Source organism: Streptomyces actuosus (genome assembly GCF_016921115.1).
Lineage (GTDB): Bacteria > Actinomycetota > Actinomycetes > Streptomycetales > Streptomycetaceae > Streptomyces > Streptomyces actuosus_A.
The window spans coordinates 1-57671 of the sequence record NZ_JAFFZS010000028.1 but is presented as its reverse complement, the minus strand read 5'-3'; the positions used below and the strand labels follow the sequence as shown (position 1 = coordinate 57671).

Here is a 57671-nt window from a genome sequence, read left to right as displayed (position 1 = left end):
GGAGTCGATCAGTTCGTTGGCCTTCACGGCCGTCTGCCCGAGGTACTCGCCGACCAGGTCGGCGCGCTGCGCCTCCACGAGGTGGTCGCCGCCGAGGAGTCCGAGGGCGTAGAAGACCCGGCCGAGGATGCGGGCGACCGTGGTCTTGCCGGTGCCGGAGGGGCCGGAGAAGACGAAGTGGCGTTTGGGCGGCTGGACCGGAAGTCCTTGCCCGGCCCGCAGGCGGGCCATGTTCAACTGCGCCGACAGGGCCTTGACCTGACGTTTCACCGGCTCCAGGCCCACCATGCGCTCCAGCTCGGCGAGAGCTTCCTCGAGTAAGCCCGGGTCGGTGGGCCCCGCGGGCAACGACACCGGTGGCACGGCGGTCTTCTCGCGCACCGCCGGGTCGACCGCCGACGGCAGCGGGCCGCTCGGCGGTTCGGGAGCGGACACCTTCAGATCGCGGCCCTCGGTGCCGAAGAGCGGATCGAGCCCGTCGGTGCCGTCCAGCAGGTCCCCGCCCGTGCCGGTGAACGTGAGTCCCGTGAGGTCGGCCGGGTCGTCGTAGCCGTCGCCCTCGGCGATGGCCGCGAGCCGGGCCGCGGTGTCCATGAAGGCGGGATCGACGCGGTGCACCGCCCGGTACAGGGGCAGGGCGGCCGCGGAGCGACCCGTGCCCTCCAGCGCACGGGCGAGCCAGTACCGCAGCTCCTTGCGCTGCGGCTGCTCGCTGCGGCACCGCATCAGCGCGGCCGACAGCAGGGGTTCGGCCTGCCCGTACATCTCCAGACGCACCCGTGCCATCCCCCCGAACAGCCCGGCCTCGATACCGAGCAGCGGATCGTCGAGCAGCGGGTCGGTGTGCCGTACCAGTTGGTCCCAGTCCTTGACCAGGTAGGCGCGGCAGGCGTGCAGGAAGCGGACCTGCTGGTCGGTGTCGACCGGGGGGAGCCCGGCGAGGGCCCGGTCCAGCTCCGGGACGTGGCGGCCGTCGAGCCAGTGCGAGGCGTGGGCCAGCAGCAGGTCCCGGGGGCTCTCCAGCACGGGCTGCACCCACCAGCCCAGCCAGTACCAGGAGTTGAGGGCGCGGCGGTGCCGGGCGCGCTGCTCGCCGAAGCGGTCGCGGTGGCGGTACATCCGCAGCAGCGCGGTCGTGGTGTCGACGCGCAGCGCGTGCAGTCCGAGCCAGCCGTCGGCCATCCGGGGATCGATCCGGACCGCCGCCCGGAACTCCTCCTCGGCCTGCGGATAGGCGCCCATCGTGTAGGCGTCCACGCCTCGCAGCCAGGCGAGCTCGGCGGGGGCCTCGGGGCCCTGCGTGCCGAAGTCCATCACGTCCCCCACAAACCGTGCCCCCGTCGGTGTGCCGGCCCGCTGCCGCCGGGTCGGCTGCGTTCGTCGAACCGCTGTGCCGCGGACCGGAGTTGCAAGGTGCGCGCAGCCGTCCGTAGGCCGCACCCAGGGCATCGTACCTGCGCGGCTGCCGCCCGACTAAGGGTGCCGCACGGGCCGTTCCACGAGGTGGGAGCGAACGGGGCGCACACCGGTCGGTGACCGAGGGTGAGCGGGTGGAGCCGCGCGGCGCACGAGGAGGGGGCGGGAGGGTGTGCAGGCAGAACGAAGCCCCCGATCACGGGGGAACAACCGGGGGCTTCGCGTCGATGGGCGGCTTTCGTTGCCGCACATCGAGAACGTAAGTCGGGTACGGCTCCCCGGTCAAGCAGAGTCGGAAGGCTCTCGGAACTTCCCGCGCAAGCGGTTTCACCGTTTCACCACACAGCAGGCGGTCCGTCACCGTGTGTGAGATCCCGTCCCTCCGCGGCCGGACCCGGCAGTATGTCGTACCCCTGTGCCACCTGCCGCACCAGAAGATCCGCGTAGGGTCGCGAGGGATCCTCGGTGAAGTGTCGCCGCTCGGCGCGGACCCATGCGGCCCAGAACTCCCGCTGCTCCGCCCCGTCCCGCTCCCGCCCGCGTGCCCACGCCTGCGTGGGCGGCATCTCCATCCACAGCAGATGTGCGAGGTGCGGGCGCACTGCGCGGCGGCCGGCGCCGACGCCCTCGACCAGGATCACGGGGGCGGGGGGGAGCGGGAGGGGGGCGGTGAAGCGGCGCTCATGCCAGTCGTAGGGGGTGTAGTGGGCCGTCCTGGCGTGAGCGAGCGGCTCGATCACCTGCTCCCGCAGCCGCTCCGTCCACGCGAACAGCTCGTCGTGGCAGGCGATGTCGTCGAGACGGAGGACCGGTGCGCCGCCGAGCGCCCGGGCCAGTCGCGCGGCGAACGTCGACTTGCCGGACCCGGCGTGCCCGTCGACGCCCACCAGCCGGACCGGTCCCAGGGACGGGGGCAGGCTGTGCAACAGGGTGGCGAGGCGTTCGATGGTCGTTCCCCCGGGTGTGCTCGGGTGGGTGCGCCGGAGAGTCTACGGCGCGCCGCGCCCGACGGTCGAAGATCACCCGATTCGGGTCGATGTGCAGGTCACGCAAGTGGTTCAGACCAATATTGGTGCCTGTGGCATACGCCGAAGTGCTGGCAGGACGGGACGTGGCCCGCCATAGTTGGCGCACGCACCCGTACGTGACCGCCCACTGGACGCCCGACCCGGACACCTGGGGGTTTCCCGCCCATGAGCAGAGCCGAACAGCCGTCCCGCAGAACCGTCCTGACCGCGGCGGTCGCCGCCGCCGCGGTGGCCGGCGGAGCGGGCCCGGCGACGGCCGGCACCCTGACCGCCGCCGAGGGCTGCGCCCCGGACCCGGCCCGCCAGGTCGACCACCACACCTGGACCACGTACACCGACTGGCGTGCCGGCATCGCCGACGGCACCCGCGCCGTCGCCGGTGCACGGCCCGGCGTCGAGATCGGCACGGCCGCCGGCACCCTCGACCACACCGACCCGCACACCGGGCGGACGGCCACCTGGGAGTACGCCACCTGGACCTCGCCCGTCCACCGGTTGACCGTGCCGGCCACCGAGGCCATCGCCTCCTGGAACGCGCACACCCCGGCCGGCACCTGGATCCAGGTCGAGCTCCAGGGGTCCTACTCGGACGGCACCGCCACGCCCTGGTACGTGATGGCCCGCTGGGCGGCCGGGGACGGGGACATCCGGCGGACCTCCCTCGACGGCCAGGGCGACGGCAGGAGCACCGTCTGGACGGACACCCTCGCCGTCGACGACTCCGCCTCCGGGCTGCGCCTGGCCTCCTGCCGGCTGCGCCTGACCCTGTACCGCCGGCCGGGGCAGGACACCACCCCGACCGTGTGGCGGCTGTTCCTCATGGGCTCGGACGTCCCCGACCGGTTCACGGTCCCCGCCTCCACCCCCGGTCTCGCCCGCGAACTGGGCGTCCCGCGCTACTCCCAGGAGATCCACAAGGGCCAGTACCCCGAGTACGACAACGGCGGCGAAGCCTGGTGCAGCCCCACCTCCTCACAGATGATCATCGAGTACTGGGGTGGCCGGCTCACCGAGGAGCAGTTGTCCTGGGTCGACCCGGCCTTCGCCGACCCCGAGGTCTGCCACGCCGCCCGCCAGACCTACGACCACCAGTACGCCGGCTGCGGCAACTGGCCGTTCAACGCCGCCTACGCGGCCACCTTCGACGGGCTTCAGGGAGTGGTCACCCGGCTCGGCTCGCTCACGGACCTGGAGACACTGATCGCGGCCGGCATTCCGGCCATCACGTCCCAGTCGTTCCTCGAGGAGGAGCTGACCGGCGCCGGATACGGCACCTCCGGCCATCTGATGACGGTGATCGGCTTCACCGCGGACGGCGACGTGATCGCCAACGATCCCGCCTCGCCGAGCGACGAGGCGGTGCGGCGCGTCTACCGGCGCCGCGAGTTCGAGAACATCTGGCTGAGGACGAAGAGGTACGACGCGAAGGGGCGGGTCAGAAGCGGAACGGGCGGCGTCTGCTACCTGTACTTCCCGGCGCGCCCGACCCCGAGCCAACGCATGGCGCTCGCCGCGGTGGGCGTGTGCTGAAGCGGTCCGGGACGGCCCCCGGGGATCGTCCGGGGGCCGTGGGACCGCGACCGGCCTCTCCGACAGGACCGTCTCGCCGGTGGCAGGGGGACACGTCGGCGGGGCAGAGCCGGGCACGCCGGGCACGACCACCTCGGGCAGACGCGGTGAGCGCACACCGGGAGACACCCCTCCGCGTCCCACCGGCGGCCCCCACGACGACGGCCCGGCACTCCTCGAACACGCCGTGGGGCGGGTCCCGGCGGCCGTGACGGCCGTGCCCGTGACCCGGCTGCGGCTGCTGTGATCCCGGACGGCGGACTGCTGTGACCTGAGGCATATGCGACCTGCCATACTGCGGATGTCCCGCCGCCCGTAGGAACCCAGGGTCGAAATTGAATATCAGCCGTCAGCGCGATGTCGCTGCACTTCCCCGGCCGCTCCCAGCAGGGGGAACCCCCATCCGGGCACGCGGCACCGAGCGCTCGCTGGCACGCCGGGCCGAACTCCTCGCAATCGGGCGGAGGCTGTTCGCCGACACGTCGTACGACGCGCTCTCCATGGACGACATCGCCCGCCAGGCCCGTGTCGCCAAGGGACTGATCTACTACTACTTCCAGTCCAAGAGGGGTTACTACCTGGCCATCATCCAGGAATCCGTGGCCGACCTGGTGTCGTTCGCGGCGAGCGGCCTCGAACTGGCCCGGGTGGACCGGGCCCACCGCACCGTCGACAGCTATCTGCGCTACGCCGAGTCCAACCAGGCCGCCTACCGCACGATCGTCAGCGGCGGTGTCGGCTTCGACGCCGAGGTGCACGCGATCCGGGACTCGGTGCGCGAGGCGATCGTCGCTACCATCGCCGAGGCCGCCTACGGCCGCAGCGACGTCGCCCCGGCCGCCCGCATGGGTCTGCTCGCCTGGCTGTGCGGCGTCGAGGGAGCCACCCTGGACTGGATCGACCGCCCCGAACTCTCCCGCGACTCCATGCGCGAGCTGCTGGTGAGAATGCTCGGTGGCACTCTGCGCGCCATCGAGGAACTCGACCCCGCCTACCCCGCGCCGGAGCCGGCCCGCCGCGACCTGTAGGGAAGGCCGCCCGCCCCCGCCCCCTCGTCCGAGCCGCACCACGGGGCGTCCTCACACCGCGGCCGTCGACCGGCGGCCTTCCGCGACCGGGTCCGACGCCGAACGCGGCCATGGGCTCTGGCGCTCCCGGTTGTCGAGGGCACCCAGCTGATCACGCGGACGGTCCTCGCCCGTCGCCGTGTGGCCCCGCAGCCCGCTGAACTGCCCCGGCCGCACCTGCGGCGCCGCCAGCCGCACCCACTCGGGGTCGTGACGGCCCGGCAGGGTGCGGCCGCGGTCGGCCCAGGTCCGCATCATCTCGCGGTAGATGGGCGGGTCGGGAAGTCGCGGAGGCGTCGGCGGAACCGATTTTGCGGGCACCGGGACGAAGAGGAACCGCTGACGCCCGGTCGCCGAAGAGGTGGCGGTCATACCGGGCCAACGCGGAACCGGGCAGGCAGGTCACCGCCGCTGCGATTCGGCCGTGAGTTCGCGGGCTCCCCGTGGTGCGCCGGCGGCCACGGTGGAACTGATGCAGCGCCAATCAACGTTCTCGGGGGCGTGGTTCGCATCGGGCGCGGAGCGTGCGCCGGTGCCGGTCCCCTCCTGCGCCGGCGCAGGGCCCGCTCCGTGCGGTTCGCGTCCCCGTCCCGTACCGGGTGCCGCGGCTCCTGTCCGACCCCTCGCCGGGCCCGCACCACGGCGTGCCGCCGTGCCGCGGTGCGGGTCGTACGCGGGAGTGGGGAGAGGGCCGCTCAGGCGGCGTCGCGGCGCATCTCGGGTACGCGCATCGGGCGTGAGCCCGGGCCACCCACGTGGGAGAAGGGCTGCGTCCGCCAGTCGAGCCCCCGAGGCAGCGTCAGCAGCAGGGCGGTGTCCTGCTCCTGGGGCTCGAAGCTCTCGTCGGCGGGCCGGGCGTCCGACGCGCGGCGGCCGGTCCCGGCGCACACCGTGAGCCCGAACGGGTTCCACGGCGAGGCGCACAGCGCGTGCTCCGGCAGGACCTCCTCGTCCGCCAGCAGCGCGATGGGCTGGGCGCAGTCCGGGCAGATCACCCGGTACATCTCGAAGGTGTCGTAGGCGTCGGTGTCGTCGTCCCCGTCGTAGGCGTCGGGTTCGACGCCCTCCGGCTCGGGCTCGACGGCCGGCTGCTGCCGCTTGGACACGGAACGACCTGGGCGCTTAAGACTCTGCATGGGATTCTCCCCCTTGTGCTGGGCCGTGAAGGCGCTGCGGCCTCGACCACAGCAAGCACTTCCCGCCCCGTCTCCGCGGTAATCACGAGACCATTACGGAGCCGCCGCAGAGGATGTGGTGTTGGTCACATGCCGGGTGCAGGTGCCCGGCGACCCCCGGTTCGCCCCGGCCCGCCGGGTGCCGCCCTCCCGCACCACATCACGAACCGGGTGTGACCGGGGCTGCACAGGTATCCGAGGAGATCAGCGGCACTGTAGGTTCTTGCGCCATGGAGGAGCTGGACCGTCAGATCGTGCAGCTGCTCGTCAAGGACGGGCGGATGAGCTACACAGACCTGGGCAAGGCCACGGGCCTGTCCACGTCGGCCGTGCACCAGAGAGTGCGCCGGCTGGAGCAGCGCGGCGTCATCCGCGGGTACGCCGCCGTCGTCGACCCGGAAGCCGTCGGGCTGCCCCTGACCGCCTTCATCTCGGTCAAGCCCTTCGACCCGAGCGCCCCCGACGACATCGCCGACCGCCTGGGCGGTGTGCCCGAGATCGAGGCGTGCCACAGCGTCGCGGGCGACGAGAACTACATCCTGAAGGTTCGCGTGGCCACGCCGCACGAACTGGAGGAGCTGCTGGCGCGGGTCCGGTCGCTGGCCGGCGTGTCGACCCGGACCACGGTGGTGCTGTCGACCCCCTACGAGGCACGGCCGCCGCGCATCTGACCCCGCCTGCGGACGCCGGGCGCCCCGGCCCGGCAGGGGGCGGTGCGCGGCCGCCGCGGAGGTGGGAGGTCCGCGCAGCCGCCACCCGCTCCGCCCGGGCCGCTGTGCGCCCGCCGCAGAGGTCGGACGGCCGGTTGACGCCGAGCGACGGCCGCCGGCCGGTGCGCTCCCGGAGGTCGCCGGGGCGGTGCCGGTCCCGCCTGTCTCCGGCCTCGTGCGCCCGTGGCCGCCCCGTGCGCGCCGACCTGGGTGCGGAACGCATTCCGTCAGGCGCGAGACTGGTGCCCATGAGTGAGAGTGCCGCCCAGCCGAAGACCGTCCTCCTGCGCCGCGGAGAGGTCCACAGCCCCGCCGACCCGTTCGCGACGGCCATGGTCGTCGAGCGCGGCCAGGTGGCCTGGGTCGGCTCCGAGGGCGCGGCCGACGCCTTCGCCGACGGCGTCGACGAGGTGGTGGACCTGGACGGCGCCCTTGTCACCCCCGCCTTCACGGACGCTCACGTCCACACCACCGCCACCGGCCTCGCGCTGACCGGCCTGGATCTGTCCGCCGCCCCGACCCTGGAGGCCGCCCTCGCCGCCGTCCGGGACTTCGCCGCCGCCCGCCCGCGGGACCGGGTGCTGCTCGGTCACGGCTGGGACGCCTCCCGCTGGCCCGGGGGGCGCCCGCCGACCCGGGCCGAACTGGACGAGGCGACCGCGGGGCGCCCCCTGTACCTGTCCCGCATCGACGTGCACTCGGCGGTCGTCACCACCGCCCTGCTGGACCTGGCGCCGGGCCTCGACGCGGCGGATCGTCCGGCCGACGGCCCGGTCACCGCCGACGCCCACCACGCCGTCCGCGCCGCCGCCCTCGCCGCCGTGACGCCGCAGCAGCGCACCGAGGCCCAGCGCGCCGCCCTCGCGCATGCCGCCTCCCTCGGCATCGGCACGGTCCACGAGTGCGGCGGCCCCGAGATCTCCTCCGAGGACGACTTCACCGGACTGCTGGCCCTGGCCGTCGAGGACCCGGGCCCTCGGGTGGTCGGCTACTGGGCGGAGCAGAACGTCGGCAGGGCGCGGGAGCTCGGCGCGGTCGGAGCCGCCGGCGACCTCTTCGCCGACGGTGCCCTCGGATCCCACACCGCCTGCCTGCGCGAGCCGTACGCCGACGCCGCCCACACCGGCACCGCCCACCTGGGCGCCGGCGCCGTCGCCGCGCACGTCGTGGCCTGCACCGAGGCCGGACTCCAGGCCGGCTTCCACGCCATCGGCGACGCCGCCGTGGAAGCCGTCGTCGAGGGGATGCGGGCCGCCGCCGAGAAGACCGGCCTCGCCCGCGTCCGCGCCGCCCGGCACCGTGTGGAGCACGCCGAGATGCTCACCCCCGAGACCGTCGCCGCCTTCGCCGAGCTCGGTCTGACCGCCTCGGTCCAGCCCGCCTTCGACGCGCTGTGGGGCGGCGAGGAGGGCATGTACGCCCAGCGCCTGGGCGTACGGCGGGCCCGCACCCTCAACCCGTTCGCCGCGCTGCTGCGCGCCGGTGTCCCGCTCGCCTTCGGGTCCGACAGCCCCGTCACCCCGCTGGACCCGTGGGGCACGGTCCGGGCGGCCGCCTTCCACCGCACCCCCGAGCACCGCATCTCCGTCCGTGCCGCCTTCACGGCCCATACGCGCGGCGGCTGGCGGGCGGTCGGACGCGACGATGCGGGCGTCCTGGTGCCGGGCGCCCCCGCGGACTACGCCGTGTGGCGCACGGGAGAGCTGGTCGTGCAGGCCCCCGACGACCGGGTGGCCCGCTGGTCCACCGACCCCCGCTCCGGCACCCCCGGCCTGCCCGACCTGGCGCCGGGCCGGGACCTGCCCGTCTGTCTGCGCACGGTGGTCGGCGGACGGACGGTGCACGTACGTCCGGGCGAGTGATCCGGCGGGTCGGCAGAGTGCCCCACGGGTGGCGGGGCCGCGTCGCGCGACCTGCGCCTCCACCCGCCTGACCAGCGGCGCACGGGTCGAAGCGCAGGTGGAACGGCTGTTGACAGAGCACGGTCCGGGGCCGGTAGGTTCGGCCCGTCCACCACCGGACGCCCGACCGGAGAACGTCCGCCCACTCACCGAGCGCCGCTGGGTCAGGGAGCCAGGCTCAGCGCCCGCGCCGGTGAGGGAACGCTCCGACCGGTCGGGAAGGTGTGACCCGGGTGGGGCCCGGGCGCTCAGTAGACAACGGCCTTCGGGCGGTCCGCAGCCAGCGGGTCCCGGGCCGGCCCGAAGGGCGCCGGGCCCCCATCCGCAGCGCGGCCCGCCGACGGCCCGCCGCCGGTTCCGTCCGGCCCGGTACATACAAGCCCAAAAGCGCACACCTACCCCGCTCTTGTGGATTCGACACCACCATACGAGCGTCCTGTCACGTCATCGCAGGCCGAGGCCACTATGGTGGACCTCTGCGTACGGACATGAAGGGGCAGCAGTGAACGACGGCGACGGGACCCTCGCGGCGAAGGCCCAGGGGAGGCAGTTCGGTCCGCTCGGCACGGCATTGGTGATCATCCCGACCTACAACGAGGCGGAGAACATCAAGGCCGTCGTCGGCCGGGTGCGGAAGGCGGTCCCCGACGCGCACGTCCTCGTGGCCGACGACAACAGCCCGGACGGCACCGGCAAGCTCGCGGACGAACTGGCCGCCGACGACGACCAGGTGCACGTCCTGCACCGCAGAGGCAAGGAGGGCCTGGGTGCCGCCTACCTCGCGGGCTTCCGCTGGGGCATGGAGCACGACTACGGCGTCCTCGTCGAGATGGACGCCGACGGCTCCCACCAGCCCGAGGAACTGCCCCGCCTGCTGACCGCGCTCAAGGGCGCGGACCTGGTGCTCGGCTCCCGCTGGGTACCCGGCGGCCGGGTGGTGAACTGGCCCAAGTCCCGCGAGTTCATCTCCCGCGGCGGCAGCCTCTACTCCCGCCTCGCGCTCGACCTGCCGCTGCGCGACATCACCGGCGGCTTCCGCGCCTTCCGCGCCGAGACCCTCCGGGGGCTGGGGCTCGACGACGTCGCCTCCCAGGGCTACTGCTTCCAGGTCGACCTGGCGCGCCGTGCCGTCAAGGCCGGTTACCACGTCGTCGAGGTCCCCATCACCTTCGTCGAGCGCGAACTGGGCGACTCCAAGATGAGCCGCGACATCCTCGTGGAGGCGCTGTGGCGGGTCACGGCGTGGGGCGTGGGGGAGCGGGTCGAGAAGATCACCGGCAAGGCGAAGCCGGCGTCGCCGGAGCCGCACAGCAAGGGCTGATCACCCGCTTGTCGCCCATTGAGTCGGGTCCGGGCACACTGGATGCATGACGACTGGCGCTTCGACTCCTCCCGGCCCCGCGGCCCGGCCCCGCCGCTCCCGGCTGCGCACCTTCCTGCCGCTCGGCATCGCCGTGTGGGTGGTGCTGGAGATCTGGCTGCTGACCCTGGTCGCGGGCGCGACGAGCGGGCTGACGGTGTTCTTCCTGCTGCTCGCCGGCCTGGTCCTCGGCACCGTGGTGGTGAAGCGGGCCGGGCGGCGCGCCTTCCAGAGCCTCAACGCGGCGTTCCAGAGCGGTGGCTCGCCGGTGGGCAGCAGCGGCAACGGTTTCATGATGCTCGGCGGCCTGCTGCTGATGGTGCCGGGCCTCGTCTCGGACGCGGTCGGCCTGCTCCTGCTGGTTCCGCCGGTCCAGAAGGCGCTGGGACGGCGGGCCGAGCGCACTTTCGACCGCCGGCTGCGGGCCGCGGCCCCCGGCAGCTTCGGCGGCGCCTTCCAGCAGGCGCGCATCCACCGCCCGGACGGCAAGGTCGTCCAGGGTGAGGTCGTCCGGCACGACGAGGAGCCGGACGACGCCCCGCAGGAGCCCCGGCCGCCGCTGACGCGTTGACCTTCTTCCGGCATGCCGGTGCCGCCCCGCGCGCTGCTCCGCGCACACCGACCCCCCGCGGGGGACGGCGCGACGACGCGTGCACGCCACCGTCCGACGGACTTCCCGCTGGGTCCGGCGCGGTGCCCGCCCCCGCCTGCCGGTGACCCCTCGCCCCGGGGACCGGGGGGTGACCGCACGGGGCAGCCGACGCACCGGTGGGGGCGGGTGCGGTGATCCGCGCGCGGACCGCGGTGACCCGGCCCTCCACTGTCGTCGACCGCGGCCCCGCCCCCGGCGGCCGGAGCGGTGGATCAGGGCATGCCGAAGCACAGAGGACCGCGGGTGCCGTACGTGAAGCATGTACGGCACCCGCGGTCCTCTGCGTGGTGCTGTGACCCGTCCGAGCCGTGTCGGGACTAGGCGCTCTTGCGGCTGTCGCGGGGATGGACCGCGAGGTTCATCGCCCCCGAGCGGAGAACCGCAAGCCGCTCCTCGAGGACCTCTTCGAGTTCCTCGCGGGTGCGCCGCTCCATCAACATGTCCCAGTGCGTACGCGCGGGCTTGCCCTTCTTCTCCTCGGGCCCGTCGCCGTCCACGAGGAGTGCCTGGGCTCCACAGACCTTGCACTCCCACTCCGGCGGGATCTCCGCCTCGACCGAGAAGGGCATCTCGAACCGGTGCCCCTTCTCGCATGCGTACTCCACGGCCTGGCGCGGGGCCAGGTCGATGCCGCGGTCCGTCTCGTAGCTGGTCACCACGAGGCGCGTGCCGCGAAGAGCTCGCTCACTCATGAATCGTGCCTCCCGGGCTTGTCGCCCACAGGACAGGTGTCGCTGTCGTCGTCATCCGGTCAACGTCCGGTCGGCGGTAAAGATTCCCGTTCCGATGTCCCGTTCCGGGTCATGCGTCGCCGTCGTAGCCGCAGCCTTGTCAACCAGTCCGTACCCACCGGCGCCCGGTTTGTCACGTCTGCTAGTGGATGTCACCCAGCGCCTCGTCATCTTTGACGCGCAGTAACGGTACGCCTGGCAGGCCAAACGCGTACACTACCGCCCTTTCGTCCGGAGCGCTAAATCCTCTCGGGAACCGGATTCCCCGCGTCGCCGATCGCACGCCGTACCGGGACACGTGCGAGCAGCACGAACCCGATCACGAAGAACGCCACCAGGGAGATGATCGCGTCCCGGTAGCTCCCGGTCAGCTGGTAGGTGAGCCCGAACAGCAGCGGGCCCAGCCAGCTCATGCCGCGGTCGCTCATCTCGTACGCGGAGAAGTACTCGGCCTCCTTGCCCGGCGGCACGAGGTGGGAGAAGAGCGAGCGGGACAGAGCCTGGCTGCCGCCCAGCACGAGCCCGATACCGGCCGCGAGCACGAAGAACCAGACCGGCACCCCGGCCGGCAGGAAGTACCCGGCGCCGAGCGTGACCGTCCAGGCCACCAGCGAGCCGAGGATCGTCCGCTTCGCGCCGTACGTGCGCGCCAGCCGGCCCATCGCCAGCGCCCCCGCCACCGCCAGCACCTGCACCAGCAGCACCGCGGCGATGAGGGTCGACTGGCCGAGGCCCAGCTCCTCCGAGCCGTACACCGAGGCCTGCGAGATCACCGTCTGGATGCCGTCGTTGTAGATCAGGTAGGCCAGCAGGAAGGCCAGCGTGAGCGGGTGGCGGCGCATGTCACGCACGGTCGCGGCCAGCTGCCGCATCCCCGGCAGGGCGCCCTCCCGCGCCGGGACCCGCCGGTCGCGCAGCCGGCTCAGCGGCACCAGTGCGAAGGCGCCCCACCACAAACCCGCCGAGGCCAGGCAGATGCGGACGGCTGCGGTCTCCGAGACCCCGAAGCTGTCGTGGCCCAGGTACAGGGCCAGGTTCACCACGAGCATCAGCGAGCCCGCCGCGTACCCGAAGGCCCAGCCGCGGGAGGAGACCGCGTCGCGTTCCTCGGGCGGGGCGATCTGCGGCAGGTAGGAGTTGTACAGCATCATCGCCACCGACTGGGCGGCGTTCGCCACCACCAGCAGCACACCGCCCAGCAAGTAGCGGTCGCCGCCGAGGAAGAACATGCCCGTGGTCGCCGCGGCGCCGGTGTACGCGGCGGCGCCCAGCAGCGGCTTCTTGCGCCCGCTGCGGTCGGCGGCGGCGCCCACCAGGGGCATCACCAGAACGGCGACGATCACGGACAGGGACACCGAGTAGGCGAAGAACGACCCCGCGCGCACCGGGATGCCCAGCGGGTGGACGTACCCGTCCGCGTCCGCGGCCGACTTCGCGATCGAGGTCAGATAAGGACCCAGGAACACGGTGAGCACGCTCGTCGAGTAGACGGAGCACGCCCAGTCGTAGAAGTACCAGCCGCGCTGCTCGCGCCGCCGGTCCGCGGCCTCGCCGGCCGTCGTTGTCCGCACGGTCTCGGTGTCCACCCGTGCCCTCGCTTCCCCGCCGAAGATGTCCGTGGCAAGGGTGGCGGGGCGCCGCCCGGGCGGTCAGGCCCAGACGCCGCGCTCCTGCATGACCTCGCGCAACGTGTCGATGTGATCGGTCATGATGCCATCGACCCCCAGGTCCAGGAGCCGGTGCATCCGATCGGATTCGTTGACGGTCCACACGTGCACCTGCAGCCCGTGCGCGTGCGCCGCCCGGACGAACCGCGCGTCGACCACCGGGACGCCGGACTGCGTCTCGGGCACCTGCGCGGCCACCGCCGAGCGGCGCGGAGCCACGGGCAGTCCCCAGGAGCGCAGCCGCAGGCCGAGCACGCCCCGGGTGCCGTACGACGTGGCCAGGCGGGGACCGGCGAGCCGCTGGGCGCGCACCACGCGCGCTTCGGAGAACGAGCCGACGCAGATCCGGTCCCAGGCGTTCGCACGGGCGAGAAGGTCCAGGAAGGGACGCAGCGTCGACTCGGCCTTGAGGTCGACGTTCCAGCGCACCTCGGGGAAGGTCTCCAGCAGTTCCTCGAAGAGCGGCACCGGCTCCCGGCCCGCCACGCGCGCCTGCCGCACGTCCGCCCACGGCAGATCGGCGATCCGCCCGGCGCCGTCCGTCACCCGGTCCAGCGTCGCGTCGTGGAAGGCGACCAGCCTGCCGTCGCGGGTGACGTGCACGTCGGTCTCGATGTAGCGGTAGCCCGCCTCGACCGCCCGCCGGAACTGCGCCGCGGTGTTCTCCAGGCCGTCCGCCGTCCCGCCGCGGTGGGCGAAGGGGATGGGGCCGGGATGGTCGAGGTAGGGATGGCGTATCAGGGTGGTCACCGACGCAGTATCGCTCCCCGGGGTGTCCCGGTGGCAACGATCGTGCTGCCGCCCGATGCCGGCGGGACGGCGAACAGCCGCAGGAACACCTGGGCGAGCGGGCCGATCGCCACGGCGTACAGCAGGGTGCCCATGCCGATGGTGCCGCCCAGGGCGAAGCCGGTGACCACGACCGCCACCTCCACCGTCGTGCGCATCAGGCGGATCGAGCGGCCGGTGCACCGGTGCAGCCCCGTCATCAGCCCGTCGCGGGGGCCCGGACCGAACCGGGCGGCGATGTACAGGCCGGTGGCCACGCCGTTCAGCAGGATGCCGGCCAGCAGGAGGGGGATCCGCACGGCGAGGCCGTGGACCCCGGGGACGAGCGCGAGGGTGCCGTCCATGGCCAGGCCGACGGCGAAGACGTTGGCGACGGTGCCGAGGCCGGGGCGCTGGCGCAGCGGGATCCACAGCAGCAGCACCGCCGCGCCCACGATGATGGACACCACGCCGATGGTCAGGCCGCTGAGCTCCGCGAGGCCCTGGTGGAGGACGTTCCACGGCTCCAGCCCGAGGTTCGCGCGGACCAGGAGAGCGGAGCTGGCGCCGTACAGCGCCAGGCCGAGGAAGAGCTGGACCAGGCGCCGAGCGGCGCGGTCCGGACGTTCTGGCATGGACAAAGGTGCCCCCGGATGGTGGTGGTGGCCTGACGCATGTCACTCTGTGGCTTGGAAAGAGACGCCATCCATGGCCAATTCGGGGAAGGTGGACTGGTAATCATGGCGCAGTGGACCTCTGCAGTGGGTGCCTCGCAGCTCGCCCGGCTGCTCACGTCCCAGCAGGACCGGCCCGCGGGCCCCGGCACGCGCCGCCCGCCCGCCTACCGCGCCCTCGCCGACGGCATCCGGCTGCTCGTGCTCGAAGGGCGCGTCCCCGTGGCCGCCCGGCTGCCCGCCGAGCGCGAGCTCGCGCTGGCCCTGTCCGTCAGCCGCACCACGGTGGCCGCCGCATACGAGGCGCTGCGCGCGGAGGGCTTCCTGGAGTCCCGGCGCGGCGCCGGCAGCTGGACGGCCGTACCGGCGGGGAACCCCCTCCCGGCCCGCGGTCTGGAGCCGCTGCCCCCTGAGGCCCTGGGCTCGGTGATCGACCTGGGCTGCGCCGCCCTGCCCGCGCCCGAGCCCTGGCTCACCCGTGCCGTGCAGGGCGCCCTGGAGGAGCTCCCCCCGTACGCCCACACGCACGGCGACTACCCGGCCGGTCTGCCGGCGCTGCGGGAGATGATCGCCGAGCGCTACACCGCGCGCGGGATTCCCACCATGCCCGAGCAGATCATGGTCACCACGGGGGCGATGGGCGCCATCGACGCCATCTGCCACCTGTTCGGGGGGCGCGGGGAGCGGATCGCCGTGGAGTCCCCGTCGTACGCCAACATCCTCCAGCTCATGCGGGAGGCCGGGGCGCGGCTGGTGCCCGTCGCGATGGCCGAGGGCCTCACCGGATGGGACCTGGACCGGTGGCGCCAGGTGCTGCGGGACGCGGCGCCGCGGATCGCCTACGTGGTCGCCGACTTCCACAACCCCACCGGCGCCCTCGCCGACGAGGACCAGCGCCGGGGGCTGGTGGAGGCGGCCCGCTCGGCCGGGACCGTGCTGGTCGCGGACGAGACGATGAGCGAGCTGTGGCTCGACGAGGACGTCTCGGTGCCGCGGCCCGTCTGCGGCTTCGACCCCGCCGGTTCCACGGTGATCACCGTCGGCTCGGCCAGCAAGGCCTTCTGGGCGGGCATGCGCATCGGCTGGGTGCGTGCCGCCCCCGACGTGATCCGCAGTCTGGTGTCCGCCCGCGCCTACGCCGACCTGGGCACGCCGGTGCTGGAGCAGCTGGCGGTGAACTGGCTCTTCAGCAGCGGCGGCTGGGAGCAGGCCGTGGAACTGCGGCGCGCCCAGGCCCGGGAGAACCGGGACGCCCTCGTCGCCGCGGTCCGGCGCGAGCTGCCGACGTGGGAGTTCGACGTGCCCGGCGGCGGCCTCACGCTGTGGGTGCGCGCCGGGGGGCTGTCCGGCTCGCGCCTGGCGGAGGCCGGGGAGAGGGTGGGGGTCCGGGTCCCGTCCGGTCCTCGCTTCGGAGTGGACGGCGCCTTCGAGGGGTATGTGCGGCTGCCGTTCACCGTGGGCGGCGCGGTGGCGGAGGAGGCGGCGGTCCGCCTCGCGGCGGCGGCCCGGCTGGTGGAGAGCGGGGGCACGGCGGGCACGGGGGCACCGCGGACGTTCGTGGCGTGAGCCGGGGCCTCGCACGCGCGGGAGCCGCCGGGGGCGTGGGTCACGCCCGGCGGCTCCCGCGATCCGTGCCTACGACGTCTCCGCGACGGCTGCCTCGGTGGGGACCGGTACCGTCTCGCCGTCCGCCGGCGTCGTCCTCGGCGGCAGCAGCTCCAGCACGGCCTGCCGGTGTGCGTCGCTGGTGGCGTCGTCGTACGGGTCCGGGGTGGCCGGGACCTGGAGCCGATGCACGGGCCCGCCTCCCAGGCGCGCGTACCCGCGTCCCGGCGGCACCTGCGCGACCGGTGTGGTGTGCGGGCGCGCACCCAGCACCGCCTCCAGCTGTTCGCCCGTCGCCGGCCCGAGGACGACCCGCGCTCGGGTGTGCTGCCGGACCGCGTCGCTCAGCGCGTCGGCGCTGTCGAACTGCTCGGCCACGACCACGGTGACGCCGGCGGCCCGGCCGTGCCGCAGCGGCACCTGGAGCAGGGACTGCGGGTCCTTGCGGCTGTCGGTGGCGGCCAGATGGGAGAAGGTGCTCGGGCGGTCCACGAGGATCCACAGCGGTCGCCTGGTGTCCTCCGGCGCAAGCAGGCCCTCCTGGCGGGCCTGGTTGGCGGTGATCAGTCGGCGCTCCACCTCCGTGGCCGCCCACTCCAGACTGGCCAGCGCCCCCGACAGCCCGCACTCGACGGCCAGGACGCCGTCCCGGCCGGCCAGGCAGGCGTACTCGCCGGTGCCGCCGCCCTCGACGACGAGGACGTCGCCGTACTGCAGGGCCTGGAGCGCGACGGAGCGCAGCAGAGTCGAGGTGCCGCTGCCCGGCTGCCCCATGACCAGCAGGTGCGGCTCGGTGGAGCGGATCCCGGTGCGCCAGACCACTGGCGGGACGTCGCGCTGCTCCTCGCCGTAGCCGAGGGGGAGGGTGCGCTGCACCTGGAGCGGATCGGTGAAGCCGAGGACCGTCTCGCCCGGCGCGGTGACGAAGCGCTGGGCGGCGATGTCGGTGGGCAGTGGGGGCAGCACCGTGACGGTGAGCTCGTTGCCCTCCTCGTCCCAGGCGAAGTGGTACTCCCGGCCGCGGCCCGATTTCGCGGTGAGCAGCTGCTCGATGCGTGTGCGGGCCTCCGGTTCCCCGTCGGGGAAGTACGCGGGGTAGCGGATCAGGAGCTGGGTGACGCGCCCCGTCGCGTCGAACTCGTACGAGGGGAACGCCTTCTCCCACTCGCCGCCGTGGCCGTACAGGGGTGCGGGGTCCTCGGCCGAGGAGAAGGAGGGGACGAGTGCCTCGTACAGCGACTTCAGGCGCTGCGTCTGGGACTCGTCGGGTCCCTCGGGGGCGGGCGGGGTGCGGTCCCGGCCGTGCCAGGCTGCCGCCGCCATCAGGGTGATGACGGCGAGCAGCGGTCCGTACGGCGCCAGTGCCACGACCAGGACCACGGACGCCACCAGGAACAGGAGCGGTCCGCGCTTGTCCTTGGGCGTCTCGGTCCACCTGCGCCGCCCGGCCGAGGCCAGCCGGCGCAGTCCGCGGGTGATCGCGATCAGTGGATGGAGGACGTCGGTGGCGCTGTCGGTCGCCGTCCGGGCCAGCTCCCGGCTCCGGGCGATCTGCGTGCTGCCTGTGCTCAGGATGCGGGGGAGGGGGCGCCGGGCCACTGCAGTCTCCTCACGGTGCGTACGGGCGAAGGGGGCGGCGTCAGAACTTGATGCCGCCGAGAAGGCTGGCCAGGCTCTCGCCGCCGGCCTTGATGCTGGGCGCGATGGCCGTGCTGGCGAGGTAGAAGCCGAACAGGGCCGTGATCAGGGCGTGCGACGCCTTGAGCCCGTCCTTGCGGAAGAAGATGAACACGACGATGCCGAGCAGGACGACGCCTGAGATGGACAGGATCATTGGGGCTCTCCTGGTGTTCGGTGGGGACAGTCACCATGAGTACTTCCAGGATCACAGCATGTATCCATACGATAAAAGGTGCAAACGGGGGAAATTCTTACCCTTTCCCTCGTTCGGTGGAGGCTCTGCTGGGCCGCCTGAGCAGCGAAATTGCGTCGAACGGGTTTTGCGGTGATCTTTGCCGCGGACTGGTCCGGCCATGTGTCCGCGGAGCCAGTACCCTGGCGATTCACCTGAACGGCGCATATGAGAGGCGGTCCGGCCGATGAGCGAAGCCCCCGACCCGGAGGTCGTGGAGCTGGCGACCAAGATCTTCGATCTGGCCCGGCAGGGGCAGACCGAGGCGCTCGTGGCCTACGTCGACGCGGGCGTTCCGGCCGACCTCACCAATGACCGGGGCGACTCCCTGGTCATGCTCGCCGCCTACCACGGCCATGCGGACGCCGTCCGCGCGCTGCTGGCCCGTGGTGCCGCGGCCGACCGGGCCAACGACCGCGGCCAGACGCCCCTCGCGGGCGCCGTCTTCAAGGGGGGACAAGAGGTGATCGAGGCTCTGCTGGAGGCCGGCGCCGATCCCCGTGCGGGGACCCCCTCGGCCGTCGACACGGCGCGCATGTTCGCCAAGGCGGACCTGCTCGAACTGTTCGGCGCCGACTGAGGCGACCGCGCCGCGACGCCGCGGCGCACAGGATCCGACCAGGTAGGACAGCAGGACGGGGGAGGCGGAACGGGGCCGCCGGAAATTTCGGTCGCGGTAGGCGGAACCGCCGAGTCATCATGACGTCGTGATTCACGGACACGATGGCTGGGCAGGTGTTGCCGCACCGCGTGGACCGTGATCGGTCCGCATGGGCCACCGACGAGAGGCAGAGGAAGATGGTCTACAGCAAGCAAGAGACGGCGGGCGCTCCGACGTGTTGTCGCGCGACCAGGTAGTGCGTGTTCTCCGGTTGCGTCGACGCTTGATGTGAGGCTGTTTCCCATGTTCGATCCGGTCATAGCGCCCAGCGGTACCCTGCTCGGCCTCCTGCAGAGGGGGCGCGGTGACGGTACGCTCCACGCGCTCACCGCCCCGCGTTCCGAGGCCCTGGCGGCCCTCAACCACTGCGTGCTGCGCGATCCCCGCGACGACTGGCAGGTGGAGAACCGCTCCCTGTACTACGCCCGGCTCTTCCTCGACCTCAGCGGCGAACTGGACGAGATCGAGGCGTACCTCTTCGACGTCGACGACGTGTTCGACACCGACGAGTCACGCACCGGCCTCGCCCTGGCCGTGCTGGGTCACCTCGCCTCCTACGGCAGGCGGGACGCCCTCGACCTGCTGCGCAGGTACGCCGCCTCCGGCTCCAACTGGGCCTGGGCCCTGGACGAGCTCGCCCTGCGCGACGACGACGCGGGACTGCGCGCCCTGGCCGCTCCCGTCCTGGCCCGCTTCGCCACCGACGCCGAGGGCGAGGCCGAACTGGCCGTCGCCGTCCGCGACGCCTTCGAGCCGAGACCGTGGCGGCTGTGGGCCGAGGACCCGCGCGAGTACATCTCCGCCCGCGTGCGCGCCGCCCACGAGACCGGCTGCTTCGACCGCTGGCAGCGGCAGATGCGGCCCACCGGCCCGCGCCCGGGATGGAGCGTGAGCGCGGTCTTCGAGTGGGCCCAGCAGGGCCTCGAACGCGGCGCCGCGCTGCACGTGCCCGCCGCCCGCTGCCTGACGGCCGTCGCCGGCCCCGAGGACCGTCCCGAGATCCTCCGGGCGGCCAGGGACGGCATCGACGGCGCCCGCTGTACCGCGTTGCGCTTCCTCGCCGACAGCAACGACCCCGAGGCGCTGGACCTGATCGAGGGGGCCGCCGCCGACGGGTCGCCCGCCGTCGTGGACGCCGCCGTCGACGCCTTCGAACGCATGCGCAGCGTCGCCGCCGTGGACCGCGCGCGCGCCTGGGCCGGCCGGCCCGACCCGCTCGGCGCCGCCGCCAGCCGCGTCCTCGCCTGCCGCGGCGGAAGCCGCGACCGCGACCTCGTCCTCGCCGCCCTGCGCGAGGCGGTGCGCGGCGAGGGCTGCGACGCACCGACCCTGTGGACCCTCGTCGACGGCGCCGGACGCCTCGGCATCGTCTGCGCCGCACCCGTGCTGCGGCACGTCTACCGCGAGACCGCCTCCTCCCATCTGCGCGGACGCTGCGCCAGCGCCCTCGCCGCCACCGACCCTTCCTTCCCCGCCGGGTTCGCCGTCGAGTGCCTGTGGGACTGCGAGGAGTCCACCCGCGAACTCGCCGCCCGGCACGCGGAGACCGGCGACGCCCGCGTCGTGGAACGACTGCGCCGCCTCGCCGCCGACCCCGCGGAGGAGGCCGAGGTGCAGACGGCCGTACGCAGCCGGATCGGTCCGGACCCGGCCACCATGTGATCCGGACCCCGCGCCACGGACGTCCGCCGGGCCGTTCCGGCCCGCGGGTGAACCTGCGGTGGCCGGCCGGGCGTGCGCGCATGGCCGCGGTCCGACGCTCCCGGGTGCGCAGCGCAACGCTCATGGGACGTTCCCCGCCCGGAAAGATCCACTTTGACACGGCCACGTCCAGCGCGGCGACAACACCCGTATGCGTGTCGTCATCGTGACCGAATCCTTTCCCCCCGATGTGAACGGCGTGGCCCACTGCGCGCTCCAGACCGCCCGCCATCTGGCAGACCGCGGTCACCTCCCGCTCGTCGTCGCGCCGGCCCCCGCTCCCGGGCACAGGACCGACGCCGCCGGACCGTGCCCCGTCGTCCACGTGCCCTCCCTGCCGATGCCCGGCTACCCCCAGGTCCGCGTGGCCCTGCCCAGCCGGCGCCTGGCCGCGGCTCTGATCGGGCACCGCGCCGACGTCGTCCACCTGGCCAGCCCCTTCGTCCTCGGCGTCCGCGGCATGGCCGCGGCCGCCCGGCTCGCAGTCCCCGCCGTCGCCGTCTACCAGACCGACCTGGCCGGATACGCCCGCACCTACATGGGCGCCGGCGAGGCCGCCGCCTGGCGCCGCATACGCTCCGTCCACGCCGCCGCCGACCTCACCCTCGCCCCGTCCAGCGCCGCCCGCGACGACCTGGAGGCACACGGGGTGCCCCGGGTCAGGCTGTGGCCGCGCGGCGTGGACACCGTCCGCTTCCGCCCCGACCGCCGCGACGCGGCACTGCGCCGCGAACTGGCGCCCCGGGGCGAACTGATCGTCGGATACGTCGGGCGCCTCGCCCCCGAGAAGCACGTCGAACTGCTCGCCGGCACCTGCGCCCTGCCCGGGGTGCGGGTCGTGGTCGTCGGGGACGGGCCCAGCCGCCCCGGCCTTGAGCAGGCGCTGCCCGGCGCCGTCTTCCTCGGCCGGCGCACCGGCGACGAGCTCGCGCGGATCTTCGCCTCCCTCGACGTCTTCGCCCACACCGGCCCCTTCGAGACCTTCTGCCAGACCGTGCAGGAGGCCATGGCCAGCGCAGTGCCCGTGGTCGCGCCCGCCGCCGGCGGTCCGCTCGACCTGGTCGCGCACGGTCGCACCGGACTGCTGGTGCCCCCGCACGACGAAGCGGCCGTCCGCGACGCCGTCGCCCGGCTGGCCGCCGGCCGCGAGCTGCGGGCCGCCTACGGCACCGCCGCGCGCGCCATGGTCGAGGGGCGGACCTGGGCGGCCGTCGGCGACCGGCTCATCGACCACTACGCGGACGTCCTCGCCGCCCGGCAGCCGGCGGTGGCGGCCTGATGTCCCTCAGGATCGTGCGCCTCGCCAACTTCGTCGCCCCCGCCTCCGGTGGACTGCGCACCGCCCTGCGCGAGCTCGGCCGGGGCTACCGGGACGCGGGCCACGAGCCCGTCCTGATCGTGCCCGGCGAACGCCCGGACGACCGCGACACCGACCAGGGCCGCGTGATCACGCTGCCCGGACCGCTGCTGCCGGGCACCGGCGGCTACCGGGTCCTCGTCGACCGGCGGCGGGTGGCCCGTCTGCTGGAGGAGCTCGCCCCCGACCGCCTGGAGGTCTGCGACCGCACCACCCTGCGGTGGACCGGCAGATGGGCGCGGCGGGCCCGGGTGCCGGCCGCGATGGTCTCCCACGAGACCGCCGACGGTGTCCTGCGCACCTGGGGGCTGCCCGAGCGAACCGCCCGGCGAGCCGCCGACGCCCTGAACGTCCGCACGGCCCACACGTACGCGCGCGTGGTGTGCACCACCGAGTTCGCCGAGCGGGAGTTCGTGCGCATCGGCGCCCGCAACGTCGTACGGGCTCCCCTCGGCGTCGACCTGGACGAACGGCATCCGGCGCTGCGCGACCCGGCGCTGCGGGCCCGCCACGCGCGCGCGGACGAGGTCCTGCTGGCGATGTGCTCCCGGCTGTCCGTGGAGAAGCGGCCCGGCACGGCGCTCGACGCGCTGGCGGAGCTGCGGCGCCGCGGTGTGCCGGCCGTGCTGGTGGTGGCCGGCGACGGTCCGCTGCGCGCCCGGCTTGAGCAGCGGGCGCGGGAGCGTGCGCTGCCGGTCGTCTTCCTCGGCCACGTCGCCGACCGCGTCGTACTCGGTGCGCTCCAGGCGTCGGCCGACGTGTGCCTGGCGCCCGGCCCGGCCGAGACGTTCGGGCTGGCGGCGCTGGAGGCGATGGCGTGCGGCACACCCGTGGCGGTCAGCGCCTCCTCCGCGCTGCCGGAGGTCGTCGGCTCCGCCGGGGTGGCGGCCGCCGACGACGGAGTGTCGTTCGCGGACGCCGTGCTGACGCTGCTCGGGCGCCCCGAGCACGAGCGCCGGGAGGCGGCACGCGCGCGTGCCGAGTGCTTCGGCTGGGGCGCCGCCGTGGAGGCGTTCCTCGCCGCGCACGACGCCCCCGTGGTGCGGCACCGGGGCCGTGCCGGAGGGCTCGCGGAGGCCGCGGGGCCGGCCGGACCGGCCGCTCCCGCAGGTCCGGCCGGTGCCGCCGGTCCCGTCCCCGCAGCCGATCCGGTCGGTCCGGTGGGTTCGGTCGGTCCGGGAGGTGTCGGATGAGACCGGTCCGCTTCGTGGCGCTCGGTGACTCGCTGACCGAGGGGGTGGGCGATCCGGTCGGCGACGGATGGCGTGGCTGGGCCGCGCTGCTCGCCGCCGGACTCGCGGAGGAGCCGGCCGAGTTCACCAACCTCGCCGCCAGCGGCGCGCAGACGCGCGACGTCCTCGACCGGCAGCTGCCGGCCGCCCTCGCGTGCGGGCCGGACGTGGCGTCCGTGGTCGTCGGCGTCAACGACACCCTGCGCTGCACCTTCGACATCGGGGCCGTGGCCACCCGCCTGGACGAGGTGTACGCCGCCCTCACCGCACACGGCGCCGTCCTGCTGACCGCGTGCCTGCCCGACCCCGGCTCGATGCTGGGGCTGCCGGGCGCACTCGCCCGCCCCCTGGCGCGGCGCCAGCGCGCCGTCAACGCCGTCGTGCACGCGCTCTCCGACCGGCACGGCGCGCTGCACCTGCACGCCCACGAGGGCACGTGGGTCACCGATCGCTCCCTGTGGAGCGCGGACCGGCTGCACCCCGGCGAACGAGGGCACCGCCTGCTGGCCGTGCGTTTCCACGCGCTGCTCGCCGAGGCGGGCCGCGCGACCGGGCCCGCCCCCTCGTCCCAGCCCGAGTCCCCGGCGCCGACGCGCTCGGCCGGCCTGTGGTGGCTGGCGACCGCCGGGACCCGCTGGGTGGCCCGGCGCTGCACCGACCTGCTGCCCCAGTTGCTCACCCTCGCCGTCGACGAACTGCGCCACCGCGCCCGGGGCACGAGTGCCCGCCTCGACCTGCGGGCCTCGGCCGCGGTGTCGGCGGCACTCGCGGCACTGTCGGCGGCGGAGGTGCCGGACACCGCCGAGGTGGCCTGAGCCTCCCGCCCACCGGCGGTGTCAACGGCGCCGTACCGTCACGAAGTGGACCGGGGTGCCCGGCCGGGCCTGCGCGGCGGCCGGCAGGTCGGCCGAGCGGACGACGGCGATCACCGGGTAGCCCCCGGTGGTGGGGTGGTCGGCGAGGAACACGACCGGTCGGCCGTCGGGCGGGACCTGCACCGCCCCCAGCACCATGCCCTCGCTGGGCAGTTCCCCGGCGTGGGCGCGCTCCAGCGCCGGTCCCTCGGTGCGCAGGCCGATCCGGTTGCTCGCGGCCGACACCCGGTACGCGCGCGAGGTGAGGGTCCGCAGCGCGGCCGGGGTGAACCAGTCCGCGCGCGGGCCGGGCACGACCCGCAGGACCAGTTCGGCCGGGGGACCGGGCTGCGGGGCGGCGTCCACGTGCGCGTACACCGCCGCGGGGCCTCCCAGCGGCAGCACCACGCCGTTCGCGAGCGGCGCCGGCCCGAGCCCGGAGAGCAGGTCGCAGGAGCGGCTGCCGAGCACCGGTTCGACACGGATGCCGCCCGAGACGGCGATGTAGCTGCGCAGCCCCCGCACGGCTGCCCCGACCTCCAGCACGGCCCTGGCGGGCACCCGCACGGGCGCCCCCCAGGCGACCGGTCGGCCGTCCACGGCGACCGGGCAGGGGGCGCCCGTCACCGCCACGGCGACCGTCGAACGCGGGCGCACGGCACACCCGTCGAGGGTGGTCTCCAGGACGGCCTCCTGCGGCGGATTGCCGACCAGCCGGTTGGCGAGCGCCGCCGCCGGCGCGTCCAGCGCTCCGGAACGGGGCACACCGAGATGGGCATGGCCCGGGCGGCCCCGGTCCTGCACGGTCGTCAGTGCCCCGGCCCGGACGACGGCGAGCGCGCGGTCCGTCACGCCGCACCCCCCGCGCGCACGGGAACGAAGCGTACGCGCGTACCGGGCGACAGCAGCGCGGCCGGCACGCGCGCGTGGTCCCACAGCACGGTGTCCGTGGTGCCGATCAGCTGCCAGCCGCCGGGCGAAGCACGCGGGTACACGCCCGTGTACGGCCCGGCCAGCGCCACCGAGCCGGGCGGGACGGCGGTGCGCGGCGTGGCCCGGCGCGGAACGGCGTAACCCGCCGGCAAGCCGGTGAGGTAGCCGAAGCCGGGTGCGAAGCCGCAGAAGGCGACCCGGAACTCGGCCGCGGCGTGGACGCGGGGCACGTCCTCCTCGGCGACGCCCCAGTACGCGGCGACCTCGGCCAGGTCGGGGCCGTCGTAGCACACCGGGATCTCCACCACCCCACGCGGTGTCGGGGGCGGGGGCGGGAGTTCGCCGGTCAGCTCGGCCGCCAGCCGAGCGGGCTCGGCCAGACCGTCGAGCAGGACGGTGCGGGCCGCCGGGACGATCTCCCGGACCGTGATCCGGCCCTCCTCACGGCGGCGGACCAGCTCCGCGTGCAGCGCCAGCGCCTGCGCGCCCGAGGCCACCTCGACGAGCAGGGCGTCGTCACCGACGGGAAGGGCCCTCATGCGAACGCCTCCACCACGACGCCCGAGGCCTCCAGGCGGGCGCGCACCCGCCGCGCCAGGTCCACCGCGCCCGGGGTGTCGCCGTGCAGGCACAGGGAACGCGCTCGTACCGCGACCGTCGCGCCCGAGCGGGTGCTCACCGCTCCGTCCCGGGCCAGACCCACCGAGCGCTCGACCACGGCCTCCGGATCGCTCACCACGGCGCCCTCGCGGCCGCGCGGCACGAGTGTGCCCTCCTCGGTGTAGGCGCGGTCCGCGAACGCCTCCGCCACGACCGGCAGGCCGGCCTTCCCGGCGACCTCCAGCAGCCGGGAGCCCGGCAGCCCGAGCACGGGCAGGGAGGCGTCCGCGAGCACGACGCCGTCGACGACGGCCCCCGCCTGCTCCTCGTCGTGCACGACGCGGTTGTACAGCGCACCGTGCGGCTTGACGTACGCCACACGCGTGCCCGCCGCGCGGGCGAAGACCTCCAGCGCGCCGATCTGGTAGGCGACCTCGGCGGCCAGCTCGGCGGGCGGCACGTCCATCGCGCGTCGCCCGAACCCGGCCAGATCCCGGTAGGAGACCTGCGCGCCGATCCGCACGCCCCGCCCGGCCGCCAGCTCGCACACCCGCCGCATGGTGACCGCGTCCCCGGCGTGGAACCCGCAGGCCACGTTGGCGCTGGTGACGACGGACAGCAGCTGCTCGTCGTCGGTCAGCCGCCAGCGGCCGAAGCCCTCGCCGAGGTCGGCGTTGAGATCGATCGACGTCATGGGGCCCCGATGCTCCTCGATGTCTTCTGCCCGGCCGCGACGCACCGCAGCACACCGCGCGGCGGGGGAGCACCGGCCGCCCCGGAGCGGCTGCCCCGAGCGTGGAGGGGCGTGGACGGCCGGCGGTGGCCTGCGGCGTCCGGGCCGCGCCGGAGGCAGGCGAACGTCCCGGCGTCGGACCGCCGCCCGTGCGGGGCCCGCGGCGGGAGGTGCGTGCGCATGGACCACCTCGCAGACGGACGACGGACGGTGCCCCGGCGGGAGCCGTGCGTGGCACCGTAGAGGATCGTTCAACGATCCTTCAATACCGACGTTGTCCCGGCCCCCGTTCCTGCGCTTGAATTCCGGGCATGGCAGAGCAGGCGGCGTCACTGGCCGACGACCGTGGCCTCCTGGGACGCACCAGTACGGCCGAGCGGGTCTCCGACGTCCTCCGCACCCGGATCGCCGAGGGCTTCTTCCCCCCCGGCACACGGCTGTCGGAGGAGGACATCGGCGGCGCGCTCGGCGTGTCCCGCAACACGCTGCGCGAGGCGTTCCGCCTGCTCGTCCACGAGCGCCTGCTCGTCCACGAGCTCAACCGCGGGGTCTTCGTCCGGGTCCTGACCGTCGAGGACGTGGAGGACATCCACCGCACGCGCGCCCTCGTCGAGTGCGCCGTCGTGCGCGGGCTCGGAGCGCCGCCGTACGCCCTCGACGCCATGGCCGCCGCCGTCGCCGAGGGGGAGCGGGCGAGCGCCGACGGCGACTGGAAGGCCGTGGGCACCGCCGACATCCACTTCCACCGGGAACTGGTCGCCCTGGCCGGAAGCGAACGCACCGACGAGGTGATGCGCAGCATCTTCGCCGAACTCCGCCTGGCCTTCCACGTGGTGGACGATCCGCGGCGGCTGCACGAGCCCTACCTCACCCGCAACCGGCAGCTCCTGCACACCCTCCGCGAGGGGAACACGGCCGAGGCGGAGCAACTGCTCGCGGTCTACCTGCGGGACTCGCTGGAGCGGATGGCGGAGGTGTACCGGCGGCGGGTCGGGGACGACGGGGCCGCTCCCGGTTGACGCCCCGACCGGCGCCGGTGGTGGCGGGCGGGGGACGAGAGGAGAGCCGCGGAGGAGCCGGGTGTCCTCGCCCGCCGGGCCGGTCCCCGGGGGCGTCGCCGCCGCGGGCAGCCGATCCGCGCCGTTTGGGTCGTTGTCGGACCGAGGACCTACGCTGTGCACCGTGACTTCGCCTGCTTCGACGGACCGTGTTCCGCCCCAGCTCAGCGCGGGGCCGCGCCCCGCGCCGGGCCCGGCCGCCGACGAGGGGCTGGCGCGGCGCCTGCGCGCGCTCGCCTGCACCGCGCCGATCCACGACCTCGACGCACGCAAGGCCAACCTCGCCGGCGCGTACTCGGTCTACGGCATGGCGGAGATCGCCCTGGCCGCCATCGACCTCGTCACGCTCAACATGGACTTCGACACCGGCGCCGACCACGACCAGATCGTCGCCCGGCTGGTGCCGCGCGTCGCCGCCCAGGCCCCGGCCCGCCCCGTCGCGGAGCACGAGCGCGTGGCCCGCTGGGTCCTGGAGAACCTGATCAACGTCGGCAGCGTCGACCGCGGCTTCCGTACCGTGTACGGCACCTTCGCCGCGGACGGCAGCTACGTCCGCCGCGACTACGACTTCAAGCTCCTGGAAGAGGTCCCCGGCCCCGGCGGCACGGTGTACCTGCGCACCACCGACGAGGCGGTCAACGTCCTGGTCGGCGCCCTCGACACCGACGTCACCAGCGCCCAGATCGCCGCCGAGGTCAAGCTGGAGGTGCTGATCAGCCGCGGCCGGCTGGCCGACGCCCAGCTCGCCGCCGAGCAGGCCCGCTACCGGACCGTGCAGTACTCCGAGACCCTGCGCAGGGCCCTGGAGGCCACCCGGCGCAACGTGCGCGCGGTGGACTGGCTCAACGCCGTCCCCGACATGATCGCCGAGGCGCTCGACCACGTCGCCGACCGCTACCGGCACGAGAACGCGATCCTCACCAACATCCGCAGGGCCCGCGACGAGAGCGAGGAGCCCGAGCACAAGCGGCGCGCGGCCGAACTGGTCGACATCGTCAAGGACTGCATCCGCCGCCACACCCAGCTCCAGTCCCGCCTGCTGGAGGCGGGACCCCTCTTCCGCGCGGAACAGGACCGGCAGGCCTTCGCCGTGCCCGCGTCCACCGCCGGGATCGACCTCTACGGGCACCTCCTCGCCCCGGTGCTGCCGCTCCCGCTGGAGCAGGCGACCCGCGTGACCGACGCGTTCTTCGCCCGCGGCACCGGACTGCGCACCCCCGTCTCCGTGCGGGTCGCCGACCTCGTCGACCTCCTGCTGACGCCGCCGGTGGAGCGGGAGCACCTCGGTGCCGAGATGCCCGAGCCCGACCTCATCGCCACGCCCGACGACAGCCGCTTCAGCGAGGAGCAACTGGCTGCCGCCATGGCCCTGCTCGACCTGCCGGCGGACGCCCCGCGCCGCCTGTCCGGACTGCTGGCCGAGGCCCGCCGCAAGGATCCGGACCTGCCCTACCTGGTCGCCCTGATCGCGGTCCACGCGGCCAGCCCCGCCGTCGGCACCGCCTACCGGCAGGGCGAGGAGAAGCTGCTGTTCGCCGTGGACGACGGCACCGAACTCGACGACCACGAGTTCGGCGGCGCCGATCTGATAGTCGGCACGGCGCTGCTCGACGCGGCCGGCATGGCCGCGGACCGGACGGAAGCAGCATGAGTGACCAACCGCGCGACAAGGAGCACCAACCGTGACCGAGCACGTCGACCGGAGTGATCCGGAGGCCGCCGCCGCACCGGTGAGCACCGCCGTCACCCCCGCCGACGCCGCCGACGCGGCGCGGCTCGTCGCCTTCGGGCTCCAGCCGAAGCTGCAGCCCGCGCGCGACCAGGAGTACACCGACCTGCTGCGCCGCTACCGGGAGGACCCGCCGTTCGCCCGGCTCGCCGACGCCGTCGCCGCCGGACTCGGGCTGGTCGTGCTGGAGGTGTCACCGCGCGCCGGCATGGCCGTGACCGCCGCCGAGGACTCGGTGTTCGCCGTACGCATGGGCGACTACGCGCGCCGTACCGCCGCCGACTCCGGCGACCGGTTCCTGCACGGGCTCGCCCATCTCGCCGTCGCCGCCCTGTCCTTCCCCCGGCCCGAGGACCTCGCCGACGACGGCTACATCGGCCGCGTCACCGTCAACGGCGTCGACGCCTTCGTCCGCCAGGCCTGCCGTCGGCTCGAGGAGCGTGCCGCCGAAGAGGGCGAGAACACCGACCCGGCGACCGACGCCCCCGGCCTGGAGGCCGCCTGGCGGATCTGGGCCAGACGCAGCGCGACCGGCGCCACCAAGGACGCGCGCCGCCTGGCCGGATCGACCACGGGCATCGTCGGCAAGGCCGTGGCGTTCCTCACCGACTCCGGCTTCCTGCAGCGGACCGGCGACGACAGCGGCGGGACGTACCGCACCACGGCCCGCTACCAGCTCCAGGTCCGCGACATGGCCGGCAGTTCCGCCATGGCGGAGCTACTGGAACTGGGCATCGTCCCGGTCAGCGACGGCACCGCGACACTGCTGCCCGCAGAGCACACCGACGACCTGGAGTTGGTGGCCGACGCCGGGCTGCCGTTCCACTCCTGACCGGCGCCCCGCACCACCCCCCATCGAACCACCGCACCTTTTCGAAGACTGACGAGAGTCCGCCATGTACGAGCTGTCCCGGGTCCGCCTCTACTCCATCGGGCCCGCCGGCGCACGCTACGCCGACACCGTGCTCGACCTGCGGGGTGTCGGCCACATCGTGCCCGAACCCGCCCCCACGCAGGCGGAGTTCTTCGAGGAGGAGCCCGTCGGTCCGCCGCGCCGCCCCGCGCCCGCCGGTGTGCTCTTCCTGGAGAACGGCGGCGGCAAGTCCGTTCTGCTGAAGCTGATCTTCTCGGTGATGCTGCCCGGGCACCGCAACACCCTCGGCGGCGCCAGTTCCGGCGTGCTGCGCAAGTTCCTGCTCGCCGACGACTGCGGACACGTGGCCCTGGAGTGGCAGCACGTGCAGACCGGCGAGTGCGTCGTGGTCGGCAAGGTCAGCGAGTGGCGCGGCCGCCAGGTCTCCAACGACCCCAGAAAGTTCGCCGAGGCCTGGTACTCCTTCCGGCCCGGCCCCGGACTCTCCCTGGACAACCTGCCCGTGGCCGAGTCCACCGCCGTGCGGCCGCCCGTCGAGGGCCAGTCGGGGGCGCAGGGCCGCCGCCGCACCATGAAGGGCTTCCGGGACGCGATCACCGAGGCCGGGAAGGCGTACCCGCACCTGGAGGTGCACTGGGAGGAGACCCACGAGCGCTGGACCGAGCACCTCGGCGAGCTCGGCCTCGACCCCGAACTCTTCCGCTACCAGCGGGAGATGAACGCCGACGAGGGCGAGGCCGCCGGCCTGTTCGCGGTGAAGAAGGACTCCGACTTCACCGACCTGCTGCTGCGCGCCGTCACCGACACCCGCGACACCGACGGACTCGCCGACCTCGTCGGAGGGTTCGGCAACAAGCTCGGCCGGCGCGCCGAACTGATCGCCGAACGGGACTTCACCGCCGGCTCCGTCGATCTGCTCGGCCGGATCGTCGAGGCCGCCGACTCACGCGCCCGCACCCGGGACGTGCACGCCGCAGCCGAGCGCCGCACCCGCGTCCTGGGCCGGCGGCTGTCCGCGCGGGCCACTCAGGAACGGGCACGGGCCACCGACCTCGCCCAGCGGGTCACGGCCGCCGCCTACGCCGTCACCCACTGCGAGGGCGCCCGCGAGCGCAGCGCCCTGATCGCCGCCGAACTCGCCTACCGGCATGCCTCGCTGGCGCTCGCCGCCGCCGAGAAGACCGCCGCCGCGCAGAAGCGGGAGCTGGCCGACGCCCGCACCCTGCACGCCGCCTGGCAGGCCGCCGAGGCCGTGCTGCGCCACCGGGCCGCAGCCGACCGGGTCGCCCGCGTGTCCGCGGCGATCCAGGAGGCCGAGCGGGACGCGGCCCCCGCCCTCGCCGCCCGCGCCAAGGCCGCCGTCGACCTCGTACGGGCCCTGCACGCCGCCGCCGCGAGCGCCGAGAACCTGGCCAACGAGCAGGAGGAGCGCTCCGCCGCCCTCCAGGAGGTCAGCGACACCGCCCACCGCGACTCCACCGGCGCCGCCACCGAGGCCCAGCGCGCCCGCAGCGAGGCAGGGCACCTGCGTCAGCGCCTCGCCGAGGTCGAGCAGGAGACCGCCGAGGCCGTCCGGGCCGGCTGGCTCGACGACAGCGCCCCCGACGCCGACCCCGCCCGTGCCGCGCTCGCCGCCAGCGACGCGGAGAAGTCCGCCGTCGCCGCCTGGGACACCGCCCGTGAGGCCGCCCGACGTGCCACGGAGCACGCGCGCGAGACGGCGTCCGCCGAGTCCCGTGCGGAGCTGACCGCCGCCCGCGCCGCCGACGCCGCCCTGGCGGCGGACCGGGCGTACGACGGCGAGCGCCGCACCGCTCGCACGCTGGCGCAGGAGGAGCGGCTCGCGGAGCTGCTCGGCCTGACCGGCGCCCGCCCCTCGATCCCGCAGCCGCGGCAGTCCGGGGACGACAGCGGACAGGGCCCGCTGGGCCCCGAGGAGCTCGACCGGTTCGCCGACGAACTGCGCGCACTCCTCGACGACGCCGTCACCTCCGCCGAACGGCAGCTGTTCGAACTGCGTACCGCAGCGGCCGACGACGCCCGGATCCTCGGCGCCCTCGGCGACGGCGGGCTGCTGCCGCCCGGCCCCGACGTCCTCTCCACCGTCGAATACCTCGGCGAGCACGGCATCCCCGCCCTGCCCGGCTGGCGCTACCTCGCCCAGGCCGTCGACCCCGCCGACCACGCGCGGGTGCTGGCCGCCCGCCCCGAACTGGTCGACGGCGTCATCATCACCGACCCGGCCTCGCACGTACGCGCCCGCGAGGTGCTCGGCGACGCGGCACTGCTGCCCCGTTCCGCGGTCGCCGTCGGCACGGCCGCCGCGCTGCTGGCACCGACCCCGGCGTCCGGCACGGACCCTGCCGGTGCCTCCGACGTGTTCCTCGTGCCGCCCAACCCCGCCATGCACGACGAGCACGCCGCCGACGAGGAGCGTCAGGCACTGCGCGCGCGGGCCACCGAGCGCGACGAGGAGATCCGCAGGCTGGCCGCCCGGCTCGGCAAGGACCGGGAACTGGCGGCGCGGCTGGCCTCGTGGCGCGCCGGCTGCCCGGCCGGCCGCTTGGCGGAGCTGGCCGAGACCGCCCGCGAGGCACGGACGTTCGCCGAGGAGGCCGAGGCGGACCTGGCCGAGGCCCGCACCGAGCGGGCGGAGGCGGAGGAGACCGCCACCGAGGCCGCCCAGGTGCGCGACGAGCGGCAGGAGGCCGCCCAGCGGGCCAGACGGGCCGCCGACGCCCTCGCCGGACTGGCGTTCCGGCTGCGTGAGCGGGCCGCCTGGCAGGTCAGGCTGCGCGAACTCGCCGACGAGGCCGCCGAGTCCGAGGCCCGCGCCCAGGCCTGCCTCGAGCGCGCCCGTGCCGCCGACGAGGATCGCCGCGCCGCACAGCGCGGCGCCGACGACGCCCGCCGCACCGCGCGTGCGTTGCGCGGCGAGCGCGCCGAGATCGCCGGTGCCCCCGACGACGTACCGGAGCCCGACGCCGACGCGCCCGAGGCGTCCCTGCCCGCCCTGCGCGAGGCCTACCGGGCCGCGTCCCAGGTGTACGAGAAGGTGGGCGTCGGCGCCGACCTGCGCGCCGAGCAGGCCCGCGCGGAGAGCGACGAGAGCGCCGCCCGCGCCGAGCTGGACCGGTTGAGCAACAAGGTCCGCACGCGCGCGGAGCAGCTCCTGCAGTCACCGGACGGCTCCGACGGCCCCTCCCGGCAGGCTGCCGCCGCGCGCGCGGAGGAGCTGGTGCAGCTCCTGGAGACCCGCATGTCGCACGCCAGCGAACAACTCGGCCGGCTGCGCGGCGAGGCCGAGCGGCACGCCCCCGAGGACGGCGGGGCCCACACCGAACTGCCCGACGAACTCGTCCCGCGCGACGCCGACCACGCGCAGGCCCTGCTGCGCACGGCCAGCGCCGAACTCGCCTCACGCGCCGAGGCGCTGGCGCAGGCCCGCGAGGCGCACGCCGAGTTGCTGGAGGCGCACCGCGCCGCCGAGGGCGCGGCCGGCGGCTTCGACGAGACCGCCGCCATGCTCCGCGACCTGCTGCGCGAGCACGGGACCGACGAGGAGCAGGACGAGCCGGAGCCGTACCCCGGCACCCTGGAGGAAGCCCGCCGGGCCGGCGCCGAGGTACGCCGCTCGCTGCGCGGCTGCGCCGCCGACCTCTCCGCTGCCGAGGCCGCGGTCCGCGAGGCCTCCGACGTGCTCGTCCGGCACGCCAACTCCACCCGCTACGAACAGGTCCGCACCCCCGCGCGGCAGCAGATCCGGGAGCTGCCCGCCTCCGCGCTGCCCGAGCACGCGCAGAAGTGGGCGGACGCCTTCGCGCCGCGGCTGCGCGTCCTCACCGACGAACTGGCGCAGCTGGAACGCAACCGCGACTCGATCGTGGACCGTCTGCGCGGCCTCGTCGAGTCCGCCCTGGCCACTCTGCGCTCGGCCCAGAGGCTCTCCCGTCTGCCCGAGGGGCTCGGCGAGTGGTCCGGGCAGGAGTTCCTGCGCATCCGTTTCGAGGAGCCGGACCAGGCCACGCTCACCGAGCGGCTCGGCGAGGTCGTCGACGAGGCGACCCGCGCCGCCGTGAAGAAGAACTCGGACCTGCGGCGCGACGGCATGTCGCTGCTGCTGCGGGGCGTCGCTGCGGCCCTCCAGCCCAAGGGCGTCGCCGTGGAGATCCTCAAGCCGGACGCCGTGCTGCGCGCCGAGCGGGTCCCGGTCGGGCAGATGGGCGACGTCTTCTCCGGTGGGCAGCTGCTCACGGCCGCCATCGCCCTGTACTGCACGATGGCCGCCCTCCGGTCGAACGACCGGGGCAGAGACCGGCACCGCCACGCCGGCACGCTCTTCCTCGACAACCCCATCGGCCGCGCCAACGCCACCTATCTGCTCGAACTCCAGCGGGCCGTGTCCGATGCCCTGGGCGTGCAGCTGCTGTACACGACCGGCCTGTTCGACACCACCGCGCTCGCGGAGTTCCCTCTGGTCATCCGGCTGCGCAATGATGCCGACCTGCGTGCGGGCCTGAAGTACATCAGCGTCGAGGAACACCTGCGGCCGGGGCTGCCCCAGCCGACCCCGGCCGGGGAGGCCTCGCACAGCGAGATCACGGCCACGCGGATGTACAGGCGACCGGCAGCGACGACGCCCTGAGGGGGCTGCCCGCGCTGTGCGGAGGGCGGGCCCGAGAGGTGGGCCGCGCCGAGGGCGGGCCGGTCGCGGCACACGGCCCCGCCGTCCGGCGGACGCGGCGGCGGTGGCGCCGAAGCCCCCTGCGGGACGGGACAGCGGGCCGGAACGCGACGGGTCCGGCGCACGCGGCATGCGCGTGCCGTCCCGCTGCCGCGAGGCGGTGGCCGGACGTCCGGACCCGGGGCGGCGGGTATCGGCGGCCCGTCCCCTTCGCGGTCAGTCGGGCGTCCGGGCAGCGGAGCCGGTGCTTCCCTGACCGGCCGCCCTGTTGCCGGTCAGGGACGAAAGGGAGCCCGCCTCCCACCGTTCACCCCTGCCGGACCGTTACAGCCCTTCGGGTGACGAGGGGGCGGACGAAGGGAAGATCCCGTCAGGGGTGGGACAGCTGCCCGGTCCCGCTACCGCGACGTATCCGGTCCTGCCTCCCCTCGGCGCCCCGCTCCTGCCGCCGGGTCCGGCGGCGTTCGCGGCGAAGCGCCCGCGCCGTGCTGCTCGGGACCGACACCACTCCGTTGCGCTGATTCCACACCTGGCGCGTCACCCACACGTCCAGCACGCCCCAGGTGGCCAGTACGGTCCCCGCGACCGTGCCGAGCGTCATCGGGAACGCCAGCCAGGACCCGGCCAGTGTGCACAGGAACGCCACCATCGCCAGGATCAGGGTCACGGCGACGACGAGCACCGCACGGACCGCCGCCGCGCGGACCGGGTCGGGCATCCTGCGGTGCCGTGCGGGCTCCTCCACCCACAACGGCCGGTAGCGGGGCTGAGCGGGCGCGGCCCGTGCCACGGAGCCCTCCGCCCGCGTGTCGTGATCCGGCGCCCCGGAGATCCGCCGCACCGTCGAGCGTGCCGCCGCGCCGTCCTCCGGCGCCTGGTGCCGCTCCACCGTCCCCATCAACGTGCCCCTCCCCACCGCCAGGCAGACCACTCGACAGATGTCCGACAGACACCGTCTTCCCCTTGGGTGCCCGGCTTGCGCTGCTTCATGCCGAGGGAGTGCGGGATGCGGCTCCTGTGGCCGATTCCGCCTCCATTTCCTGCAGAGAGGGACGAACGGAACGCCGTGAAGATTCCCCAGCCGGGAAGAAATCCGGCCAGTCGCCCCGTGAATGGGCTCGATCCGGCCGTTCGCGGCCACGGGAGCCCCGGGAGGCAATCTCCCGCAATGCCCGGACAACTCACCCTGTTGCGCCGCCAGTACGGAAGTACAGCTTCCGGACAGCTCTTCGAGTTGGTCGGGTGTCGGTAGTAGGCTCGCGCCGTTTGAAGACGCACATGCGTGCCCCCTGCCGGTTGGGGGTCGAGCTGGGGGAGGCCATGCGCTTTCGCGGGAAGTCGATCCGCCGGAAGATCGTGGCGCTGCTTCTCGTGCCGCTGGTGTCCCTGACCGTCATCTGGGGCTTCGCCACGGTGCTCACGGGACGGGAGGCCGGCCGGCTGTTCGACGTGTCCTCCGTGGTCCAGAACATCGGCTATCCCGTCGAGGACGCCGTCCGGGTCCTGCAGCAGGAACGCCGCCAGACCCTCGTCCACCTCGCCGATCCGCGAGCCTCCGACACCTTCTCCGCCTTGCGCCGCAACCGAGCCGCCACCGATCAGGCCCTGGCCGTGATCCGCCGCAACGCGGCGGACCCCGACGTCCGCGACGACCTCGACCCGGACGACAGCGAGGCGCTCACCGCGGTACTGGACGCCTTCGACGGCGTCACCTCGCTGCGCCGCAGCGTCGAGGAGGGCACCGTCACCCGGGCCCAGGCGTTCGACCTCTACAACCGGCTCGTCGACCCCTGCTACACCCTGCTGTCCACACTCGACGTGGTCGACGACGCCGAGTTGGACAATCAGTACCGCGCTCTCGTCAACACCTCCCACGCCCGTGAACTGCTCGCCCGCGAGGACGCCCTCCTCGGCTCCGCCCTCGTCGTGGGCGAGATCTCCCGCGACGAGACGCGCGACGTGCTGGACCTCGCGGCCCAGCGCGACGCCGTGTACGGCCTCAGCCTGCCGCAGCTGCCCCTCTCCGAGCGGGACCGCTACGAGCGGTTCTGGAAGAACGCCACCACCGCCCCCCTGCGCACGGCCGAGCAGGCCGTCGCCGCCACCGCGCCCGGCGGCATGCCCCGCGGCGTCACCGCCAAGAACTGGGACACGGCGGCCGGAAACGTCCTCGACGAACTCGGCACCCTCGACGAACAGGCCGGCGAGCGCTATCAGGACCGCGTCCGCCCCGTCGTCATGAACGTGATCCTCAAGGCCGTCGCCGCCGGCTTCCTCGGACTGGCCGCCCTGCTGTTCTCCCTCCTGCTGTCCGTGCGCATCGGCCGTGGCCTCATCCGTGATCTGCGCCGGCTGCGCCTGGAGGCGCACGAGGCGTCCGGTGTCCGCCTGCCCAGCGTGATGCGCCGGCTCTCCGCGGGCGAGCAGGTCGACGTGGAGACCGAGGTGCCGCGCCTGGAGTACGACAAGAACGAGATCGGCGAGGTCGGCCAGGCCCTCAACACCCTGCAGCGCGCTGCCGTGGAGGCAGCCGTCAAGCAGTCCGAACTGCGAGCGGGCGTCTCGGAGGTCTTCGTCAACCTCGCCCGCCGCAGCCAGGTCCTGCTGCACAAGCAGCTCACCCTCCTCGACACCATGGAACGCCGGACCGAGGACACCGAGGAACTCGCCGACCTGTTCCGACTCGACCACCTCACCACGCGCATGCGCCGCCACGCGGAGGGCCTGGTCATCCTCTCCGGAGCCGCGCCCTCCCGGCAGTGGCGCAAACCCGTCCAGCTCATGGACGTGGTCCGGGCCGCCGTCGCCGAGGTCGAGGACTACGAACGCATCGAGGTCCGCCGGCTGCCCCGGGTCGCCGTCACCGGCCCCGCCGTCGCCGACCTGACCCACCTCGTGGCCGAGCTGCTGGAGAACGCCACCGTCTTCTCGCCCCCGCACACGGCCGTGCAGGTCGTGGGCGAACGCGTCGCCAACGGCTTCACCCTGGAGATCCACGACCGGGGCCTGGGCATGGGGGCCGAGGCGCTCCTCGACGCCAACCTGCGTCTCGCCGAGACGCCCGAGTTCGAACTCTCCGACACCGACCGTCTCGGGCTGTTCGTGGTCAGCAGGCTGGCTCAGCGCCAGAACGTGCGGGTGTCCCTGCAGCCCTCGCCCTACGGCGGCACCACCGCCGTGGTCTTCCTCCCCGACGCGCTGCTGACCGACGACGTCCCCGACACCAACGGCATCGGGTTCCGCCTCGACCGGCCCCAGGCCGCCACGCACGCAAGGACGGGCGAGAGCCGCCGGGCCGCGCTCTCCCAGGTGCCCGTGCACCTTCCGGGCCTGTCCGCCTCGCTCCTGGACGGGCCGATCGAACTGGAGGCCCCCGTCGAGCTGAGCTCCCTCGACGGATTCCCCGGCGCACTCGACGACGCGGAGGGCGAGGGAGACGGTCTCTTCCGTCCCCGGCGGTCCCTGGCCCGACCGCAGGACGACGACACGGCGGAGGGCGACCAGCCCGACGACCCCGTCCCGCTCACCCGCCGCCGAACGCCCAAGCTGGTCAGCTCGCACGGCCGGCCCGTCGCCGCCCAGCGAGCCCGCCGCGCCGAGCCGGAGGAGGAGCAGGCGGACCGGTCCGGAGCGCGCCGCTCCTCCTCCGACGGCCTGTCGCCCCTGCCCGAACGGCGCCGCGGCTCCGCGGGCCGGCCCCACCGCGGTGCGAGCGCCGGCGGGCGGGCCGAGCCCGGCCTCACGGCGTCCGCGAGCCCGGACCCGGCCGCCGACGTACCCGCGCTGCCGAGGAGGACGCGGCCCACCGCAGGCCCCTCGACCGGCCCGGACGACAACTCGCCCGGACACGGTCCGAACCCGGGCGAGGCGGCGCCGGACGGACTGCCCACCGCACCCGTCACCTCCGGGTCCGACCGGTTCGGCGGGCCCGGAGACCCCGACGGCCGGGACACGCCCGGCCGATCCACCGACACCGCTTCGTCCGACCGGGACGACACCGACCTTCCCTCCGGCCGGGCCCCTCGGGAGACCGGTGCCGGGACGGGATCACTGCCACGCCGCGTGCGACAGGCCAGCCTGGCGCCGCAGCTGAGGCAGGAACCCGCCCGGCGCACCGAGGAGCGCGCCGAGCAGCCCGCCGAGCGGGACGCCGACGCGGTACGCAGCCGCATGGCCTCGCTCCAGCGGGGCTGGCGGCGCGGCCGGGAGGAGAACGCCGAGGGCGACGCCCACGGCGGCACAGCACCAGGAGAAACGACCGAGGGGGACGCACCATGACCGTGCCGAGGGCGAACGCCCACACGACCACCGAGGGGGAGCTGAACTGGCTCCTCGACGAACTCGTCGACCGTGTCGCGAACATCCGCAAGGCGCTCGTCCTGTCCGGCGACGGCCTGCCCACAGGGGTGTCCAAGGACCTGACCCGGGAGGACAGTGAGCACCTCGCCGCCGTCTCCTCCGGGTTCCACAGCCTCGCCAAGGGCGTCGGCCGCCACTTCGACGCCGGAGGCGTCCGGCAGACCGTCGTCGAACTCGACGAGGCCTTCCTGTTCGTCACGGCCGCCGGCGACGGCAGCTGCCTCGCCGTCCTCGCCGACGCCGAGGCCGACATCGGCCAGGTGGCCTACGAGATGACCCTCCTGGTGAAGCGGGTCGGCGTACATCTGGGTGCCGCTCCGCGCACCGATTCCCTCGCGGGCGGGTAGTGGGATGGCATGAGCGCAGAGGGTCAGGGACCAAGCCACTGGTTCGACGAAGAGGCCGGGCCGGTCGTCCGTCCGTACGCCATGACGCGCGGACGCACCGGCCACGCGGCGCAGCACCGCCTCGACCTGATCGCGGTGGTGGTCGCCGAACCGCACGCCGACGATCCGGAGGCCGATCCCGGGCTCTCCCCGGAGCACGTCGACATCGTGGGCCTGTGCCGGCAGGTCCCGCAGTCGGTCGCCGAACTCGCCGCCGAACTCGATCTACCGGTCGGGGTGGTACGCGTCCTGGTCGGCGACCTGGTGGACGGCGGCTTCGTCCATGTCAACCGGCCGGTGCCGCCCGCCGAACTGCCCGACGAGAGTGTCCTGCGCGACGTGATCAACGGCCTGCGGGCGCTGTGAGCAGCGTGGAAGCGGGGTGAGGTGATGACCGGCTGGCAGTTCTGGGTCGACCGGGGCGGCACGTTCACCGACATCGTGGCGCGGCGTCCGGACGGACGTCTGCTGACGCACAAGCTGCTGTCGGACAACCCCGCGCGGTACGCCGACGCGGCGGTCGCCGGCGTGCGTGCGCTGCGGGCGGACTCCCCGGACCCGGTGGAGTCCGTCCGCATGGGGACGACCGTCGCCACCAACGCCCTCCTGGAGCGGACGGGGGAGCGCACCCTGCTGGTCGTCACCCGCGGCTTTCGCGACGCCCTGCGCATCGCCTACCAGAACAGACCCCGTATCTTCGACCGCCGCATCCAGCTGCCGGAACTGCTCTACGAACGGGTCGTCGAGGTCGACGAGCGCATCACCGCCGACGGCACCGTCCTGCGCGCCCCCGACCCGGCCGCCCTCGCGGGCCCCCTGCAGGAGGCGTACGACGACGGGATCCGCGCCGTCGCGGTGGTCTGCATGCACAGCCATCTCCACCCCGCCCACGAGCAGGCCGTGGGGCGCCTGGCCGCCCGCATCGGTTTTCCCCAGATCTCGCTGTCCAGCGAGGTCAGCCCGCTGATGAAACTGGTCCCGCGCGGGGACACCGCCGTGGTCGACGCCTATCTGTCGCCGGTGCTGCGCCGCTACGTGGGGCAGGTCGCCGACGCCCTCCAGGGCGTCCGGCTGATGTTCATGCAGTCCAACGGAGGCCTGGCCGAGGCCGGCCAGTTCCGCGGCAAGGACGCCGTCCTGTCCGGGCCGGCGGGCGGCATCGTCGGCATGGCCCGTATGTCCCAGCTGGCCGGTCACGACCGCGTCATCGGCTTCGACATGGGCGGCACCTCCACCGACGTCTCCCACTTCGCCGGCGCCTACGAACGCGTCTTCACCACCCGGATCGCGGGTGTGCGGCTGCGGGCACCCATGCTGGACATCGACACCGTCGCCGCCGGCGGCGGCTCGGTCCTCCACTTCGACGGCTCCCGCTACCGCGTGGGGCCCGACTCGGCGGGCGCCGACCCGGGCCCCGCCTGCTACCGCGCCGGGGGACCGCTCGCGGTCACCGACGCCAATGTGATGCTCGGCCGTATCCAGCCCGCCCACTTCCCCGAGGTGTTCGGGCCCGACGGAGCCGAGCCGCTCGACGACACCGTCGTGCGGGAGCGCTTCACGGCCCTGGCCCACGAGATCCGCACCCGCACCGGCGACGACCGCACACCCGAACAGGTCGCCGAGGGATACCTGCAGATCGCCGTCGCCAACATCGCGAACGCCGTCAAGCGGATCTCCGTGCAGAAGGGCCACGACGTCACCCGCTACGCCCTCACCACGTTCGGCGGCGCGGGCGGCCAGCACGCCTGCATGGTCGCGGACTCCCTCGGCATCCGCACCGTGCTCGTGCCGCCCATGGCAGGCGTCCTCTCCGCGCTGGGCATCGGGCTCGCCGACACCACCGCGATGAGGGAGCAGTCCGTGGAAGCGCCTCTGGAAGCCGCCGCCATGCCCGGCGTCCTCGCGACGGCGGACGACCTGGAGGCGGCGGCCCGCGCCGAGCTCCTGGCCGAGGACGTGCCCGCGGACCGCATCCGCGTCGCCCGGCGTGCGCAACTGCGCTACGACGGCACCGACACCACCCTCACCGTCGAACTGACCGAACCCGCCGCGATGCAGGGCGCCTTCACCGAGCGTCATCGCGCCACATACTCCTTCACCCTCGACCGCCCGATCGTCGTCGAAGCCCTCTCCGTCGAAGCCACCGGCCTCACCGACCCCCCCGATCTCTCCGCCCTCGCCCCGTACGAGGGCGGCACCGCCCCGGCGGAGACCGTCCGCCTCCACACCGGCGGCGCCTGGCGTGACGTCCCCCTGCACCGCCGGGAGCACCTGCCCCCCGGCCACGTCGTCACCGGTCCCGCGATCATCACCGAGTCCAGCGCCACCACCGTCGTCGACGACGGCTGGCGGGCCGCGGCGAGCGACGGCGGCCATCTGGTCATGGAACGCGTGACGGTCACGCAGAGTTCCGGTCTCGACACGCAGGCCGATCCCGTCCTGCTGGAGGTGTTCAACAACCTCTTCATGTCCATCGCCGAGCAGATGGGCGCCCGGCTGGAGTCCACGGCCCAGTCCGTCAACATCAAGGAGCGCCTGGACTTCTCCTGCGCCCTGTTCGATCCGGACGGGAACCTGGTGGCCAACGCCCCGCACATCCCCGTGCACCTGGGATCGATGGGCACCAGCGTCAAGGAGGTCGTGCGGCGCCGCGGCCAGGCCATGCGCCCCGGCGACACCTACGCGGTCAACGACCCCTACCACGGCGGCACCCACCTGCCGGACGTCACCGTCATCACACCTGTGTTCGACACGAACGGTGACGAGATCCTCTTCCACGTCGCGTCCCGCGGCCACCACGCCGAGATCGGCGGCATCGCCCCCGGCTCCATGCCCGCGGACAGCCGCACCATCGAGGAGGAGGGCGTCCTCTTCGACAACTGGCTGCTCGCCGAAGGCGGCCGCTTCCGCGAGGAGGAGACCCTCCGGCTGCTCACCGAGGCGCCGCACCCGTCACGCAACCCGGCGACGAACCTCGCCGACCTCCGCGCCCAGATCGCCGCCAACCACAAGGGCGTCGAGGAGGTCGGCCGCATGATCGGCGAATTCGGCCTCGACGTGGTGCAGGCGTACATGCGGCACGTCCAGGACAACGCCGAGGAGGCCGTCCGGCGCGTGATCGACGCCCTGGACGACGGCGAGTACGCCTATGAGACCGACGCCGGCGCGGTCATCCGGGTCCGCGTGCGCGTGCACCGCGAGGAACGCTCCGCGACCGTCGACTTCACCGGAACGTCGCCGCAGCAGGACACCAACTTCAACGCCCCCCTCTCCGTGGTCGTCGCAGCGGTCCTGTACGTCTTCCGCACCCTGGTCGCCGACGACATCCCCCTCAACGACGGCTGCCTGCGACCCCTGCGGATCGTCGTGCCGACCGGGTGCATGCTCGCGCCGCAGCCCCCCGCCGCCGTCGTCGCCGGGAACGTGGAGACCTCCCAGGCGATCACCGGCGCGCTCTACGCGGCCCTCGGTGTCCAGGCCGAGGGCTCCGGAACGATGAACAACGTCACCTTCGGCAACGACCGCCACCAGTACTACGAGACCGTTGCCTCCGGCTCCGGTGCCGGTGCCGGTTTCCCCGGCGCGAGCGTGGTGCAGACCCACATGACCAACTCGCGGCTCACCGATCCCGAGGTCCTGGAGTGGCGGCTGCCCGTCCTCCTGGAGGAGTTCTCGGTGCGCCGCGGCAGCGGCGGCGCGGGGCGGTGGCGCGGCGGCGACGGCGCGGTGCGCCGGATCCGCTTCCAGGAGCCCATGACCGTCTCCACGCTGTCCCAGCACCGTCGCGTGCCCCCGTACGGCATGGCGGGCGGCGAGCCCGGTGCCCTGGGCGCCAACCGCGTGGAGCGCGCCGACGGCACGGTGACCCGGCTCGGCGGCAGTGACGCCGCCGAGGTCGCACCCGGCGACGTGCTCGTCATCGAGACCCCCGGCGGCGGAGGCTTCGGCCCGCCGCCGGCCGACCCCCCATCGAGCAGGAGAAGAAACCGATGATCTTCGGGCGTTCTGAGCGTGGCAAGCCCCCGGTCGAGCCCGTCACGCTCAAGATCCTCGTGGCGGGCGGCTTCGGCGTCGGCAAGACCACCCTCGTCGGAGCGGTCAGCGAGATCCGGCCCCTGCGCACCGAGGAGATGCTCACCGAGGCCGGGCGCCCCGTCGACGACACGCAGGGCGTGGAGGCGAAGCACACCACCACTGTGGCGATGGACTTCGGCCGGATCACCCTGCGCGACGACCTCGTGCTGTACCTCTTCGGCACACCCGGCCAGGAACGCTTCTGGTTCATGTGGGACGAACTGTCCGAGGGCGCCCTGGGCGCCGTCGTCCTCGCCGACACCCGCCGCCTGGAGGACTGCTTCGCCGCCGTCGACTACTTCGAACGGCGCGGCATCCCCTTCGTCGTCGGCGTCAACTGCTTCGAGGGCGCCCCGCGCCACCCGGCGGAGGACGTGCGCAGGGCGCTCGACCTCGACGACGACGTGCCGCTGCTCCTGTGCGACGCACGCGAGCGCGTGTCGGTCCGGGACGTCCTCGTCGGTGTCGTCGAGCACGCGATGGCCTCCGCCCCGGACCGCCGCGAGGTCGTCACCGGGTGACTCACCCGCGCGCCGGCCCGTGGGCACCACCCCGGCAGAGCACCGGTGCCGGGCGACCCGACCGCGCCCGCGGCCCGTCCCCCGGCGCCCGGGGTGCGGGCCGCAGCCCGCGGGGTACCCGATCCGGGCGCGTGCCGGGGCCCGGAGGCCGCACGGACGGACGGGCGGCCGCGCCGCCCGGTCCACGCGTGTGTGCCTACGCCCCTTCCTCCTCCGCCCAGCCGAAGCTCCTCTCCACGGCCTTGCGCCAGTTGCGGTACTCGCGGTCGCGCACCGCCGCCGTCATGGACGGCGTCCACTCGGCGTCCTGCTGCCAGTGTGTCTTGAGCTCGTCGAGGTCGCTCCACACCCCGGTGGCCAGCCCGGCGGCGTAGGCGGCACCCAGGCAGGTGGTCTCGGCGACCCGGGGCCGGACCACCGGCACGTCGAGCACGTCCGCCTGGTGCTGCATGAGCAGGTTGTTCCCCGTCATCCCGCCGTCGACCTTCAGGGACGTGATCCGCACACCGGAGTCCTGGTACATGGCGTCCACCACCTCACGCGTCTGCCAGCTCGTCGCCTCCAGCACGGCCCGTGCGAGGTGGGCCTTCGTCACGAACCGGGTCAGCCCGGTGACGACGCCGCGCGCATCGGAGCGCCAGTACGGCGCGAACAGGCCCGAGAACGCGGGCACGATGTACGCGCCGCCGTGGTCCTCCACGCTCCCCGCCAGGGCCTCGATCTCGTCGGCCGTTCGGATGATGCCGAGTTGGTCGCGGAACCACTGCACCAGGGCCCCCGTTATCGCGATCGAGCCCTCCAGGCAGTACACCGGCGCCTCGTCGCCGATCTTGTAGCCCATCGTGGTCAGCAGTCCGCTCTTCGACGCCACCGGCCGGTCGCCCGTGTTGAGCAGCAGGAAGCTCCCGGTGCCGTAGGTGTTCTTCGCCGTCCCGACGTCGTAGCACGCCTGGCCGAACACGGCGGCCTGCTGGTCGCCCAGCGCGGAGGCCACCGGCACCCCCGCCAACTGCCCGACCGCGGTGCCGTACACCTCGGACGACGACCGGATCTCCGGCAGTACGGCCTCGGGCACGTCCATCGCCGCGAGGAGGGAGGCGTCCCACTGGAGGGTCTCCAGGTTCATCAGCATGGTCCGGCCGGCGTTGGTGACGTCGGTGACGTGCCGGCCGCCGTCGGGGCCGCCCGTGAGGTTCCAGATCAGCCAGGAGTCGACGGTGCCGAAGGCGATCTCGCCGCGCGCGGCGCGAGCCCGCAGCCCCGGCACGTTGTCGAGCAGCCAGGCCACCTTGGGGCCGGCGAAGTACGTGGCCAGCGGCAGACCGGTCTGCCCGCGGAACCGGTCCTGTCCGTCCGTGCCGGCCAGCCGGTTGCACAGGGCGGCCGTCCGGGTGTCCTGCCAGACGATGGCGTTGTGCACCGGCTTTCCGGTGGCGCGGTCCCACAGGACCGTCGTCTCGCGCTGGTTGGTGATGCCGAGCGCGCTCAGCCGGTCGGCCCGCAGCCCGGCCTTCGCCAGTGCCCCGGCGACCACCGCCTGCACCTTGGACCAGATCTCCGCGGCGTCGTGCTCCACCCAACCGGGCTTGGGGAAGATCTGCCGGTGCTCGCGCTGGTCGACGGCGACGATCGCGCCGTCGTGGCCGAAGATGATGCAGCGACTGGAGGTGGTGCCCTGGTCGATTGCGGCAACGTACTTCTCGGAGTGGTCCGTCATGGCTGCCCCTTGGGCTCGGTTCAGAAGGCTGCGTCGGAGAGGAGGCCCGCGGGTGTCCCCCCGGCGGGCGGCCCCACCACCGGGGTCCAGGCGTGACCCCAGCCGGAGGGGCCCTTGTTCGGGATCGGCGGGAACGTGTGCACGAGGCGCGGGCCCAGGTCGCGGGCCGGGCAGACGCCCGCGCCGAAGAGGGTCAGGATCGCTGTACCGATGGTCTCGCCGACGACGATGTCTTTGTTGCTCATGGCGGCTCCTGGGCCGGCCCGGGGCGGTCGTCCCCGGTGCTCCTGCAGGGTGCGTTTCCATGACTCCCGCGGTGTGGCGCACGCAGGGGCGGCAAGGGCCCGCGCCCCGCTCGGCATCCGTGACAAGCTGCCGTGACAGCCGAACCGCCCCGGGAACAGAGGGCCGTGGCGCAGGCGGCCCGTACGGCGCAGTGCCTGGATACGCCGAGAATGTGCGGCGATGTCGACCGACACCGGGAAGTGTTCACCGGCGCCCCGGGGACGTCAAGGACGCCGACCGCGGTGGCCGGCATCCTCCTCCGGTGAACAGCCGCTGGCAGGGACGGAGTTGGCCACCGCCTGCGGGGGATCGCACCGGACCCCGGGTCGCCCGCCGGCGCTGAGTGAAGCGCCTGACGCGGCACCGGAGGCGGGTTGCGGCAGGACACCCGCCGGCGCCCGCGCGCAGGGACCGCCGGCGCCCCTCCCGCACCGGCCCCGGCCGGTCCGGGCCTGTCCGTGCCCTGCGAGCGGCCCGGACCCTTCCGTGCCGGGCACCGGTCGACGCCTCTCGCCGGGCGCCGACCTCGTCCCGCGCCCGCCTGCCCGCACCCGTCGGCAGCGTGCACGTGGGCCCGCGCCCGCCTGCCCGCACCCGTCGGCAGCGTGCACGTGGGCCCGCGCCCGCCTGCCCGCACCCGTCGGCCCGCGCCCGTCAGTCCGCGCCCGGCTCCGCCGCCGCCCGCAGCGGCGGCTCTCCGCCGCGCACGTCCTCGCCGCGCAGGACCTCGTGCCCGGGCAGACCCGCCCGCCCCAGCACCCAACTCGCCCCGCGCAGCGCCTTCGCGGCTTTCTTCAGGGGCGCCAGCCCGGCCGCCGCCTGCCGGTGGTCCGACACCGTCCCCGGGACGCACAGAACGGTCGCCAGCGACAAGGTGACCGGACGGCCGCCCGCCGTCCAGAACACATCCAGCACGGCGGATGCCAGCGCACCGAGACCCTCCGGATCCGTGAGCACCAGGAAGTCGTCCCCTCCGATGTGCCCCACGCGCGCCGTGCCGGACGCGGCGCGCTGCAACGCCCGCCCCACCGAACGGATCAGCTCGTCGCCCGCCGCGAATCCGGCTCCGTCGTTGACCTGTTTGAAGTGGTCGACGTCCAGCCAGCTCAGCGCGAAGGCCCGGCCGTCCGCGATCCGCCGGTCCACCTCGCCGGTGATCGCGTCCGAACCCGGCAGGCGGGTCAGCGGGTTGAGCCCGGCCGCCTCCTCCACCCGGCTCTCCGCCAGAGCACGGACGAGGTCGGCCAGCCGCACGACACCCACACACCGCCCGTGGTGGTCCACGACGGCGACATCGTCGGAGGTACGGTTCCGCCCGCCCACCGCGACCACGTCCAGCACCTCCCACGCGGTGGCGTCGACCCCCACCGTCCGCGGTGCGTCGCCCAGTTTCGCCGCCGGCCGGTCGGCGTACAGGGCATGCCCGTAACGGCCCGACATCGACAGCAGGAAGCGGGAGCGGTGCACGGACCTGACGGGAACCCCGGCCCGGTCGACGAGCAGCACGCCGGACACGTCCTCGGCGCCCGTCAGCAGCGCCCGCACCTGCCCCGCCGACGCGGTCACGGGCAGCAGAGCGGCGGGCCGTACGAACTCCCTGATGGACGGCCCCGATCTGGGGCGCGCCGCACATCCGGCCGTCCGCGGCGGAACGTACACGTCCGCTGCGGGCAGCCGCGCGGGCGGCGCGAACAGATCGCCCTGGGCCAGCTGTGCTCCCGCGGCCAGTGCGGCCGAGCACTGCAGCTCGGTCTCCACGCCCTCGACGGCCAGGAGCGCACCGAGTTCCTCGCACAGGGCCCGCATCGCCCGCACCGCCGCCGGCCGGGCCAGCAGCGACGCGTCGAGCTTCACCAGGTCCGGTGCGAGGTCCGTGAGCAGGCGCAGGGGCACGTCCCCGTCACCGACGCCGTCCGCGCTGATCCTGAAGCCCTGGCCGCGCAGAACACCCGTCGCCTCCAGCAGAGCCGTCTGCGGCACGTGGGTGTACGGCGGCCCGACGTCGACGGTCACCTCCCACGGCAGCCGTCCGGCCCCGCGCACCACGTCGTACAGCGGGGCGAGCCCGCCGAGGTCGGCCAGGGTGGCGGCGAAGACGTTGACGTGCAGTGGAAGCAGCGTCTCCTGGCGCAGCGCCGTGCGGACCGCCAGCACCGCGAGCCGGGCGTCGAGCTCGGGATCGCGCCGGGCCTCGGCCAGGATGTCACCGGTCTCCGGGCGGGCGAGTATCTCCAGCCCTGCGACCCCTTGGGTGGTCAGGTTGACCACGGGCTGGAAGGCGAAGCGGAGAGTGTCCGTCCAGGAGTGCACGGCAGCATGATGTCGCCGCCCGCGTGCGCCCAGGCCCAGTTCACGAGACGTTCACGCAGGATTCCGGGGCGATCACACAGCGTACGGATGTGTGGTCGGCTCCCACGCCGCACGCCGTCGATCCGGCGCGCGCCGAGCGGGCCGGCGTACGCCCCGGTCCGTGGGCCCGTACCCGTTCCCCGCGGACGCACAGCGCGCCCGACCGCCGCCGCCGCGAGCCCGCACGACACCCTCCCCCACCGTGTCCGGCGCGTCGCCCGCCGCCGACCACCGGACTTTCCGAGCGGGACGCCCTCTCCACGATCGGATACAGTCCGCGACGTGTCCGAAACCCACCACTCCGCGCCCGACACCGGCCCGGACTCCCACTGTTCGAGCTGCGGCTCGCCCTTCGGAGACGGCGTCACCGGCTGGCCCCGCGCCTGCCCCGCCTGCGGGACCGTCGCCTACCGCAATCCGCTGCCGGTCGCGGTCGCCCTCCAGCCCGCGTACGACACCCGGGGCACGGCTCTGGTCGTCATCACCCGGACCATCGCTCCCGCGCGCGGAGGCGTCGCCCTGCCGGGCGGTTACGTCGACGACCGCGAGGACTGGCGGCAGGCCGTCGCCCGCGAGCTGCAGGAGGAGACGGGCATCGAAGCCGCCGCCCAGGACGTCCGCCTCGCCGACGCCATGAGCTCACCCGACGGCCATCTCCTGCTGTTCGGTCTCCTGCCCGAGCGTCCCGCCGCCGCGCTGCCGGTCTCCTCGGCCACCGAGGAGACGGAGGGCTGGCACCTCCTGCGCAGACCGTCGGAGCTCGCCTTCCCGCTGCACACGCTCGCCGTCCGGGCCTGGTTCGAAGGCCGTTACGTCTGAGCCCCCACCGGCCCGGCAGGCGTCTCACTCCTCGGCGGTGCCGCGCACCCGCACCGGGCGGACGGGCTCCCGAGGGCCGTCCTCGCCCTCCTGCTCGACGACCAGGCGCCGTCCCTCCCATCGGGTGACATAGCGCTCGATCTCCGGCTCCTCCCAGCCGTCGCCCTCGTCCGGCACGACCAGCCCGACCCCTGTCCGCCCTCGGGCCGGCGCCCACACCTCCAGCTCCAACCCGCCGTCGGCCCCGTGCACCGGAACCACGGCACCGGCGCGCGCGAGGACCGGGATCCGCGCCAGAGGCGCCTCCACGAGAACCTGCCCGGGCCCCTCGTAGGCCCGCCCCGTCTCCGTGTCGTACCAGCGGCCCCTGGGCAGTTGCAGTGCCCGACGGTCCGCGCCCGGGTCCAGCACCGGAGCCACCAGGAACGCGTCACCCAGCAGGAAGGCGTCCCCGCAGTCGCGCAGCGCGCGATCCTCCGGCTCACCCCACCAGACCGGCCGCACATAGGGCGCCCCGGTCCGCCGCGCCAGATACGCCAGGGTCACGAAATACGGCAGCAGCCGTCGCCGCTCGGCAAGCGCCACGCGCGCGTGCCCCAGCACCTCCGCCCCGAACTCCCACGGCTCCCTGCGCCCGGCCCACAGACTCGCGTGGGTGCGGAACAACGGCAGGTACGCCCCGAGCTGGAACCACCGCAGAAACAGCTCCGGCGACGGGCTGCCGTCGAAGCCCCCCACGTCCGGGCCCGAGTACGGCACCCCGCACAGCCCCAGACCGAGCACCAGCGCCAGCGACGCCCGCAGCCCCGGCCAGCCCGTGGCGACGTCCCCGGACCAGGTGCCGCCGTAGCGCTGCATGCCCGCCCACCCGGACCGTGAGAAGAGGAACGGGCGCTCATGGGGAACCAGCTCCCGCATGCCCTCGTAGGCTGCCCTGGCCATGCACAACGCGTACACGTTGTGCGCCTCCCGGTGATCGCCGCCCCGTCCCTCCAGGGCATGCCGGGCCGACCGCGGCAGTGTCGTCTCGCCGAACGCGGCGAACGACACGGGTTCGTTCATGTCGTGCCAGAAGCCGGAGAACCCCTGCGCCAGCCGCTCCGCGTACAGCCCACCCCACCACTTGCGCACGCGCGCGTACGTGAAGTCCGGGTACACCGACGCCCCGGGCCACACCACCCCCTCCACGACCCGCCCCGAGGCGTCCCGCACGAAGGCGTCCAGGGCGGCGCCCGAGTCGTACACGGCGTTGCCGGGCGCGGCCTTGACCGCCGGGTCGACGATCGACACCAGCCGGATGCCGTCCCGGCGCAGTTCGTCGGCGAGCCCCGAAAGCTTGGGGAATCGTTCCTCGTCGACGGTGAAGACCTGGTGCTCGTCGAAATGGTCGATGTCCAGGTGGACCGCGTCGAGCGGCAGGCCGTGCTCGCGGTACCCGGCGACGACGCGCCGCACCTCCCGCTCGCTGCCGAAGCCCCAGCGTGCGTGATGATGCCCGAGCGCCCAGGCCGGGGGGCGGGCAGGCGCACCGGTGAGCGAGGCCCACATGAGCAGCACGCGCGCCGGGGTCCCCACCATCACCCAGCAGCGCAGCGGACCGCCCTCCATCCGCAGATCGCACGACCCGGCCCGGTCGTGCCCCGAGCCGGCTCCCTCCTCGCCCTCCCGCAACGCCACCGTGCCGTCCCACGAGGTGTCGTGGAAGACGAGGTGCGTCGCCGCGTCGGCGACCACCATCTGTACCGGCATGGTGATGTACAGGGGGTCGTCGGCGGGGGAGAAGGCCCGGCCGGGGTCGGTGTTCCACAGCCGGTACCGCCCGTCGCGCAGGCGCGGCCCCGCCGCCCGCCCGCCGAGGCCGAAGAACCGCGCGTCCGCGGCCACCTCCGACCGCTGCATCCAGCGCGCCGGACCGCCGTCCACCGGCTCCCACCAGCGCGGTGGCAGGTCACGCCGCAGGGTCACCCCACCGGGCGTGCGCACCTCGACCAGGCCGTGCCGCGACACGGCCACCGTCACCCGCTCCGCCACGACCCGCCAGCCGCCGTCCTTGTCCGGCTCCAGCACCGCACGGGGGTCCGGCTCCGGGCAGCGGCCCGCCAGCGCGTACGAGGGCTCCGGGTCGGCGCCGTCCCAGCCCCAGAAGACGGCACCGTTCACCGCGACGTGGATCCGCAGCTCCGAGCGGCTGAACCGGAGGACACCGCCCCCCGGACCCGGTTCCGCCTCCTGCACCACACCGGGCACCCGGGCCCGCTCGGCCCCCCGGCTCGGCAGCCCACTGGCATCGGCGCGCCACCTGCGCCACGCCGCCCGCACGGTCCGCAACCTCTGTGCAGCACCCACAGAACCCACCGACTTCACCGAACGCACCAGGTCACGACCGTTCATGCTGCTCACCCTGCCACTGACAGGCCCGCGCGGGCGTGCCGTTCAACTGCCGTTCATCCATGCGACGACCACATCGCCACGACCCGGACTGTGTGTGGGACACCCTGGTGCAGGAGTCGATCACATGGCATCGTCCCTGTCAGCCGCGTCACGCGCACACCCCTGCCCGTGCGCGGAGGACGCACACGACGCGCACAGTCCGGGAGCCGCCCCATGTCGACCGTGAACCCCCAGCCGCTTTGGGAGCCCGACCCCGACCTCATCGCCGAGGCACAGGTCACCAGGTTCCAGGCCTGGGCCGCCGAGCACCACGGCGCCCCCGCCGACGGCGGGTACCCGGCGCTGCACCGCTGGTCCGTCGACCACCTGGAAACCTTCTGGAAGGCCGTCACCGAGTGGTTCGACGTACGGTTCTCCACCCCCTGCACGCGCGTGCTGGGCGACCGCACCATGCCCGGAGCACAGTGGTTCCCGGGTGGCACCCTGAACTACGCCGAGCACGCCCTGCGGGCCGCCGCCACCCGCGGGGACGAACCGGCACTCCTGTACGTCGACGAGAGCCACGAACCACGCCCGGTGACCTGGTCCGAGCTGCGCCACCAGGTCGGCTCCCTCGCCGCCGAGCTGCGCGCTCTCGGCGTACGACCCCAGGACCGGGTCGGCGGCTACCTCCCGAACATCCCGCAGGCCGTCGTCGCCCTGCTCGCCACGGCAGCCGTGGGTGCCGTGTGGACCTCCTGCGCCCCCGACTTCGGCGCCCGCAGCGTCCTCGACCGCTTCCAGCAGGTCGAACCGGTGGTCCTGTTCACCGTCGACGGCTACCGCTACGGCGGCAAGGAGCACGACCGCCGGGACACCGTCGCCGAGCTGCGCGGCGAGCTGCCCACCCTGCGCGCCGTCGTCCACATCCCGCTCCTGGGCACCGAAGCGCCCGAGGGAGCCCTGGAGTGGGCGGACCTCACCTCGGCCCGGACCGAACCCGTCTTCGAGCAGGTCCCCTTCGACCATCCGCTGTGGGTCCTGTACTCCTCCGGCACGACCGGCCTGCCCAAGGCCATCGTCCAGTCCCAGGGCGGGATCCTGGTCGAGCACCTCAAGCAGCTCGGGCTGCAGTGCGACCTCGGCCCCCGGGACCGCTTCTTCTGGTACACCTCGACCGGCTGGATGATGTGGAACTTCCTGGTCTCCGGCCTGCTGACCGGCACCACGGTGGTCCTCTACGACGGCAGCCCCGGATATCCGGACACCGGCGCCCAGTGGCGGGTCGCCGAGCGCACCGGGGCCACCCTGTACGGCACATCGGCCGCGTACGTCATGGCCTGCCGCAAGGCGGGCGTCCACCCCTCCCGCGACTTCGACCTCTCGCGGATCCGGTGCGTGGCCACCACCGGCTCGCCGCTGCCGCCCGACGGGTTCCGCTGGCTGCACGACGAGGTCCGCGACGACCTGTGGATCGCCTCGGTCAGCGGCGGCACGGACGTGTGCTCCTGCTTCGCGGGGGCCGTACCGACCCTCCCCGTGTACCTCGGTGAGCTCCAGGCCCCGTGCCTCGGCACCGACCTGCAGTCCTGGGACCCCAGCGGCGAGCCCCTGACCGACGAGGTCGGCGAGCTCGTCGTCACCAACCCCATGCCCTCGATGCCGGTCCGCTTCTGGAACGACCCGGACGGCAGCCGCTACCACGACAGCTACTTCGACACCTATCCCGGCGTGTGGCGGCACGGCGACTGGATCACCGTCACCGCGCGGGGATCCGTCGTCATCCACGGCCGTTCCGACTCCACCCTCAACCGCCAGGGCGTCCGCATGGGCTCGGCCGACATCTACGAAGCCGTCGAGCGCCTTCCCGAGATCAAGGAATCCCTCGTCATCGGCATCGAGCAGCCCGACGGCGGGTACTGGATGCCCTTGTTCGTGCACCTGGTCCCCGGTGCCGTCCTCGACGACGCGCTCGTGAAGCGCATCAAGCAGACCATCCGCGACCAGCTCTCGCCGCGCCACATCCCCGACGAGATCATCGAGGCGCCCGGAGTCCCGCACACCCTCACCGGCAAGCGCATCGAGGTCCCCGTCAAGCGGATGCTCCAGGGCACTCCGCTGGAGAAGGCGGTCAACCCGGGCTCGGTCGACGACCTCGGCCTGCTCCGCTTCTACGAGGAGCTGGCCCGCAAGCGGGCGTGAACCGTCCCGGCGGGGCCACCCCGCCGGGCGACACCCCGACCCGCCGGACCCGGCGCCGCAGCCGTGGCCACATCCGCGCGTACGCCCGCCGGCCCGGCGGCCACGTCCTGCGTCGCGGTCCGGCGCCGGCCGTCCTGTGCGGCGGCCCCCACGGAGCCAGGGCCGCGGCGGGCGGCCCGGACCCCGTCGGCTGCAACTCTCCGTGCTGTCACCGCTGTCACCGCTGTCACCGCTGTGACCTGCTCCGTCTCCCGGTGCCCGGGGCCCCGATCGTCTCGCCCGGGCCGTTGTCAGTCCCGCCGATTACTGTGAGTGAGCATTGATCGACCGCGCACAGGGGGAAGACATGGCACACACCGAACACCGGCCGGCCCGACGTGTCCTGCGCCGAGAGATGGCCGGCACGATCGGCCTGCTCACGGACGAGCACGACTTCCGGGCCATGCTGCGCTACCGCAGCTTCACCTTCGACGACCACACCGCCTACCTGCGGGAGATGGAAGCCTTCCTCAGGACGCGTGCCGCCCAGGGCGGCCACACCGCAGTCGCCCTCTTCGATCCGCAGGAGTACGTGGACTTCTGCGCCGACGAAGGGCTGGACCCCGACGCCGCAACGAGCCGCAGCCGGTTCACCGCCCGCCTGGCCACCACCGGCCCCACCCTGCCCTACGAGGGCCAGCCCCTCACGGAACTGGTCCCCGCACTGGTCGGCGAGGCCGTCCGCAGGGGGACCCAGGAGTACGCGTCCGCCCTTCTCGCCCGGCTCGGCACCTGCGCCACCTGCGGAGAGGACCTCGGCCGAGCGGCCTTCGCCCGAGCCGCGGCGCTCCTGCTCCGTATCCTCGACACGGCCGCACCGGGTTCCCGCCACCTCGTCGTCAGCGTCACGGGACCAGCCGGCGCACTCGTCTCCGTCCTCCACGCCGACACGGACACCGGAGGCAGCACGCGGCTGGTCGGGACCGAAGCCCTCGAATTCACGACCGTGCTGGCACTGGGCCTCGGTGCCCGCACCCCGGGCGGGCTCGTCATGCGCACCAGCGCACCCGGCAGTCCCGACCGCGTCTACGGATGGCGACTGCGCGGAGACGCCCTCCAGCCCCTCAGCGCCGGCGAGGTCTTCGACGCCTACTGCACCGACGCCGAGTCCGGCGACCTCATCTCCCCGGAATCCGGCGTCGACTACTGCCAGCCGCCCGACCTCGGTGAGCACGACACGGCACGGGGACACCAGCACTGAAACGCCGAGGGCGCCCCACACTCCGGTGGGACGCCCTCGGCGCCGGCCACGGCTCCATGCCGCACCGCGGCTACTCGCCGGACAGCACCGCCTGCACCGCGTGGCGCGCCTCGTCGGCGCTGTCCGCGGCGCGTGCCGCGGCAGCGGCACGCTCGCACTGCGCGAGCGTGAACTTCGCCAGCGTCGCCCGCACATAGGGGAGGGAGGCAGCACCCATGGAGAGAGAGGTGACGCCCAGCCCGGTCAGCACACACGCCAGCAGCGGGTCGGACGCGGCCTCACCGCAGACACCGCAGCTCTTGCCCTCGGCCTTCGCCGACTCGGCGGACAGCGCGACCAGGTCCAGCAGCGCCGGTTGCCATGGGTCCTGAAGCCGGGACACCGCACCCACCTGACGGTCGGCCGCGAACGTGTACTGCGCGAGGTCGTTGGTCCCCAGCGACAGGAACTCGACCTCCTGCAGGATCGAACGCGCCCGCAGCGCGGCCGACGGGATCTCCACCATCGCGCCGAACTTCGCCCGCAGCCCCGCCTCTCGGCACGCGTCCGCGAACGCCTTCGCGTCCGTGCGGTCGGCCACCATCGGCGCCATGACCTCGAGGTAGACCGGCAGCCCCTCGGCGGCCCTGGCGAGCGCGGCCAGCTGGGTGCGCAGGACCTCGGGGTGGTCGAGCAGGGTACGCAGGCCGCGGACGCCCAGTGCGGGGTTCGGCTCGTCGGCCGGCGTCAGGAAGTCCAGCGGCTTGTCCGCACCCGCGTCCAGCACACGGACGACCACACGGCCCTCGGGGAACGCCTCGAGCACCTGGCGGTAGGCCTCGACCTGCTTCTCCTCGGACGGCGCCTTCTTGTTGTCGTCCAGGAAGAGGAACTCGGTGCGGAACAGCCCCACGCCCTCCGCACCGGCCTCCACCGCGGCCGCCACATCGCCAGGACCGCCGATGTTGGCCAGCAGCGGTACCTTGTGCCCGTCGGCGGTGGCACCGGGGCCGGTCGACGCGGCCAGCGCCGCCTTCCGCTCCGCGGCAGTGGCCCGCAGCTGTGCCTTCTTCACCTCCGGTGGGTTCACGAAGATCTCACCGGTGCTCCCGTCCACCGCGATCACCGTTCCCTCGGGAAGCTCACCGGCACCCGGCATGGCCACCACGGCCGGCACACCCAGCGCCCGAGCGAGGATCGCGCTGTGGCTGGTGGGCCCGCCTTCCTCCGTGACGAAACCGAGGACGAGCGTCGGGTCCAGCAGCGCGGTGTCGGCCGGAGCCAGATCCCTCGCCACGAGCACATACGGCTGGTCGCTGTCCGGCACGCCGGGCATCGGGACCCCGAGCAGTCGCGCGACGATACGATTCCGCACGTCGTCCAGGTCGGCGACGCGGCCGGCGAGGTACTCGCCCGCCGCGGCCAGCAGCTCGCGGTAGGCGGCGAACGCGTCGTAGACGCCACGCTCCGCCGTGCTGCCCACGGCGATACGCCGCTCCACGTCCGCCATCAGCTCCGGGTCCTGGGCCATCAGGGCCTGTGCCTCGAGCACCGCCTGGGCCTCGCCCCCGGCCAGGTTGCCACGCGCCATCAGGTCGGCGGCCACAGCCTCCACGGCCTTGCGGGCGCGCCCCTGCTCACGTTCCGCCTCTTCCGCCGGGATCTGCTTGGCAGGCGGTTCCAGCACCGCCGTGCCCATGTGCCGAACCTCGCCGATCGCCACCCCGTGGCTCACGCCGACGCCTCGCAGCGTTGTGTCCATCTCACCCGTCTCCGATAGTGCGGCGGGTACGACCGCCGCGGTGGTTGTCCTGACCGCCGTCCGGAAGGACGGCGCCGGCGTCACTTCCAGACGAAGAGACTGTCGCCGGCCTTCACGTCACCGTCCTCACGGAGCTCGGAGAGGGACTCGGCGGTGGCTTCGAGCGCTACCACGGGGCATACCGGGGACTTGCCGGCCGCCTCGACGGCAGCGGGGTTCCACCGCACGATGCTCTGCCCCCGCGTCACCGTGTCGCCTTTGTTCACCAGCACCTCGAAACCCTCGCCGTTGAGCTGCACGGTGTCGATGCCGAGGTGGGTGAGGACCCCGCGTCCGTTGCCGTCGACGACGACGAACGCGTGCGGGTGCAGAGAGACGATCACACCGTCGACGGGGGCGACGGCCTCGGACGCCTCGCGGACGGGGTCGATGGCGGTACCCGGGCCGACCATGGCCCCGGAGAACACGGGATCCGGCACGGCGGCCAGTCCGACGGCGCGGCCGACCAGCGGGGACGTCACGGTGGTCATGGGAAGCCTCCCAGGGGTGGAGATGCGGATGGGCCGTCACTGCCTGTGCCCGACGATGCACTGCGCAGCAGCGTATGTCAGAGGAAGTGCCGGTTCCGCACGATAGCTCCCGAATAGAGGTCTAGACCACCCCTCTCGTCGATTTGCACCGCATCGACGGCCGCGTGTACTGTCGTACTCCTGCGTGGGACGGAGTGGCGCGCACGAGCGTCATCGCCCTGCAGCACCCAACTTGTCAGATCCTACTCGGGATCCCCTTCTGCATGCCTGCAGGACGGTGGTCAGGGGGACGGAAAAACACTGATAGAGTCGGAGACACCGAAGGGAAGCGCCCGGAGGAAAGCCCGAGAGGGTGAGTACGAAGGAAGCGTCCGTTCCTTGAGAACTCAACAGCGTGCCAAAAGTCAACGCCAGATATGTTGATACC

General features: G+C 73.9%; 44 protein-coding genes and 1 pseudogene (1 of these 45 running past the window's edge). 25 read left to right on the top strand and 20 right to left on the bottom strand.

Annotated features, from left to right (window positions below; translation table 11 throughout):
* Both JS756_RS26985 and JS756_RS26980 read right to left on the bottom strand, forming a co-directional pair.
* Nucleotides 1–1314: the 5' portion of an AAA family ATPase gene (locus JS756_RS26985; RefSeq protein ID WP_205385822.1), read on the bottom strand. Its footprint begins 543 nt before the window's first position; 1314 of the gene's 1857 nt are visible here — the first part of the coding sequence; the start codon lies at nt 1312–1314; its stop codon lies off the left edge, out of view.
* A 437-nt stretch (nt 1315–1751) separates the two neighbouring features.
* A complete protein-coding gene (locus JS756_RS26980) occupies nt 1752–2342 on the bottom strand; it encodes a uridine kinase family protein (protein ID WP_240204425.1) in 591 nt (196 codons plus the stop codon).
* A gap of 267 nt (nt 2343–2609) precedes the next feature.
* Here JS756_RS26980 and JS756_RS26975 point away from each other — a divergent pair, with 267 nt between their 5' ends.
* From JS756_RS26975 to JS756_RS26965, 3 genes are all read left to right on the top strand, one after another.
* On the top strand, nt 2610–3974 hold the full coding sequence (locus JS756_RS26975; protein WP_205385821.1) for a C39 family peptidase: 1365 nt from the start codon (nt 2610–2612) through the stop codon (nt 3972–3974).
* A gap of 79 nt (nt 3975–4053) precedes the next feature.
* Nucleotides 4054–4260 (top strand): hypothetical protein, encoded by a 207-nt coding sequence (locus JS756_RS26970; protein WP_205385820.1) that lies wholly within the window; start codon nt 4054–4056, stop codon nt 4258–4260.
* An 88-nt stretch (nt 4261–4348) separates the two neighbouring features.
* The gene (locus JS756_RS26965; RefSeq protein WP_438817347.1) at nt 4349–5041 is read left to right on the top strand and encodes a TetR/AcrR family transcriptional regulator; all 693 of its coding nucleotides are present in this window, start codon (nt 4349–4351) and stop codon (nt 5039–5041) included.
* Nucleotides 5042–5092: 51 nt separating this feature from the next.
* Here JS756_RS26965 and JS756_RS37040 read toward each other — a convergent pair whose 3' ends face one another.
* Together JS756_RS37040 and JS756_RS26955 are read right to left on the bottom strand one after the other, a co-directional pair.
* The gene (locus JS756_RS37040) at nt 5093–5452 is read right to left on the bottom strand and encodes a hypothetical protein (RefSeq protein ID WP_240204424.1); all 360 of its coding nucleotides are present in this window, start codon (nt 5450–5452) and stop codon (nt 5093–5095) included.
* 323 nt (nt 5453–5775) lie between these two features.
* Nucleotides 5776–6216: a hypothetical protein gene (locus JS756_RS26955; RefSeq protein ID WP_205385819.1), complete on the bottom strand. Its 441-nt coding sequence runs from the start codon at nt 6214–6216 to the stop codon at nt 5776–5778.
* A 269-nt stretch (nt 6217–6485) separates the two neighbouring features.
* Between JS756_RS26955 and JS756_RS26950 the strand changes: the two genes are divergently transcribed.
* The 4 genes from JS756_RS26950 (at nt 6486) to fxsA (ending at nt 10797) form a co-directional block, all read left to right on the top strand.
* The gene (locus tag JS756_RS26950; RefSeq protein ID WP_205385818.1) at nt 6486–6926 is read left to right on the top strand and encodes an Lrp/AsnC family transcriptional regulator; all 441 of its coding nucleotides are present in this window, start codon (nt 6486–6488) and stop codon (nt 6924–6926) included.
* Nucleotides 6927–7213: 287 nt separating this feature from the next.
* Complete coding sequence (locus JS756_RS26945) at nt 7214–8827, top strand: amidohydrolase (protein WP_205385817.1); 1614 nt, start codon at nt 7214–7216, stop codon at nt 8825–8827.
* Nucleotides 8828–9368: 541 nt separating this feature from the next.
* Nucleotides 9369–10187 carry a polyprenol monophosphomannose synthase gene (locus JS756_RS26940; protein WP_205385816.1) on the top strand — a complete coding sequence of 273 codons (819 nt, stop codon included), beginning with the start codon at nt 9369–9371 and terminating at the stop codon, nt 10185–10187.
* 46 nt (nt 10188–10233) lie between these two features.
* Nucleotides 10234–10797, top strand: coding sequence for an FxsA family membrane protein (gene fxsA, locus JS756_RS26935; RefSeq protein WP_205385815.1), 564 nt, complete (start codon nt 10234–10236; stop codon nt 10795–10797).
* Between the two features lie 398 nt (nt 10798–11195).
* On the opposite strand, the gene JS756_RS26930 is transcribed toward fxsA, so the two are convergent.
* The 4 genes from JS756_RS26930 to yczE all read right to left on the bottom strand — a co-directional run bounded on the left by JS756_RS26930 (nt 11196) and on the right by yczE (nt 14679).
* Entirely contained in the window at nt 11196–11570 is a 375-nt protein-coding gene (locus JS756_RS26930; RefSeq protein WP_205385814.1) for an RNA polymerase-binding protein RbpA, read from the bottom strand.
* 278 nt (nt 11571–11848) lie between these two features.
* Nucleotides 11849–13195, bottom strand: coding sequence for an MFS transporter (locus tag JS756_RS26925; RefSeq protein WP_205385813.1), 1347 nt, complete (start codon nt 13193–13195; stop codon nt 11849–11851).
* 63 nt (nt 13196–13258) lie between these two features.
* Nucleotides 13259–14026, bottom strand: a complete 768-nt coding sequence (locus JS756_RS26920) for a glycerophosphodiester phosphodiesterase family protein (RefSeq protein ID WP_205385812.1) — start codon at nt 14024–14026, stop codon at nt 13259–13261.
* Nucleotides 14023–14679, bottom strand: coding sequence for a membrane protein YczE (gene yczE, locus JS756_RS26915; RefSeq protein WP_205385811.1), 657 nt, complete (start codon nt 14677–14679; stop codon nt 14023–14025). Before yczE ends, JS756_RS26920 begins: the two co-directional genes overlap by 4 nt.
* A gap of 105 nt (nt 14680–14784) precedes the next feature.
* Here yczE and JS756_RS26910 point away from each other — a divergent pair, with 105 nt between their 5' ends.
* Nucleotides 14785–16284: an SCO1417 family PLP biosynthesis transcription factor gene (locus tag JS756_RS26910; RefSeq protein WP_205385810.1), complete on the top strand. Its 1500-nt coding sequence runs from the start codon at nt 14785–14787 to the stop codon at nt 16282–16284.
* Between the two features lie 69 nt (nt 16285–16353).
* Here JS756_RS26910 and JS756_RS26905 read toward each other — a convergent pair whose 3' ends face one another.
* Nucleotides 16354–17922: a hypothetical protein gene (locus JS756_RS26905; RefSeq protein WP_205385809.1), complete on the bottom strand. Its 1569-nt coding sequence runs from the start codon at nt 17920–17922 to the stop codon at nt 16354–16356.
* Nucleotides 17923–17962: 40 nt separating this feature from the next.
* Nucleotides 17963–18157, bottom strand: a complete 195-nt coding sequence (locus JS756_RS26900) for a hypothetical protein (RefSeq protein ID WP_205385808.1) — start codon at nt 18155–18157, stop codon at nt 17963–17965.
* Between the two features lie 265 nt (nt 18158–18422).
* Between JS756_RS26900 and JS756_RS26895 the strand changes: the two genes are divergently transcribed.
* The 5 genes from JS756_RS26895 (at nt 18423) to JS756_RS26875 (ending at nt 24001) form a co-directional block, all read left to right on the top strand.
* Complete coding sequence (locus tag JS756_RS26895) at nt 18423–18815, top strand: ankyrin repeat domain-containing protein (RefSeq protein ID WP_205385807.1); 393 nt, start codon at nt 18423–18425, stop codon at nt 18813–18815.
* A 324-nt stretch (nt 18816–19139) separates the two neighbouring features.
* Entirely contained in the window at nt 19140–20558 is a 1419-nt protein-coding gene (locus JS756_RS26890; RefSeq protein WP_205385806.1) for a HEAT repeat domain-containing protein, read from the top strand.
* A 190-nt stretch (nt 20559–20748) separates the two neighbouring features.
* On the top strand, nt 20749–21876 hold the full coding sequence (locus JS756_RS26885) for a glycosyltransferase family 4 protein (RefSeq protein ID WP_205385805.1): 1128 nt from the start codon (nt 20749–20751) through the stop codon (nt 21874–21876).
* Complete coding sequence (locus tag JS756_RS26880) at nt 21876–23147, top strand: glycosyltransferase (RefSeq protein WP_205385804.1); 1272 nt, start codon at nt 21876–21878, stop codon at nt 23145–23147. Before JS756_RS26885 ends, JS756_RS26880 begins: the two co-directional genes overlap by 1 nt.
* Nucleotides 23144–24001: an SGNH/GDSL hydrolase family protein gene (locus JS756_RS26875; protein ID WP_205385803.1), complete on the top strand. Its 858-nt coding sequence runs from the start codon at nt 23144–23146 to the stop codon at nt 23999–24001. Before JS756_RS26880 ends, JS756_RS26875 begins: the two co-directional genes overlap by 4 nt.
* Before the next feature lie 21 nt (nt 24002–24022).
* On the opposite strand, the gene JS756_RS26870 is transcribed toward JS756_RS26875, so the two are convergent.
* Genes JS756_RS26870 through JS756_RS26860 form a run of 3 tightly spaced genes read right to left on the bottom strand, consistent with a single transcriptional unit; the run spans nt 24023 to nt 26267 of the window.
* Entirely contained in the window at nt 24023–24892 is an 870-nt protein-coding gene (locus JS756_RS26870; RefSeq protein WP_205385802.1) for a 5-oxoprolinase subunit C family protein, read from the bottom strand.
* Nucleotides 24889–25512, bottom strand: a complete 624-nt coding sequence (locus tag JS756_RS26865) for a 5-oxoprolinase subunit B family protein (RefSeq protein ID WP_205385801.1) — start codon at nt 25510–25512, stop codon at nt 24889–24891. The genes JS756_RS26870 and JS756_RS26865 overlap by 4 nt, the downstream gene beginning before the upstream one ends.
* Entirely contained in the window at nt 25509–26267 is a 759-nt protein-coding gene (locus JS756_RS26860) for a LamB/YcsF family protein (protein ID WP_205385800.1), read from the bottom strand. Before JS756_RS26860 ends, JS756_RS26865 begins: the two co-directional genes overlap by 4 nt.
* Nucleotides 26268–26617: 350 nt before the next feature.
* Here JS756_RS26860 and JS756_RS26855 point away from each other — a divergent pair, with 350 nt between their 5' ends.
* From JS756_RS26855 to JS756_RS26840, 4 genes are all read left to right on the top strand, one after another.
* On the top strand, nt 26618–27325 hold the full coding sequence (locus JS756_RS26855; protein ID WP_205385799.1) for a GntR family transcriptional regulator: 708 nt from the start codon (nt 26618–26620) through the stop codon (nt 27323–27325).
* A gap of 163 nt (nt 27326–27488) precedes the next feature.
* Nucleotides 27489–29015 (top strand): hypothetical protein, encoded by a 1527-nt coding sequence (locus JS756_RS26850; protein WP_205385798.1) that lies wholly within the window; start codon nt 27489–27491, stop codon nt 29013–29015.
* Nucleotides 29016–29046: 31 nt separating this feature from the next.
* Nucleotides 29047–29925 carry a hypothetical protein gene (locus JS756_RS26845; RefSeq protein WP_205385797.1) on the top strand — a complete coding sequence of 293 codons (879 nt, stop codon included), beginning with the start codon at nt 29047–29049 and terminating at the stop codon, nt 29923–29925.
* Between the two features lie 64 nt (nt 29926–29989).
* Nucleotides 29990–34612 (top strand): coiled-coil domain-containing protein, encoded by a 4623-nt coding sequence (locus JS756_RS26840; protein ID WP_205385796.1) that lies wholly within the window; start codon nt 29990–29992, stop codon nt 34610–34612.
* A gap of 409 nt (nt 34613–35021) precedes the next feature.
* Here the strand turns inward: JS756_RS26840 and JS756_RS26835 are convergent, their stop codons facing one another.
* A complete protein-coding gene (locus JS756_RS26835) occupies nt 35022–35549 on the bottom strand; it encodes a hypothetical protein (protein ID WP_205385795.1) in 528 nt (175 codons plus the stop codon).
* A 422-nt stretch (nt 35550–35971) separates the two neighbouring features.
* Here JS756_RS26835 and JS756_RS26830 point away from each other — a divergent pair, with 422 nt between their 5' ends.
* From JS756_RS26830 to JS756_RS26810, 5 genes and pseudogenes are all read left to right on the top strand, one after another.
* Nucleotides 35972–38929: a nitrate- and nitrite sensing domain-containing protein gene (locus JS756_RS26830; protein WP_205385862.1), complete on the top strand. Its 2958-nt coding sequence runs from the start codon at nt 35972–35974 to the stop codon at nt 38927–38929.
* On the top strand, nt 38926–39357 hold the full coding sequence (locus JS756_RS26825) for a roadblock/LC7 domain-containing protein (RefSeq protein ID WP_205385794.1): 432 nt from the start codon (nt 38926–38928) through the stop codon (nt 39355–39357). The genes JS756_RS26830 and JS756_RS26825 overlap by 4 nt, the downstream gene beginning before the upstream one ends.
* A 9-nt stretch (nt 39358–39366) precedes the next feature.
* On the top strand, nt 39367–39762 hold the full coding sequence (locus JS756_RS26820; RefSeq protein WP_205385793.1) for a DUF742 domain-containing protein: 396 nt from the start codon (nt 39367–39369) through the stop codon (nt 39760–39762).
* A 24-nt stretch (nt 39763–39786) separates the two neighbouring features.
* Nucleotides 39787–43405, top strand: a pseudogene (locus JS756_RS26815) (hydantoinase B/oxoprolinase family protein).
* Nucleotides 43386–43991, top strand: coding sequence for a GTP-binding protein (locus JS756_RS26810; RefSeq protein WP_205385792.1), 606 nt, complete (start codon nt 43386–43388; stop codon nt 43989–43991). Before JS756_RS26815 ends, JS756_RS26810 begins: the two are co-directional and overlap by 20 nt.
* A 196-nt stretch (nt 43992–44187) precedes the next feature.
* Here JS756_RS26810 and glpK read toward each other — a convergent pair whose 3' ends face one another.
* The 3 genes from glpK to JS756_RS26795 form a co-directional block, all read right to left on the bottom strand.
* Nucleotides 44188–45708 (bottom strand): glycerol kinase GlpK, encoded by a 1521-nt coding sequence (gene glpK / locus JS756_RS26805; protein WP_205385791.1) that lies wholly within the window; start codon nt 45706–45708, stop codon nt 44188–44190.
* A 20-nt stretch (nt 45709–45728) separates the two neighbouring features.
* Nucleotides 45729–45953, bottom strand: coding sequence for an MIP/aquaporin family protein (locus JS756_RS37035; RefSeq protein ID WP_307791090.1), 225 nt, complete (start codon nt 45951–45953; stop codon nt 45729–45731).
* Nucleotides 45954–46647: 694 nt separating this feature from the next.
* Entirely contained in the window at nt 46648–48303 is a 1656-nt protein-coding gene (locus JS756_RS26795; protein WP_205385789.1) for a GGDEF domain-containing protein, read from the bottom strand.
* A 321-nt stretch (nt 48304–48624) separates the two neighbouring features.
* On the opposite strand from JS756_RS26795, the gene JS756_RS26790 reads away from it, so the two are divergent.
* Nucleotides 48625–49161: an NUDIX domain-containing protein gene (locus JS756_RS26790; RefSeq protein ID WP_205385788.1), complete on the top strand. Its 537-nt coding sequence runs from the start codon at nt 48625–48627 to the stop codon at nt 49159–49161.
* A 24-nt stretch (nt 49162–49185) separates the two neighbouring features.
* Here JS756_RS26790 and JS756_RS26785 read toward each other — a convergent pair whose 3' ends face one another.
* Nucleotides 49186–51552 (bottom strand): glycoside hydrolase family 31 protein, encoded by a 2367-nt coding sequence (locus tag JS756_RS26785; RefSeq protein WP_205385787.1) that lies wholly within the window; start codon nt 51550–51552, stop codon nt 49186–49188.
* A 213-nt stretch (nt 51553–51765) separates the two neighbouring features.
* On the opposite strand from JS756_RS26785, the gene JS756_RS26780 reads away from it, so the two are divergent.
* Nucleotides 51766–53733: an acetoacetate--CoA ligase gene (locus JS756_RS26780; RefSeq protein WP_205385786.1), complete on the top strand. Its 1968-nt coding sequence runs from the start codon at nt 51766–51768 to the stop codon at nt 53731–53733.
* A 346-nt stretch (nt 53734–54079) separates the two neighbouring features.
* Entirely contained in the window at nt 54080–54973 is an 894-nt protein-coding gene (locus JS756_RS26775) for a DUF8829 domain-containing protein (RefSeq protein WP_205385785.1), read from the top strand.
* A 70-nt stretch (nt 54974–55043) separates the two neighbouring features.
* On the opposite strand, the gene ptsP is transcribed toward JS756_RS26775, so the two are convergent.
* Both ptsP and JS756_RS26765 read right to left on the bottom strand, forming a co-directional pair.
* Nucleotides 55044–56714, bottom strand: coding sequence for a phosphoenolpyruvate--protein phosphotransferase (gene ptsP, locus JS756_RS26770; protein ID WP_205385784.1), 1671 nt, complete (start codon nt 56712–56714; stop codon nt 55044–55046).
* Nucleotides 56715–56794: 80 nt separating this feature from the next.
* Nucleotides 56795–57244 (bottom strand): PTS sugar transporter subunit IIA, encoded by a 450-nt coding sequence (locus tag JS756_RS26765; protein ID WP_205385783.1) that lies wholly within the window; start codon nt 57242–57244, stop codon nt 56795–56797.
* Between the last annotated feature and the right edge of the window lie 427 nt (nt 57245–57671).

Excerpts from the sequence above, each read along its gene's own strand:
- JS756_RS26880 (WP_205385804.1), top strand. The coding sequence starts at position 21,876 with ATGTCCCTCAGGATCGTGCGCCTCGCCAACTTCGTCGCCCCCGCCTCC.
- JS756_RS26860 (WP_205385800.1), bottom strand. The coding sequence starts at position 26,267 with ATGACGTCGATCGATCTCAACGCCGACCTCGGCGAGGGCTTCGGCCGC.
- JS756_RS26810 (WP_205385792.1), top strand. The coding sequence starts at position 43,386 with ATGATCTTCGGGCGTTCTGAGCGTGGCAAGCCCCCGGTCGAGCCCGTC.
- JS756_RS26910 (WP_205385810.1), top strand. The coding sequence starts at position 14,785 with ATGGCGCAGTGGACCTCTGCAGTGGGTGCCTCGCAGCTCGCCCGGCTG.
- JS756_RS26890 (WP_205385806.1), top strand. The coding sequence starts at position 19,140 with ATGTTCGATCCGGTCATAGCGCCCAGCGGTACCCTGCTCGGCCTCCTG.
- JS756_RS37035 (WP_307791090.1), bottom strand. The coding sequence starts at position 45,953 with ATGAGCAACAAAGACATCGTCGTCGGCGAGACCATCGGTACAGCGATC.
- JS756_RS26900 (WP_205385808.1), bottom strand. The coding sequence starts at position 18,157 with ATGATCCTGTCCATCTCAGGCGTCGTCCTGCTCGGCATCGTCGTGTTC.
- JS756_RS26875 (WP_205385803.1), top strand. The coding sequence starts at position 23,144 with ATGAGACCGGTCCGCTTCGTGGCGCTCGGTGACTCGCTGACCGAGGGG.
- JS756_RS26765 (WP_205385783.1), bottom strand. The coding sequence starts at position 57,244 with ATGACCACCGTGACGTCCCCGCTGGTCGGCCGCGCCGTCGGACTGGCC.
- JS756_RS26825 (WP_205385794.1), top strand. The coding sequence starts at position 38,926 with ATGACCGTGCCGAGGGCGAACGCCCACACGACCACCGAGGGGGAGCTG.
- yczE (WP_205385811.1), bottom strand. The coding sequence starts at position 14,679 with ATGCCAGAACGTCCGGACCGCGCCGCTCGGCGCCTGGTCCAGCTCTTC.
- JS756_RS26945 (WP_205385817.1), top strand. The coding sequence starts at position 7,214 with ATGAGTGAGAGTGCCGCCCAGCCGAAGACCGTCCTCCTGCGCCGCGGA.
- JS756_RS26835 (WP_205385795.1), bottom strand. The coding sequence starts at position 35,549 with ATGGGGACGGTGGAGCGGCACCAGGCGCCGGAGGACGGCGCGGCGGCA.
- JS756_RS26975 (WP_205385821.1), top strand. The coding sequence starts at position 2,610 with ATGAGCAGAGCCGAACAGCCGTCCCGCAGAACCGTCCTGACCGCGGCG.
- JS756_RS26830 (WP_205385862.1), top strand. The coding sequence starts at position 35,972 with ATGCGCTTTCGCGGGAAGTCGATCCGCCGGAAGATCGTGGCGCTGCTT.
- ptsP (WP_205385784.1), bottom strand. The coding sequence starts at position 56,714 with ATGGACACAACGCTGCGAGGCGTCGGCGTGAGCCACGGGGTGGCGATC.
- glpK (WP_205385791.1), bottom strand. The coding sequence starts at position 45,708 with ATGACGGACCACTCCGAGAAGTACGTTGCCGCAATCGACCAGGGCACC.
- JS756_RS26885 (WP_205385805.1), top strand. The coding sequence starts at position 20,749 with ATGCGTGTCGTCATCGTGACCGAATCCTTTCCCCCCGATGTGAACGGC.
- fxsA (WP_205385815.1), top strand. The coding sequence starts at position 10,234 with ATGACGACTGGCGCTTCGACTCCTCCCGGCCCCGCGGCCCGGCCCCGC.
- JS756_RS26785 (WP_205385787.1), bottom strand. The coding sequence starts at position 51,552 with ATGAACGGTCGTGACCTGGTGCGTTCGGTGAAGTCGGTGGGTTCTGTG.
- JS756_RS26950 (WP_205385818.1), top strand. The coding sequence starts at position 6,486 with ATGGAGGAGCTGGACCGTCAGATCGTGCAGCTGCTCGTCAAGGACGGG.
- JS756_RS26865 (WP_205385801.1), bottom strand. The coding sequence starts at position 25,512 with ATGAGGGCCCTTCCCGTCGGTGACGACGCCCTGCTCGTCGAGGTGGCC.
- JS756_RS26895 (WP_205385807.1), top strand. The coding sequence starts at position 18,423 with ATGAGCGAAGCCCCCGACCCGGAGGTCGTGGAGCTGGCGACCAAGATC.
- JS756_RS26820 (WP_205385793.1), top strand. The coding sequence starts at position 39,367 with ATGAGCGCAGAGGGTCAGGGACCAAGCCACTGGTTCGACGAAGAGGCC.
- JS756_RS37040 (WP_240204424.1), bottom strand. The coding sequence starts at position 5,452 with ATGACCGCCACCTCTTCGGCGACCGGGCGTCAGCGGTTCCTCTTCGTC.
- JS756_RS26930 (WP_205385814.1), bottom strand. The coding sequence starts at position 11,570 with ATGAGTGAGCGAGCTCTTCGCGGCACGCGCCTCGTGGTGACCAGCTAC.
- JS756_RS26840 (WP_205385796.1), top strand. The coding sequence starts at position 29,990 with ATGTACGAGCTGTCCCGGGTCCGCCTCTACTCCATCGGGCCCGCCGGC.
- JS756_RS26780 (WP_205385786.1), top strand. The coding sequence starts at position 51,766 with ATGTCGACCGTGAACCCCCAGCCGCTTTGGGAGCCCGACCCCGACCTC.
- JS756_RS26855 (WP_205385799.1), top strand. The coding sequence starts at position 26,618 with ATGGCAGAGCAGGCGGCGTCACTGGCCGACGACCGTGGCCTCCTGGGA.
- JS756_RS26775 (WP_205385785.1), top strand. The coding sequence starts at position 54,080 with ATGGCACACACCGAACACCGGCCGGCCCGACGTGTCCTGCGCCGAGAG.
- JS756_RS26955 (WP_205385819.1), bottom strand. The coding sequence starts at position 6,216 with ATGCAGAGTCTTAAGCGCCCAGGTCGTTCCGTGTCCAAGCGGCAGCAG.